The sequence below is a fragment of the Hydrogenophaga laconesensis genome, assembly GCF_031457235.1.
GTDB classification, from domain to species: Bacteria; Pseudomonadota; Gammaproteobacteria; order Burkholderiales; family Burkholderiaceae_C; genus Hydrogenophaga; species Hydrogenophaga laconesensis.
On sequence record NZ_JAVDWE010000001.1, the window covers coordinates 509,775 to 564,299 of the forward strand.

55 protein-coding genes, 1 tRNA gene, 1 pseudogene and 4 riboswitches (2 of these 61 running past the window's edge) are annotated in these 54,525 nt (G+C 65.7%); of the genes and pseudogenes, 29 read left to right on the forward strand and 28 right to left on the reverse strand.

The genetic code is table 11. The features are described 5' to 3' along the window. The 5 genes from J2X09_RS02440 to J2X09_RS02460 form a co-directional block, all read right to left on the reverse strand. On the reverse strand, positions 1-1,571 hold the 5' portion of the coding sequence (locus J2X09_RS02440) for an AMP-binding protein (protein WP_204731757.1). It extends 856 nt beyond the left edge of the window; the window shows 1,571 of its 2,427 coding nt (coding positions 1-1,571); its start codon is at positions 1,569-1,571; the stop codon falls past the left edge of the window. Positions 1,572-2,047: 476 nt separating this feature from the next. Then, positions 2,048-2,121, reverse strand: a tRNA-Gly gene (locus J2X09_RS02445). Between the two features lie 35 nt (positions 2,122-2,156). Continuing rightward, a complete protein-coding gene (locus J2X09_RS02450; RefSeq protein WP_204731758.1) occupies positions 2,157-2,735 on the reverse strand; it encodes a TMEM165/GDT1 family protein in 579 nt (192 codons plus the stop codon). A 6-nt stretch (positions 2,736-2,741) separates the two neighbouring features. Continuing rightward, a riboswitch (yybP-ykoY riboswitch) is annotated at positions 2,742-2,916 on the reverse strand. A gap of 27 nt (positions 2,917-2,943) precedes the next feature. Beyond that, positions 2,944-3,579 carry a 3-oxoacid CoA-transferase subunit B gene (locus J2X09_RS02455; RefSeq protein WP_204731759.1) on the reverse strand — a complete coding sequence of 212 codons (636 nt, stop codon included), beginning with the start codon at positions 3,577-3,579 and terminating at the stop codon, positions 2,944-2,946. Positions 3,580-3,671: 92 nt separating this feature from the next. Next, positions 3,672-4,379 (reverse strand): CoA transferase subunit A, encoded by a 708-nt coding sequence (locus tag J2X09_RS02460; RefSeq protein WP_204731760.1) that lies wholly within the window; start codon positions 4,377-4,379, stop codon positions 3,672-3,674. A 95-nt stretch (positions 4,380-4,474) separates the two neighbouring features. On the opposite strand from J2X09_RS02460, the gene J2X09_RS02465 reads away from it, so the two are divergent. Then, positions 4,475-5,053, forward strand: coding sequence for a LuxR C-terminal-related transcriptional regulator (locus J2X09_RS02465; RefSeq protein WP_204731761.1), 579 nt, complete (start codon positions 4,475-4,477; stop codon positions 5,051-5,053). Positions 5,054-5,065: 12 nt separating this feature from the next. Here J2X09_RS02465 and J2X09_RS02470 read toward each other — a convergent pair whose 3' ends face one another. Together J2X09_RS02470 and J2X09_RS02475 are read right to left on the reverse strand one after the other, a co-directional pair. Then, positions 5,066-6,037 (reverse strand): Bug family tripartite tricarboxylate transporter substrate binding protein, encoded by a 972-nt coding sequence (locus tag J2X09_RS02470; RefSeq protein WP_204731762.1) that lies wholly within the window; start codon positions 6,035-6,037, stop codon positions 5,066-5,068. Positions 6,038-6,089: 52 nt separating this feature from the next. Then, positions 6,090-6,476: a carboxymuconolactone decarboxylase family protein gene (locus J2X09_RS02475; protein WP_204731763.1), complete on the reverse strand. Its 387-nt coding sequence runs from the start codon at positions 6,474-6,476 to the stop codon at positions 6,090-6,092. A gap of 80 nt (positions 6,477-6,556) precedes the next feature. Here J2X09_RS02475 and J2X09_RS02480 point away from each other — a divergent pair, with 80 nt between their 5' ends. Together J2X09_RS02480 and J2X09_RS02485 are read left to right on the forward strand one after the other, a co-directional pair. After that, positions 6,557-7,138, forward strand: coding sequence for a peroxidase-related enzyme (locus J2X09_RS02480; RefSeq protein WP_204731764.1), 582 nt, complete (start codon positions 6,557-6,559; stop codon positions 7,136-7,138). A gap of 127 nt (positions 7,139-7,265) precedes the next feature. Then, the gene (locus J2X09_RS02485; protein ID WP_204731765.1) at positions 7,266-7,574 is read left to right on the forward strand and encodes a DUF5666 domain-containing protein; all 309 of its coding nucleotides are present in this window, start codon (positions 7,266-7,268) and stop codon (positions 7,572-7,574) included. A gap of 15 nt (positions 7,575-7,589) precedes the next feature. Here the strand turns inward: J2X09_RS02485 and J2X09_RS02490 are convergent, their stop codons facing one another. The 4 genes from J2X09_RS02490 to J2X09_RS02505 all read right to left on the reverse strand — a co-directional run bounded on the left by J2X09_RS02490 (position 7,590) and on the right by J2X09_RS02505 (position 11,060). Then, positions 7,590-8,825, reverse strand: a complete 1,236-nt coding sequence (locus J2X09_RS02490; protein WP_204731766.1) for a PQQ-dependent sugar dehydrogenase — start codon at positions 8,823-8,825, stop codon at positions 7,590-7,592. 74 nt (positions 8,826-8,899) lie between these two features. Continuing rightward, positions 8,900-9,319 (reverse strand): acyl-CoA thioesterase, encoded by a 420-nt coding sequence (locus J2X09_RS02495; protein ID WP_204731767.1) that lies wholly within the window; start codon positions 9,317-9,319, stop codon positions 8,900-8,902. A gap of 13 nt (positions 9,320-9,332) precedes the next feature. Then, positions 9,333-10,277 carry a DMT family transporter gene (locus J2X09_RS02500; protein ID WP_310307271.1) on the reverse strand — a complete coding sequence of 315 codons (945 nt, stop codon included), beginning with the start codon at positions 10,275-10,277 and terminating at the stop codon, positions 9,333-9,335. Further along, positions 10,278-11,060 carry an SDR family oxidoreductase gene (locus J2X09_RS02505; RefSeq protein ID WP_204731768.1) on the reverse strand — a complete coding sequence of 261 codons (783 nt, stop codon included), beginning with the start codon at positions 11,058-11,060 and terminating at the stop codon, positions 10,278-10,280. A 189-nt stretch (positions 11,061-11,249) separates the two neighbouring features. Between J2X09_RS02505 and J2X09_RS02510 the strand changes: the two genes are divergently transcribed. From J2X09_RS02510 to J2X09_RS02540, 7 genes are all read left to right on the forward strand, one after another. After that, on the forward strand, positions 11,250-12,935 hold the full coding sequence (locus tag J2X09_RS02510; protein ID WP_204731769.1) for an electron transfer flavoprotein-ubiquinone oxidoreductase: 1,686 nt from the start codon (positions 11,250-11,252) through the stop codon (positions 12,933-12,935). Positions 12,936-12,990: 55 nt separating this feature from the next. After that, complete coding sequence (locus tag J2X09_RS02515) at positions 12,991-13,551, forward strand: hypothetical protein (protein ID WP_310307274.1); 561 nt, start codon at positions 12,991-12,993, stop codon at positions 13,549-13,551. Between the two features lie 31 nt (positions 13,552-13,582). Next, positions 13,583-13,696, forward strand: a riboswitch (glycine riboswitch). Between the two features lie 12 nt (positions 13,697-13,708). Next, positions 13,709-13,813, forward strand: a riboswitch (glycine riboswitch). Between the two features lie 55 nt (positions 13,814-13,868). Then, positions 13,869-14,999, forward strand: a complete 1,131-nt coding sequence (gene gcvT, locus J2X09_RS02520; RefSeq protein ID WP_204731770.1) for a glycine cleavage system aminomethyltransferase GcvT — start codon at positions 13,869-13,871, stop codon at positions 14,997-14,999. Positions 15,000-15,043: 44 nt separating this feature from the next. Further along, positions 15,044-15,415 (forward strand): glycine cleavage system protein GcvH, encoded by a 372-nt coding sequence (gcvH, locus tag J2X09_RS02525; RefSeq protein WP_204731771.1) that lies wholly within the window; start codon positions 15,044-15,046, stop codon positions 15,413-15,415. 33 nt (positions 15,416-15,448) lie between these two features. Continuing rightward, complete coding sequence (gcvP, locus tag J2X09_RS02530; protein ID WP_204731772.1) at positions 15,449-18,355, forward strand: aminomethyl-transferring glycine dehydrogenase; 2,907 nt, start codon at positions 15,449-15,451, stop codon at positions 18,353-18,355. A gap of 51 nt (positions 18,356-18,406) precedes the next feature. Further along, positions 18,407-18,498: riboswitch (glycine riboswitch) on the forward strand. A gap of 168 nt (positions 18,499-18,666) precedes the next feature. Beyond that, positions 18,667-19,890 carry a D-amino acid dehydrogenase gene (locus tag J2X09_RS02535; protein WP_204731773.1) on the forward strand — a complete coding sequence of 408 codons (1,224 nt, stop codon included), beginning with the start codon at positions 18,667-18,669 and terminating at the stop codon, positions 19,888-19,890. Positions 19,891-19,912: 22 nt separating this feature from the next. Further along, on the forward strand, positions 19,913-21,301 hold the full coding sequence (locus J2X09_RS02540) for an L-serine ammonia-lyase (RefSeq protein WP_204731774.1): 1,389 nt from the start codon (positions 19,913-19,915) through the stop codon (positions 21,299-21,301). Positions 21,302-21,325: 24 nt separating this feature from the next. Here J2X09_RS02540 and J2X09_RS02545 read toward each other — a convergent pair whose 3' ends face one another. Continuing rightward, complete coding sequence (locus J2X09_RS02545; RefSeq protein WP_204731775.1) at positions 21,326-22,171, reverse strand: Ivy family c-type lysozyme inhibitor; 846 nt, start codon at positions 22,169-22,171, stop codon at positions 21,326-21,328. Between the two features lie 108 nt (positions 22,172-22,279). Here J2X09_RS02545 and J2X09_RS02550 point away from each other — a divergent pair, with 108 nt between their 5' ends. The 4 genes from J2X09_RS02550 (at position 22,280) to J2X09_RS02565 (ending at position 27,100) form a co-directional block, all read left to right on the forward strand. Continuing rightward, complete coding sequence (locus J2X09_RS02550; protein ID WP_204731776.1) at positions 22,280-24,214, forward strand: B12-binding domain-containing radical SAM protein; 1,935 nt, start codon at positions 22,280-22,282, stop codon at positions 24,212-24,214. Continuing rightward, complete coding sequence (locus J2X09_RS02555; protein WP_310307279.1) at positions 24,214-24,873, forward strand: response regulator transcription factor; 660 nt, start codon at positions 24,214-24,216, stop codon at positions 24,871-24,873. The genes J2X09_RS02550 and J2X09_RS02555 overlap by 1 nt, the downstream gene beginning before the upstream one ends. Before the next feature lie 17 nt (positions 24,874-24,890). Beyond that, the gene (locus tag J2X09_RS02560; protein ID WP_204731778.1) at positions 24,891-26,660 is read left to right on the forward strand and encodes an ATP-binding response regulator; all 1,770 of its coding nucleotides are present in this window, start codon (positions 24,891-24,893) and stop codon (positions 26,658-26,660) included. Positions 26,661-26,791: 131 nt separating this feature from the next. Further along, the gene (locus tag J2X09_RS02565; RefSeq protein ID WP_204731779.1) at positions 26,792-27,100 is read left to right on the forward strand and encodes a hypothetical protein; all 309 of its coding nucleotides are present in this window, start codon (positions 26,792-26,794) and stop codon (positions 27,098-27,100) included. Between the two features lie 24 nt (positions 27,101-27,124). Here J2X09_RS02565 and J2X09_RS02570 read toward each other — a convergent pair whose 3' ends face one another. From J2X09_RS02570 to J2X09_RS02580, 3 genes are all read right to left on the reverse strand, one after another. Beyond that, the gene (locus tag J2X09_RS02570) at positions 27,125-27,664 is read right to left on the reverse strand and encodes a hypothetical protein (protein WP_204731780.1); all 540 of its coding nucleotides are present in this window, start codon (positions 27,662-27,664) and stop codon (positions 27,125-27,127) included. An 87-nt stretch (positions 27,665-27,751) separates the two neighbouring features. Continuing rightward, positions 27,752-28,285 (reverse strand): dihydrofolate reductase family protein, encoded by a 534-nt coding sequence (locus tag J2X09_RS02575; RefSeq protein WP_204731781.1) that lies wholly within the window; start codon positions 28,283-28,285, stop codon positions 27,752-27,754. A gap of 65 nt (positions 28,286-28,350) precedes the next feature. Then, positions 28,351-29,268, reverse strand: a complete 918-nt coding sequence (locus J2X09_RS02580) for a LysR family transcriptional regulator (RefSeq protein ID WP_204731782.1) — start codon at positions 29,266-29,268, stop codon at positions 28,351-28,353. Positions 29,269-29,386: 118 nt separating this feature from the next. Here J2X09_RS02580 and J2X09_RS02585 point away from each other — a divergent pair, with 118 nt between their 5' ends. The 5 genes from J2X09_RS02585 (at position 29,387) to J2X09_RS02605 (ending at position 34,265) form a co-directional block, all read left to right on the forward strand. Beyond that, complete coding sequence (locus J2X09_RS02585; protein ID WP_204731783.1) at positions 29,387-30,685, forward strand: Rieske 2Fe-2S domain-containing protein; 1,299 nt, start codon at positions 29,387-29,389, stop codon at positions 30,683-30,685. A 10-nt stretch (positions 30,686-30,695) separates the two neighbouring features. Then, entirely contained in the window at positions 30,696-31,607 is a 912-nt protein-coding gene (locus J2X09_RS02590; RefSeq protein WP_204731784.1) for a TauD/TfdA dioxygenase family protein, read from the forward strand. A gap of 27 nt (positions 31,608-31,634) precedes the next feature. Continuing rightward, positions 31,635-32,639, forward strand: coding sequence for a Bug family tripartite tricarboxylate transporter substrate binding protein (locus tag J2X09_RS02595; RefSeq protein WP_204731785.1), 1,005 nt, complete (start codon positions 31,635-31,637; stop codon positions 32,637-32,639). Between the two features lie 81 nt (positions 32,640-32,720). After that, positions 32,721-33,296, forward strand: coding sequence for a sugar O-acetyltransferase (locus tag J2X09_RS02600; RefSeq protein WP_204731786.1), 576 nt, complete (start codon positions 32,721-32,723; stop codon positions 33,294-33,296). A gap of 57 nt (positions 33,297-33,353) precedes the next feature. Beyond that, a complete protein-coding gene (locus tag J2X09_RS02605) occupies positions 33,354-34,265 on the forward strand; it encodes a glutaminase (RefSeq protein ID WP_204731787.1) in 912 nt (303 codons plus the stop codon). Between the two features lie 46 nt (positions 34,266-34,311). Here the strand turns inward: J2X09_RS02605 and J2X09_RS02610 are convergent, their stop codons facing one another. Both J2X09_RS02610 and J2X09_RS02615 read right to left on the reverse strand, forming a co-directional pair. Beyond that, a complete protein-coding gene (locus tag J2X09_RS02610; protein ID WP_310307282.1) occupies positions 34,312-35,139 on the reverse strand; it encodes an HNH endonuclease in 828 nt (275 codons plus the stop codon). Between the two features lie 38 nt (positions 35,140-35,177). Next, a complete protein-coding gene (locus J2X09_RS02615; protein WP_204731789.1) occupies positions 35,178-36,746 on the reverse strand; it encodes an AAA family ATPase in 1,569 nt (522 codons plus the stop codon). A 210-nt stretch (positions 36,747-36,956) separates the two neighbouring features. Here J2X09_RS02615 and J2X09_RS02620 point away from each other — a divergent pair, with 210 nt between their 5' ends. Further along, entirely contained in the window at positions 36,957-38,444 is a 1,488-nt protein-coding gene (locus tag J2X09_RS02620; protein WP_204731790.1) for a two-partner secretion domain-containing protein, read from the forward strand. A gap of 51 nt (positions 38,445-38,495) precedes the next feature. Next, positions 38,496-38,783, forward strand: a pseudogene (locus J2X09_RS27035) (hemagglutinin repeat-containing protein); the annotation flags it as partial. Between the two features lie 219 nt (positions 38,784-39,002). Here J2X09_RS27035 and J2X09_RS02630 read toward each other — a convergent pair. From J2X09_RS02630 to J2X09_RS02650, 5 genes are all read right to left on the reverse strand, one after another. After that, a complete protein-coding gene (locus tag J2X09_RS02630) occupies positions 39,003-39,464 on the reverse strand; it encodes a hypothetical protein (protein ID WP_204731960.1) in 462 nt (153 codons plus the stop codon). 86 nt (positions 39,465-39,550) lie between these two features. Then, entirely contained in the window at positions 39,551-40,615 is a 1,065-nt protein-coding gene (locus J2X09_RS02635) for a serine hydrolase (protein WP_204731791.1), read from the reverse strand. Beyond that, positions 40,554-41,693: a serine hydrolase gene (locus J2X09_RS02640; protein ID WP_310307287.1), complete on the reverse strand. Its 1,140-nt coding sequence runs from the start codon at positions 41,691-41,693 to the stop codon at positions 40,554-40,556. Before J2X09_RS02640 ends, J2X09_RS02635 begins: the two co-directional genes overlap by 62 nt. A 224-nt stretch (positions 41,694-41,917) precedes the next feature. Further along, complete coding sequence (locus J2X09_RS02645) at positions 41,918-42,808, reverse strand: DUF1353 domain-containing protein (RefSeq protein ID WP_204731792.1); 891 nt, start codon at positions 42,806-42,808, stop codon at positions 41,918-41,920. A 196-nt stretch (positions 42,809-43,004) separates the two neighbouring features. Beyond that, complete coding sequence (locus J2X09_RS02650) at positions 43,005-43,352, reverse strand: hypothetical protein (RefSeq protein ID WP_204731793.1); 348 nt, start codon at positions 43,350-43,352, stop codon at positions 43,005-43,007. A gap of 40 nt (positions 43,353-43,392) precedes the next feature. Between J2X09_RS02650 and J2X09_RS02655 the strand changes: the two genes are divergently transcribed. Then, positions 43,393-43,665 (forward strand): 2Fe-2S iron-sulfur cluster-binding protein, encoded by a 273-nt coding sequence (locus J2X09_RS02655; protein ID WP_204731794.1) that lies wholly within the window; start codon positions 43,393-43,395, stop codon positions 43,663-43,665. Positions 43,666-43,894: 229 nt separating this feature from the next. Here J2X09_RS02655 and J2X09_RS02660 read toward each other — a convergent pair whose 3' ends face one another. After that, complete coding sequence (locus tag J2X09_RS02660; protein ID WP_204731795.1) at positions 43,895-44,803, reverse strand: YecA family protein; 909 nt, start codon at positions 44,801-44,803, stop codon at positions 43,895-43,897. Positions 44,804-45,152: 349 nt separating this feature from the next. Further along, a complete protein-coding gene (locus J2X09_RS02665) occupies positions 45,153-45,443 on the reverse strand; it encodes a helix-turn-helix domain-containing protein (protein WP_374726478.1) in 291 nt (96 codons plus the stop codon). Between the two features lie 66 nt (positions 45,444-45,509). Here J2X09_RS02665 and J2X09_RS02670 point away from each other — a divergent pair, with 66 nt between their 5' ends. Beyond that, positions 45,510-45,827 carry a hypothetical protein gene (locus J2X09_RS02670; protein WP_204731796.1) on the forward strand — a complete coding sequence of 106 codons (318 nt, stop codon included), beginning with the start codon at positions 45,510-45,512 and terminating at the stop codon, positions 45,825-45,827. 27 nt (positions 45,828-45,854) lie between these two features. Here J2X09_RS02670 and J2X09_RS02675 read toward each other — a convergent pair whose 3' ends face one another. Beyond that, a complete protein-coding gene (locus J2X09_RS02675) occupies positions 45,855-46,496 on the reverse strand; it encodes an NrsF family protein (RefSeq protein WP_204731797.1) in 642 nt (213 codons plus the stop codon). Then, complete coding sequence (locus J2X09_RS02680; protein WP_204731798.1) at positions 46,493-47,056, reverse strand: sigma-70 family RNA polymerase sigma factor; 564 nt, start codon at positions 47,054-47,056, stop codon at positions 46,493-46,495. The genes J2X09_RS02675 and J2X09_RS02680 overlap by 4 nt, the downstream gene beginning before the upstream one ends. Before the next feature lie 141 nt (positions 47,057-47,197). On the opposite strand from J2X09_RS02680, the gene J2X09_RS02685 reads away from it, so the two are divergent. The 6 genes from J2X09_RS02685 (at position 47,198) to J2X09_RS02710 (ending at position 51,357) form a co-directional block, all read left to right on the forward strand. Further along, positions 47,198-47,491, forward strand: coding sequence for a BufA1 family periplasmic bufferin-type metallophore (locus J2X09_RS02685; protein ID WP_204731799.1), 294 nt, complete (start codon positions 47,198-47,200; stop codon positions 47,489-47,491). Between the two features lie 7 nt (positions 47,492-47,498). Continuing rightward, on the forward strand, positions 47,499-48,332 hold the full coding sequence (gene bufB / locus J2X09_RS02690; protein ID WP_204731800.1) for an MNIO family bufferin maturase: 834 nt from the start codon (positions 47,499-47,501) through the stop codon (positions 48,330-48,332). Next, positions 48,329-49,075 carry an HvfC/BufC family peptide modification chaperone gene (locus J2X09_RS02695; protein WP_204731801.1) on the forward strand — a complete coding sequence of 249 codons (747 nt, stop codon included), beginning with the start codon at positions 48,329-48,331 and terminating at the stop codon, positions 49,073-49,075. Before bufB ends, J2X09_RS02695 begins: the two co-directional genes overlap by 4 nt. Continuing rightward, positions 49,072-49,524, forward strand: a complete 453-nt coding sequence (locus J2X09_RS02700) for a DoxX family protein (RefSeq protein WP_204731802.1) — start codon at positions 49,072-49,074, stop codon at positions 49,522-49,524. Before J2X09_RS02695 ends, J2X09_RS02700 begins: the two co-directional genes overlap by 4 nt. 125 nt (positions 49,525-49,649) lie before the next feature. After that, positions 49,650-50,624, forward strand: coding sequence for a Bug family tripartite tricarboxylate transporter substrate binding protein (locus tag J2X09_RS02705; RefSeq protein ID WP_204731803.1), 975 nt, complete (start codon positions 49,650-49,652; stop codon positions 50,622-50,624). Positions 50,625-50,628: 4 nt separating this feature from the next. Next, complete coding sequence (locus J2X09_RS02710) at positions 50,629-51,357, forward strand: arylmalonate decarboxylase (protein WP_204731804.1); 729 nt, start codon at positions 50,629-50,631, stop codon at positions 51,355-51,357. Positions 51,358-51,374: 17 nt separating this feature from the next. Here the strand turns inward: J2X09_RS02710 and J2X09_RS02715 are convergent, their stop codons facing one another. Together J2X09_RS02715 and J2X09_RS02720 are read right to left on the reverse strand one after the other, a co-directional pair. Then, on the reverse strand, positions 51,375-52,262 hold the full coding sequence (locus tag J2X09_RS02715; protein ID WP_204731805.1) for a fumarylacetoacetate hydrolase family protein: 888 nt from the start codon (positions 52,260-52,262) through the stop codon (positions 51,375-51,377). Between the two features lie 14 nt (positions 52,263-52,276). Continuing rightward, a protein-coding gene (locus J2X09_RS02720; protein ID WP_310307297.1) for an FAD-dependent monooxygenase crosses the window boundary here: on the reverse strand, positions 52,277-54,525 show its 3' portion. 349 nt of this gene lie beyond the right edge of the window; the window shows 2,249 of its 2,598 coding nt (coding positions 350-2,598); its start codon lies off the right edge, out of view — the gene reads right to left on this strand; the stop codon is at positions 52,277-52,279.

Here is a 54,525-nt window from a genome sequence, read left to right on the forward strand (position 1 = left end):
ACAAACGCGTCCGTGTGCAACGCCACGATGCAGGTCATGAAGAACGCGCGCGTCGCCGTGACGGATTCCAGACGCTGCCAGAAAGACTTGCGCGCAACCCCCACATGCCGCTGCAACTCGGACGCACTGAGCCGTTCCCAGTTGTCCGGCAGGGGCCCGAAACGCTGCTCGAAGCTCAGGGAGAACTGGATGTAATGCAACGAGTCGCCACCCAATGACTCGAAGGTGTCGTCTGGCTCGACCTTCTGTCCCGGAAATTCGAACCGGAACAGGGACAGCACATCCACGACGCTGTCTGCGGACAGGGAATTGAGGGGCGCTTCCTGAGGACGCTGGGCAACGAACTGCGCGGAGAGCACCTTGCGCTGGGTCTTGCCTGTGCCCGTGACGGGAATGGCGTCCACCGCCATGACCTGCAGCGCACTGCCGGCATCGATGCCCATGTCCTTGAGCGCGGCCAGTGCGGCGCTGCGCACGCGGGCGGTCTCCGACGCATCGGCCTTCACCGCGACGAGCACACCTTCTCCTCGCTGGGCGTCCGGAATCTTCGCCACCGCGATCTGCGTCCCGGCCTCGAGACGGGACCGGATCCTGTCCTCCAATTGATCGGGAACGATCTTCACGCCGCCGCAATTGATCAGGTCATCGGCACGGCCATCGAAGAACACGTACCCGTCGCGCGTGTGACCGAGGTCGTTCGTCTGCAGCCAGCCATCGGCGTCACGCAGGTCGTGCAGGCCCTCGGCATCGATGCGCGACTTCGCAACATGCGGTCCACGGATCATGATGCGGCCATCCGGCCTCATCCGCACCTCGGTCTTGCCGACCGGCTGACCCACAGACTCGAGCAGCTCCATCGGGGCGTCGGAAATTTTCAGGAAGGTCGTGCGCGAAGCTTCGGTCAGACCGTAGTGCTGCACGATCAGTGCATGCGGGAAAAGCTCCCGGATGCGGCGCTTTTCGTCCGCCGTCATCTGCTGCGATCCGATTTCCATCCAGCGCAGCTTCTTGCCTGCCGCGCCAATGACCTCGGGTGAGGCCAGCAGGGTGCGGAGCAGGGTCGGCACCGCCGAGAGCGCATTGACTTCGCCGGCGGCCAGCATGCGTGCCAGCTCTAGAGGGTCAAACCCCCGGGGCGGCAAGTAGGCACGCCCGCCCACCGCGGCGATGGCCCGGTACCGCGCCATGCCAAAGCTGAAAGTGGCAGGAACCCCCACGTACTCGCGGATGTCCTGCGTCATCTGCATCTGCTGGATGATCCTCTCGGCGGCATCCGCCAGGTTCGCGTAGGTGAGGACGATCCCCTTGGGCAGACCTTCGGTACCCGACGTGTAGGTGACCTGCGCGGGGCTGTCATCGTGAATCAGGGGATGCCGGCCAGAGAACCAGCCCGACCGGTCCTCTGGAACGATGCAGCGGTCGACGACGACGCCAGGCAGCTTGCCCGCCTGCGCTTCACCGGCCACGATCACGAGAGGCCGGCGCACCTCGTACAGAGCAAACATCTGCTCGACGAATGCGACGGAGTTTTTACCGACCACAGCAGTGGCTTGCAAACCGACGGTGTTCATGGTTGACCCGTTCCGCAAAAACAATTCGATGCCGCCTCGGATGCCCGATGCACAGGAATCGGGACCGAGACAGGCGCACGATAGCCGAGCTGGGCAACGCACAACAGACAGGCCACCGAACGAACGCCAAATTATTCACTACAGACCAAAAAACCTCACAGGAGAGGCCACAGGTGCAGCAAGAAGCCTTAAGAAAACGTTCAGACAACAGGCGCGCAGCCCAGGTTTGGCACGCGGGTCAGCCGGGGTAGAACAGGTCTCGTCCGTTCATTGACCCGTGCCGGGAGATCAGCCCCTGTCACGGAGAAATCGACTCAGATCGCGTCCATCGTGGTCATCCGCTGCCACGGTGCCAATGAACTCGCCGTATGGGGTGAATGGGGTGAAACGCTCGCCCATGGCCCTCTGCGGGTGGAGGGCACGGTGTGCCGGGGCAATCTGCCTCGTGCGCGAAGAGACGCGACAGGGGGAGCAATTGGAGCGGGTGAAGGGAATCGAACCCTCGTATGAAGCTTGGGAAGCTGCCGTTCTGCCATTGAACTACACCCGCGGCAGGGCGCCATTCTAGCGCCCTGTCGGGCGGCTTCAGCCAGTCAACGACGCGCCCACGCCCATCAAGGCCAGCACGCCGAGCGCGGCGAAGATGAGCGCGGCGATGATGTGAACCATCTTGATCGGCACACGCCGCGTGATGGCTTCACCGAAGAACACCACGGGCGCGTTGGCCAGCATCATGCCCAGCGTGGTGCCGATCACGACCGCGATCAGTGGCTCGTACTGTGCACCCAGTGCCACCGTGGCAATCTGCGTCTTGTCACCCATCTCGGCCAGGAAAAACGCCCACAGCGTGGCGACGAACACGCCCAGCTGGCGCTTGGGCACGGCGTCATCGTCGTCCAGCTTGTCGGGGATGAGCATCCACACGGCCATGGCGATGAACGAGACACCCAGCACCCAGCGCATCACGTTCGGGCCCACGGCAGCCATGATCCAGGCGCCGGCGGCACCGGCGAGGGCATGGTTGAGCAATGTGGCGACGAGGATGCCCCAGACGATGGGCCAGGGGCGCTTGAAACGGGCGGCAAGGACGAGCGACAGCAGCTGGGTCTTGTCGCCCATTTCAGCCAGGGCCACGATGCCAGTCGAGATCAGGAAGGCTTCCAAAATAGTGCTCCGAGGGCCGGCAGAAACCAGAAGACCACACGGCAACCCCGGCCCTGTCCGGAGGCAGTGTGGTCAAAGGTCTTGCCAGGCTGGAAGCTGTCTGCGCCATGGTCGTGGGAACCAAGTGTGTTGACGCAAACCCCTGCAAGGTGCAGGGCGGCTACTCCCCAATGACGGGTGAAGGCGGGCAGTATACCCGACAGGGGTATCAGACCAGCGTCACGCCGGTCTTCGACTGCAGAAACTCCCGGGTCACGCCGGGCGCCAGCTCCACGAGCTTGAGGCCTTCGGGCGTCACGTCCATCACGGCGAGGTCGGTGATGATGCGGTCCACCACGCCCACACCGGTCAGCGGCAGGGTGCAGGCCGGCAGGATCTTCAGATCCTCGGTGCCGTCCTTCTTCTTCGCCACATGTTCCATGAGCACGATCACGCGTTTGACGCCGGCAACCAGGTCCATCGCTCCGCCCATGCCCTTGACCATCTTGCCCGGGATCATCCAGTTGGCCAGATCACCCTTCTCGCTCACCTGCATGGCGCCGAGGATGGACAGGTTGATCTTGCCGCCGCGGATCATGGCGAAACTGTCATGGCTGCCGAAGATGCTCGAGCCTGGCAGCGTGGTGACGGTCTGCTTGCCCGCATTGATCAGATCGGCGTCCACCTGGTCTTCGGTGGGGAAGGGGCCGATGCCCAGCATGCCGTTCTCGCTCTGAAGCCACACTTCCTTGGTGCCGGTGTGGTTGGCCACCAGGGTCGGGATGCCGATGCCCAGGTTCACATAGAAACCATCTTCGAGTTCTTGCGCCGCGCGCGCGGCCATTTGATCTTGGGTCCAGGGCATGTCAATCCTCCCGCAGGGCCGCCCCAAGGGCGGATTGCGCCCCTTTGGGGGGCAGTGAATACACAAAGTGATGAGCGTGGGGGTGAATCATTTCACGCTCCAGCTTTTTCGGTGATGGTGCGCTTCTCGATGCGCTTCTCAGGGTTCGGGTTGTGCACGATGCGGTGCACGTAGATGCCCGGCAGGTGGATCTGGTCCGGATCGAGCGCGCCGGTCTCGACGATCTCCTCGACCTCGACCACGCAGATCTTGCCCGCCATGGCGGCGGCGGGGTTGAAGTTGCGCGCGGTCAGGCGGAATTGCAGGTTGCCGGACTTGTCGGCTCGGTGCGCCTTCACCAGCGAGATGTCGGGCACGAGCGCGCGCTCCATCACATAGGTCTCACCGTCGAAGTCGCGCAGCTCCTTGCCCTCGGCCACCATCGTGCCGACACCGGTCTTGGTGAAGAAGGCCGGAATGCCCGCCCCCCCGGCGCGCAGCTTCTCCGCCAGCGTGCCCTGCGGCGTGAATTCGAGCTGCAGTTCGCCGGCCAGGTACTGGCGTTCAAACTCCTTGTTCTCGCCCACATAGCTCGAGATCATCTTGGCGATCTGGCGCGTCTCCAGAAGTTTGCCGAGGCCGAAGCCGTCCACGCCCGCGTTGTTGGAGATCACGGTGAGGTTCTTCACGCCACTGTCGCGCAGGGCATCGATCAAGGCCTCGGGAATGCCGCAAAGGCCGAACCCCCCGACGGCGAGCAACTGGCCATCGGCTGCGATGCCTTTGAGCGCGGCGGCCGCGCTCGGGAAAATCTTGTTCACGTCGGAGTCTCCTGGGTTGGACCGTGGAAGCCGCTACGATACTACGTAACCTCATACGTAGTATTTCGTAAAGCCAAACCCGCACCGCCCGCCCCATGAGCGTCCTGGAGCACCCATCGCGCGACATCGACTACCGCCTCGCATTCGACCTTGCCCCGGTGGGCCTGGCGTTATCGCGGCAGCGCACCATGGTCGACTGCAACCAGGCCCTGTGCGACATGTTCGGCGCGCCCCGCGAGCAGCTGGTGGGACAGAGTTTCCAGATCCTCTACCCGAGCGCCGACGAATACGAGCGCATCGGTGAGCGCATGGCGCCCTTGCTGGGCCGCAGCGGCACCTACTCGGACAACCGCATCATGAAGCGCGTGGGCGGGCAGGCACAGGGCGAAACCTTCTGGTGCCACGTCACCGGCCGCGCCCTGCGACGCGACGCGCCTCATGCAGCAGGCATCTGGAGCTTCGAGGACCTCAGCTCCAGCCGCACGGTGAAGGCCGAGCTCACCCCACGCGAACGCGAGGTGGCCGCCTTTCTGATGGATGGCATGACAAGCAAGCAGATCGGCAAGGCGCTGGCCATCAGCCACCGCACGGTGGAGATCTACCGCGCCCGGCTGATGCGCAAATACGGTGCGCACAGCACACCGGATCTGGTGCACCGGCTGCTGGCGGGTTGAGACGCGATCAGATCACTGAGGCTGGAAGCCGCTGTCCTGGATGATCCTCGCCCAGACCTTGCCATAGGCCTGTTCGCGCGTCCCCAGTTGTTCGCCACTCATGAAACCCACGGTAAGACCCATGGCGGTCAGCTTGTCCCGCACATCGGGTTGGGCAATCGCCTTCTGCACAGCCTGGGCCAGTCGGTCCAGGGCGGCCTTGGGCGTGCCGGCGGGCGCGAACAGGCCGTAGTACGGCACGTCTTCAAAACCCTTGAGACCGAGCTCGGCGAAGGTCGGCACTTCAGGCATGGCCGCCTGGCGCTGCGACCCCATGACAGCCACCACGCGCAACTTGCCCGCCTTGTGGTTCTCGATGAAATCGGGAATGGACGCCACCCCGGCAGGGATCTGGTTGCCCAGCATGTCCGACATCATGGGCGCACTGCCACGGTAGGGGGCAGCCACCAGGTCCAGACCGTTCTGCTTGGAAATCACCTGCACCAGGAACTGCGGCACCGATGCCGGCGCGGGAATGCCGACCGTGCTCTTGCCTCCGGACGCCTTCACGCTGTCCACAAAGGCCTTGAACGACTGCGCGGGCGTGCCGTTGGACACGGCGAACGCGTTCACGAAGGTGGCAAAACCCGCCACGGGCACGAAGTCCTTCGCCGGGTCATAGCCCGGGTTCTTCGTCACCATGGGCAGGATGGTGATGCTGTGGTCGTGGCTCAGGAACAGGGTGTGGCCATCGGCTGCGGAGGCCTTGAGCGCCTGGGCCGCGAGCTGACCCCCGGCACCCGGCTTGTTGTCCACCACCACCGGGCTGCCGAGTTCCTGCTGGAGGCGCTCACCGATGATGCGGGCGATCGCGTCGGTGCCGCCACCGGGTGGGAAGCCCACGAGGATGCGCGTCGCGTTCTGCGCCTGGGCCAGGCCGAAGGTGCACACGAGGCCAGCCGCAAGCAGCGCGCGGCGAACCAGAGAGGGACGGGAAACAGTCATGACGGAACTCCGTAGGAGAAGGTGAAGAAAACTGCCATCGTAGCGTTCGGCATCAGGCGGCACTGCCTTCGACCACGCTGGCCGCCGTGCGGAATGCTTCCACCGCGGTGGGCACACCGCAGTACACGGCCGCATGCAGCAGCACTTCCTGCAGTTCGGCCGGCGTCGCGCCATTGTTCAATGCACCGCGCACGTGCCCCTTGAGCTCGTTCTGCCGGCCCAGGGCCGTGAGCATGGCCACGGTGATGAGACTGCGCGTCTTCAGGTCCAGCCCCTCGCGTTGCCACACATCGCCCCAGGCCTTGCGCGTGATGTGCTGCTGCATGGGCTCGGTGAACGGCGTCATGTTGTCAAATGCGTTGGCCACGAAGGCTTCACCCATGACCTGCTTGCGCATGGACAGGCCGCGCTCAAACTCGGGATCGTTGGTGTCTTGCATTGCATGCTCCAGAAGGCGGAAGTGAAAAACCGATGCGGACGATACCGTACGATGAAGCCATAACCCTGACAGGAGACCACATGAACCGCTACCCGGCCCCCGACATCAACGAACTGCCCGACGACATCAAGGCCAAGGTGCTCGAGGTGCAGGAGAAAGCAGGCTTCGTGCCCAACGTGTTCCTGGCCCTGGCGCGACGACCGGCCGAATGGCGCGCGTTCTTCGCATACCACGATGCGCTCATGCTCAAGGAGGAAGGTTCGCTCACCAAGGGCGAGCGAGAGATGATCGTCACCACCACCAGCGCGGCCAACCAGTGCCTGTACTGCGTGGTGGCTCATGGCGCCATCCTGCGCATCCATGAGAAGAAGCCGCTGGTGGCCGACCAGGTGGCGGTCAACTACCGCAAGGCCGACATCACGCCGCGCCAGAAGGCGATGCTCGATTTCGCGATGAAAGTCTGCCAACGCTCGCACGAGATCGGCGACGACGACTTCCCGCCCCTGCACGCGCACGGCTTCTCGGACGAGGACATCTGGGACATCGCCGCGATCACCGCCTTCTTCGGTCTGTCCAACCGGCTGGCGAGCTTCAGCAACATGCAGCCCAATCCCGAGTTCTATCTGATGGGTCGCGTGCCCAAGGCCAAGCCGGCCCGGTGAACGGCATCGTCCTGCGTGTGTAGGACAAAAGCGCGTTTACGGTGAGATACGGGGCTGCAACAAAAAAAGACAGCACTTTTCCTGGGTGGACGATTCAATCGAATCACCACAACAACGGAGGTATTGCATGTCCAGAATCAAACCGTCGACCACCCGGTCCCTCATGCTGGCCGCCGCACTCACGCTGGGCGTGGGCGCGGTGCACGCTGAAGACATCAAGGGGCGCATCCAGTCCATCGATCTGGCTGCCAGGGCCTTTACGGTGAACAGCGAGACCATCTACGTCACGGACAAGACCGACTACGAAAACGACTACAAGCGTTTCGAGGATCTGCGGCAAGGTCACTACGTGGAGGTGGACGTCGACCGCAAGGACGGCCGCCTGTACGCCGATGACATCGAGTACAAGGCCAACGCCCGCGAAAACAAGCAGTGAACGTCGGCTGCCGCCTCACCCCCCGGTGACGCGCAGCAGCTTGCCGCTGGCACCATCGGTGAGCAGGTAGAGGCGGCCGTCAGGGCCTTGCCGCACATCGCGGATGCGTTCATTGCGGTTGGCGAGCAGCCGCTCGCGCCCCACCACACGGGTGCCATCCAGTTGCAGACGCCATAGCGAGGCGCCTGCCAGTGCACCCACGAACAGACTGCGGTTCCAGTGGGACGGTTCAGACCCCGTGAAGAACGCCATGCCACTGGGTGCAATGGACGACTTCGTGCCACCGGTCCAGGCCGTCCCGTCGATCTTTTCCCAGTACGACACAGGCTGCTCCATGCCCGCCATGGCGGTGCCCGACCCGACCTGCTGCGTGGTCCCGTACTCCTGGCCGTAGCTGATGACAGGCCAGCCGTAATTGCGACCCGGCAGCGTGAGGTTGACTTCATCGCCCCCCTGCGGGCCGTGCTCGTTGGTCCACAGTTGCCCGGTGTCAGGATGCAGCGCAGCGCCCTGCGGGTTGCGATGGCCGTAGCTCCAGATGGCCGCCTGTCCGGAGAGGACCGGGTTGCCCGGAGCCGGGTTGCCGTCGGTGGTGATGCGCATCACCTTGCCATTGCCTCGCGAGAGGTCCTGGGCATAGGCCTGCTGGTCGGCGTTCTGCCGGTCCCCCAGGGTGACGAACAGATGACCGTCGCGATCGAACACCAGTCGCGAGCCGAAGTGGCCGCTGCTCGCCACCTTGGGCGTCTGGCGGTAGATGACCTGCAGGTTGAACAGTGCCATGGCCCCCGTGTCCAGTTCGGCACGGGCCACGGCTGTGCTGTTGAGATTGGCGTTGCCGCTGTCGGTCTCGGAGAAGGTGAAATAGATGCGCCGGTTGGTCGAGAAGGCGGGATCGAGCACCACATCGAGCAAGCCGCCCTGCCCGCCTGTGGTCAGACCTGTCAGCCCGGTCAGTGCGATGTTGCTGAACGACTGGCCGTTGGCCGCGTACAGGCGCAGCACGCCGTTGCGTCCTGTTACCAGCATGCGCCCATCGGGCAGGAAGGCGAGGCTCCAGGGGTTGGGGATCGATGTGGCCAGCTCGGTGACCGTCAATGGGCCGGTGGCTACGAAGCCCGCGCCCGGTGATGAGGGATCGGTGGGCGTTGTGGGTGTGCTGCCGCTGTCTGAGCCACCTCCACCACCACCGCAGGCGGCAAGCAGACCCGACAGACCGATACCCAGAAAAATGGCAGAGATGTGGCGCATGCGCGCATGCTAGGTGCGCGCACGCTCCAAGTCTGCAAGCATTTGTGTGTGTGCTGGCGCACACTCGGCACGCTTCAGCCCAGTTGCGAGCGCAACCAGTCGGGCATGGGCACGGACTTCTTCAGCGGGAAGTTGACCCACACCGTGGTCGCACCGCCCGACGCGTACACCGTGTCCGGATCGTCGCTGCGCGAGAGCGTGCACCAGCTCTCGAAACTGCTGCGCCCCACGTCGCTCACGTACATGGTGGCGATGACGTCGCCCGGGTATTCCAGCTGCTTGTAGAAGTTGCAGAAGGCATTGACGATCACGGGGCCTTCGCCTGAGGGGTCTGGCTGGCAGCCGATGGAGCGCATCCAGTCGATGCGGATGATCTCCAGGTAGCGGAAGTAGACCGTGTTGTTCACGTGGTTCATGCCATCCATGTCACCCCAGCGAATGGGGATGCTCATGCTGAACACACGCTTCTTCTGTTCCGGCAGTTCGAATTTCATGGGAGTTATAGCGTCAACGGTGGGCCTTGATGGAGGCGAGGATGCCCAGCACGAACAGCACACAGGCCGCCCACTGCAGGGCAGCGGGCCACCGGGCACTCCAGGCAAAGGTGTAGATCAGGCCGAACACGGTTTCGCTCACGATGAGCTGGCCCGCGAGGCTGGGGCTGAGCCGGCGACTGGCCATGTTCCACAGCACCGAGGCGATCCACGCCGATCCGATGCCCGTCACAGCGCAGACCACGACAAAAGCACCGAAACCTGGGCGCTGCATCAGCACATCCAGTTCGGTGCCTGCCACCGCCCAGATCACCAGCGCGCCCATGCCGGCGGCCACACCCAGCCAGTTGGCCCACACCGTGGAGTTCACCTCCGGGTGGTGGCGCAACCAGCGCGCATTGAGCAAGCCGAATGCGGTCCAGGAAGCCATGGCGAGCACTGCATACAGGATGCCGATCCAGAGGTTCGTCCCGTCGCCGGCTTCAGCGCCATGCGCGGTCTCCCGCATCATCAGCGCCAGGCCCGCGAGCGTGAGCAGCAGGCCCGGCACCAGGGCGCGCCAGTGCAGGCCTTGTGGCTTGCCCAGCAGCATGATCCACAGGGGAATGGTGCCGATGATGAGCACCGGCAGTGCCGCTCCCGCGGCCTGGATGGCGAGCACCAGCAACAGGTAATAGCCGGTGTAACCCAGCAGGCTGAGCCACAGCGCGGCACCGGTCTGGCGCAAGGTGGGCAGGTGCGCCTCTCGGCGAACACCCGCCAGGAACAGCAGCAACACCGACAGCAACCCACAGGACAGGAAGCGCCCCACCGTGAGGTCGATCGAGCTGAAGCCCGGTGTGAGCAGAGGCGCCACGAAAGCCGTGCCCCAGAACGCGCCAGCACCCAGGCCCGCGAGAATGCCGGCCACCATGCCCGGCGGCCAGCCCGAAGGCCGGCCCAGCACCGCAGTCGTCATCTAGGCTCCAAACCCGTCATCGGCCGCGATGACCGCGCCATTCACGAAATGGCTTTCGGTCGAGCAGAGCATCACCAGCACCGCGTCCAGGTCGGCGGGCGCGCCGACGCGCTTGCGCGGCAGCATGTTGATGAGCTTCTGCCCTTGCTCCGTCTGCCAGTGGTGGTGGTTGATCTCGGTGTCGATGTAGCCGGGACAGATCGCGTTGACATTGATGCCGAAGCGGCCCCACTCCACCGCCATGGCCTTGGTCATGTGCACCAACGCCGCCTTGCTCATGCAGTACACCCCGATCTGGGGAAGCACCTTGAGCCCGGCCATGGAGGCGATGTTGACGATGCGCCCGCCCACATACGTGCCCGGCGCCGCCCCCTTGGCCCGGGCCAGCATGCGCCGCCCGACTTCCTGCGCCACGAAGAACGCGCCCCGGGTGTTGGTGTTGAAGACGTAGTCGTAGTCCTCCTCCGTCACATCCTGCAGACGCTGGGTGGTGCTCACGCCCGAGTTGTTGACCAGGATGTCGATCGCACCGACCCCGGTTTCGGCATGCGCCACGGCCGCCTTGATGGACGCCGTGTCGGTGACGTCCATCGCCACCACATGGGCGTCGCCCCCAGCCGCCTCGATGTGGGCGCGCAAGGCCATGAGCCGGTCGGTCCGGCGACCGGCCAGCACGACGGCCGCGCCCGCTCGCGCCAGCGTCTTGGCGAACTGCTCGCCAAGCCCGCCCGACGCGCCGGTGATCAGGGCCACCCGGCCCGACAAATCCAGGCTGTACGCCATGAGAGAGCCTCCTCTAAAGTTGTGGGTTGCGCGTGGTATCCGCGGCCCGCAGCGACCATTCGGGCCGGTGCGACACGATTGTGCGCCATGGCCCACTAAAATCCGTCACGACCACGACACCGGCATGACTCCATGCATTGCCGTCATGAAAATCCACCAGGCCCCCGGCCGACTGAGCGAGACCAGCACATGACCCCCGAAGAAATCCTCAACACCTACGGCCCGCGCGAAGCCATGGAGTACGACGTCGTCGTGGTCGGCGGCGGCCCGGCCGGCCTCGCAACCGCGATCCGGCTCAAGCAGATCGCCGCCGAGAAAGGCACTGAAATCAACGTCTGCGTGCTGGAAAAGGGCTCCGAACCCGGCGCGCACATCCTCAGTGGGGCCGTGATGGACCCGAAGGCCATCACCGAGCTGCTGCCGAAGTGGAAGGAAGACGGTGCACCCTTGAACCAGCCTGTCACCGACGACAAGCTGCTTTGGCTGACCGAAAAGGGCGCCATCGACACGCCCAAGTTCCTGATCCCGAACAATTTCCACAACGAGGGCAACTACGTCGTGGGCCTGGGCAACGTCGTCAAATGGCTGGGCCAGCAGGCTGAAAACCTGGGCGTGGAAATCTTCCCCGGCTTCGCCGCCGCCGAAGTGCTCTTCAACGACGACGGCTCGGTCGAAGGTGTGGCCACCGGCAACCTGGGCGTGGGCAAGGACGGGGAACCCTCCGACAGCTTCCAGCTCGGCATGGAACTGCATGCCAAGTACACCGTGTTCGCCGAAGGCGCGCGGGGCCACCTGGGCAAGCGCCTGATCGCCCAATTCCATCTCGACGAGGGCAAGGACCCACAGGCCTACGCCATCGGCGTGAAGGAACTCTGGGAGATCGACCCGACGAAGCACAAGCCCGGTCTGGTGATCCACACCGCTGGCTGGCCCATGAAGGACGATACCTACGGTGGCGGCTTCATGTACCACCTGGAAGACAACAAGGTGACGCTGGGCCTGGTGACCGGCCTGAACTACAGCAACCCCTGGCTCAGCCCGTTCGAGGAAATGCAGCGCTGGAAGACGCATCCGCGCATCCGCGAATTCCTCGAAGGCGGCAAGCGCATCAGCTATGGCGCACGCGCCATCACCACCGGCGGCATCATGAGCCTGCCGCAGACCGTCTTTCCGGGCGGTGCGCTCGTGGGTTGCGACGCGGGCTACCTCAACGGCGCGCGCATCAAGGGCAGCCACGCGGCCATCAAGAGCGGCATGCTCTGCGCCGAAGCCGCGTTCGAGGCCGTGCAGGCCGGCCGCCAGCACGACGAACTCAAGGCTTACCCGGCCGCCTTCGACAAGAGCTGGCTGAAGGAAGAGCTCGAAGCCTCACGCAACTTCAAGTCCTGGTTCAAGTACGGCAACATCGTCGGTGGCCTCATGGTCGGCATTGAACACTGGCTGCTGCCACGCCTGGGTCTCAAGGCCCCGCCCTGGTCGCTGCACCGCGAGAAGGCCGACCACCTCTACCTCAAGCCTGCGGCCGAGTGCGAACAGATCGTCTACCCCAAGCCCGACGGCAAGATCACCTTCGACCGCCTGGGCAGCGTGTTCGTGAGCAACACCAACCACGAGGAACACCAGCCCTCGCACCTCACGCTGAAGGACGCCAGCGTGCCGGTGAGGATCAACCTGGCCAAGTACGCCGGCCCCGAAGCCCGCTACTGCCCGGCGGGCGTGTACGAGTTCGTGAAGAACCCGGACAACACCGACCGCCTGCAGATCAATGCGCAAAACTGCGTGCACTGCAAGACCTGCGACATCAAGGACCCGACGCAGAACATCGTCTGGGTCACGCCCGAAGGCGGTGGTGGCCCGAACTACGCGGGCATGTGAGCGAATTCACGGCCTTGCCGTCTTCGTCCAGAAAGCCGCCTTCGGGCGGCTTTTCATGTCCGCTCTTCACCGCATCGTCACATCGGCTGGCCACAGTGCAGGCTCCGTGAACGACGTCGTGGACGACATGCTGAACAAGACCGAAAAAGGCCGGGCCGAGTTGCTGCCTGGACAACGCCACCTCGCGCAGCGCGAACGCGCACTGCTGCTCATGGCCGACGGCCGCAAGCCCGATGCCGAACTGTTCGCCCTGTTCGAAGGCCAGGGCCGCGACCTGGCCGCGAGCCTGCTCTCACGCGGCTATCTGGTGGACGAAGCCTCGCTATCGCCCCCCACACCTGCTGTGTCGGCCGACGCCTTCTCCGGCCCGCGCTCCATGGCCAGCGCCCGCATGTTCCTGTTCGACCTCAGCGAGCGCATGTTCGCGCCCCGCGACAAGGCCATGGCGCAGCGCTACCGCGATGCCTTGCGCGAAGCGCGCGACCTACCGGCCATGCTGGCCGTGAGCCGCGAGATGGTCAACGATGTGGAGCGCATGGCCGGCAGCGAGCGGGCCGACGGCATCACCGAAAGGCTCGCGCGGCTGTTGCCGGAATCGGCCCTGGAAACGCCCTGAGACATCGGCCCGGTCGGCACGGTGCGCTACACTCGCCGGGTCAGGAGAGAGGCCGGTTCCGTTCCGGAATGGGCCCGCCGAAGGCGCAGGCGGCACCGCACACCGGGTGCCCTGAACGCTCAGGCAAAAGGACTGGCAAACGCCGGCCGGAAGGCAGGCGTACCCCCCTGGAGAGAGGCCGCTCCCTGAAGCGGTCCACCGAAGGAGCAAGCGCGGCATCGCCCGCGTGAATCTCTCAGGTAAAGCGGACAGTGGGGCAGCGCACGGATGAACCGTGTCCCGCCCTCACGGGCCTGCCCCTTGCCTGAAAGCCTCCTGTGTCCGACGCCGCCGTCCCACTTCTCCAGGTTCCGCTGCACGCCCTCCACGTCGAACTGGGTGCCCGCATGGTGCCTTTCGCCGGCTACGCCATGCCCGTGCAGTACCCGGCCGGCCTCATGGCCGAACACAACCACACCCGCGCGGCGGCCGGCCTGTTCGACGTGTCCCACATGGGCCAGCTCCGCCTGGTCGGGCCCGACGCCGCGGCCGCCTTCGAAACCCTCATGCCGGTGGACGTGATCGATCTCGGTGTGGGCAAGCAGCGCTACGGCCTGCTGCTCAACGATGAGGGCGGCATCATCGACGACCTGATGTTCGTCAACCGCGGGCACGACATCTTCGTCATCGTCAACGGCGCCTGCAAGGCCGGTGACATGGCGCACATCCAGGCGCTCATCGGCTCACGCTGTGAAGTCATTCCCATGCCCGACCAGGCGCTGTTCGCTTTGCAGGGCCCGCAGGCCGCCGCCGCGCTGCAGCGCCTCGTGCCCGGCGTCGAAAAGCTTGTCTTCATGACGGGCGGAGCGTTCAACTGGCAGGGCACCGACCTCTACATCACCCGCAGCGGCTACACCGGGGAAGACGGCTTCGAGATCTCGGTGCCCGGCGACCGCGCCGAGCCACTCGCTCGCGCGCTGCTGGCGCAACCCGAAGTCAGACCCATCGGCCTGGGCGCACGCAACTCACTGCGCCTGGAAGCCGGCATGTGCCTCTACGGCAACGACATCGACACCACCACCACCCCGGTGGAGGCCTCGCTCAACTGGGCGATCCAGAAGGTGCGCCGCACGGGCGGCGCGCGCGCCGGTGGCTTTCCGGGCGCAGAGCGTGTGCTCGGCCAGCTGGACGGCACCGTGCCACTGACCCGCAAGCGCGTGGGCCTGATCGCGCAGGAGCGCGTGCCGGTGCGCGAGCATGTCGAACTGCAGAACACCAGCGGCCGCGCCATCGGCCAGACCACCAGCGGCCTGCTCGGCCCCAGCGCCAACCAGCCCATCGCCATCGGCTATGTCGAACCCGAATACGCGGCGGTCGGCACCCCGGTGGTGGCCATGGTGCGCGGCAAGCCCGTGCCCATGACGGTCAGCGCCATGCCTTTCGTGCCCAACCGCTACTTCCGCGGCTGAGCCCTCATTTCCTTCCGTTTCACCCAACCTTCAGGAGCCCACGCATGTCCATCACCAAATACACCGAAGACCACGAATGGCTCACCGTCGATGGCGACATCGCCACCGTCGGCATCACCGTGCACGCGCAGGACGCGCTGGGCGACGTGGTGTTCGTCGACCTGCCCGAAGTCGGCAAGACCTTCGCGCAGAAAGACGTGGCCGGTGTGGTTGAGTCCGTGAAGGCCGCCGCCGATGTGTACATGCCCGTGAGCGGTGAAATCGTCGAGGTCAACGAAAACCTGCGCGCCGATCCCTCGCTGGCCAACAGCGACCCGCTGGGCTCTGGCTGGTTCTTCAAGGTCAAGTTGACCGACGCGTCGCAGATCGATGCCTTGCTGGACGAAACCGCCTACAACGCCTTCGCCGGGCAGTAAACGAAACACCCCCGCATTCCTTTGAGGCCCGCCATGCTGATGCCCTCCGTCAAACCCCTCGGTGAACTTGAGAACCCGTCCGAATTCGTGGCGCGCCACATCGGCATCGGGGAAGCCGACGAAACCCACATGCTCTCGGTCATCGGCGAAGCCTCGCGCCGTGCGCTGATCGATGGCATCGTGCCGCGCAGCATCGCGCGCAGCCAGGGCATGCAGTTGCCGCCCGCGGTCACCGAAGCGGCTGCGCTGGCCGAACTCAAGGCACTGGCACAGCAGAACCAGGTGCTCAAGAGTTTCATCGGCCAGGGCTACCACGGCACGCTCACGCCGGGCGTCATCCTGCGCAACATCCTCGAGAACCCCGCCTGGTACACCGCCTACACGCCGTACCAGGCCGAGATCTCGCAGGGCCGCATGGAAGCGCTGGTCAACTTCCAGACCATGGTGACCGACCTCACCGGCATGGCCATTGCCAATGCCTCCATGCTCGACGAGGCCACCGCCGCTGCCGAGGCCATGACCCTGGCCAGGCGCTCCGTCAAGAGCAAGGGCAACGCCATCGTGGTGGGCGGCGACTGCCACCCGCAGACCATCGAAGTCGTGCAGACGCGCGCGAAGCCGCTGGGCATCCTGGTGAAGGTGGCGAACTCCGCCCCCGAATGGGACGCCGCGCTCGCCCAGGACGACTACTTCGCCGTGCTCGCACAGTACCCCAGCACCAGCGGCCGCATCGAGGAACTGGGCACCGACGTGCAGAAGGTGCACGCCAAGGGGGCGGCCTTCATCGCCGCGGCCGACCTGCTGGCGCTCACGCTCATCACCCCGCCCGGAGAATGGGGTGCCGACATCGTCGTCGGCAGCACGCAGCGCTTTGGCATGCCCATGGGCGCCGGTGGTCCGCACGCCGCCTTCATGGCCTGCCGCGACGAATTCAAGCGCTCGCTGCCCGGCCGTCTGGTGGGTGTGAGCGTGGACGCGCATGGCAAACCCGCCTACCGTCTCGCGCTGCAGACGCGCGAGCAGCACATCCGCCGAGAGAAAGCCACCAGCAACATCTGCACGGCCCAGGTACTGCCTGCCGTGGTGGCGAGCATGTACGCCGTGTACCATGGCCCGCAGGGCCTCAAGCGCATCGCGCAGCGCGTCGCGGCCTACACCGCCATCCTGGCGCAGGGTCTGGAGCAGCTCGGCTGCCAGCTCACCGCCGAGGCGAACTTCGACACCGTGACGATCAAGGCGCCGGACGCGGCACAGGCGCAGGCCTGGGTTCAGCGCGCGCGCGACGCCGGCATGAACCTGCGCCTCTCCTGGGGCCAGTACGTCGGCATCGCGCTGGACGAAACCACCACACGCGACGACATCGCGCGGCTCTGGAAGGTGTTCGCGAAAGACGGCACCGCCCTGCCCGGCTTCGAGGCGTTCGAGAAGGGTGTGGAGCCGCGCATCCCCACCGAACTGCGCCGCACCAGCGAGTTCCTCACGCACCCGGTGTTCAACAGCCACCACAGCGAGACCGGCATGCTGCGCTACATCCGCGCGCTCTCCGACAAGGATCTCGCCCTGGACCGCAGCATGATCCCGCTGGGCTCGTGCACCATGAAGCTCAATGCCACGAGCGAGATGATCCCCATCACCTGGCCCGAGTTCGCGAACGTGCACCCCTTCGCACCGGCCGACCAGCTCAAGGGCTACCAGCAACTGGACGAACAACTGCGTGCCTGGCTCTGCCAGGCCACGGGCTATGCGGGCATCAGCCTGCAGCCCAACGCCGGCTCGCAGGGTGAATACGCCGGCCTGCTCGTCATCCAGGCCTACCACGCCTCGCGTGGCGAGAGCCACCGCAACATCTGCCTGATTCCCAGCAGCGCGCACGGCACCAACCCCGCCAGCGCACAGATGGTGGGCATGCAGGTCGTGGTCACCAAGTGCGACGAGAACGGCAACGTCGACCTGGCCGACCTCAAAGCGAAATGCGAACAGCACAGCGCCAACCTCGCCGCCGTGATGATCACCTACCCCAGCACGCACGGTGTGTTTGAAACGCACGTGAAAGACCTCTGCGCGCTGGTGCACCAGCACGGCGGGCGCGTGTACGTGGACGGCGCCAACATGAACGCGCTGGTGGGCGTGGCCGCCCCGGGCGAGTTCGGTGGCGATGTGAGCCACCTCAACCTGCACAAGACCTTCTGCATCCCCCACGGTGGCGGCGGCCCCGGCGTGGGCCCGGTGTGCGTGGTGCAGGACCTCGTGCCCTTCCTGCCGGGCCATGCGGCGGGTGGTCTGCCGGTGAACGGCGTGGGTGCCATCAGCGCCGCGCCACTGGGCAATGCCGCCGTGCTGCCCATCAGCTGGATGTACATCCGCATGATGGGTGCCGACGGCCTGCAACACGCCACCGAGGCCGCCATCCTCGCGGCGAACTACATCAGCAAGCGCCTGGCGCCGCACTACCCCACGCTGTACGCCAGCGCCAACGGACATGTGGCGCACGAGTGCATCCTGGACCTGCGCCACTTCAAGGAAACCAGCGGCGTCATGGCCGAAGACGTGGCCAAGCGCCTGATGGACTATGGCTTCCACGCGCCCACGCTGTCCTTCCCGGTGGCCAACACACTCATGGTGGAGCCGACCGAGAGTGAAACCCTGGAAGAGCTAGACCGCTTCATCGACGCGATGATCGCCATCCGCGAAGAGATCCGGCAGGTGGAAAACGGCCAATGGCCACAGGACGACAACCCGCTGAAGAACGCACCGCACACTGCCGACAGCCTGATCAAGGCCGACTGGCCGCACCCCTACGCGCGCGACGTGGGCGCGGCCAGCGCCTCCACCCGGGCCCACGCCAAGTACTGGCCGCCCGTGGGCCGCGTGGACAACGTCTACGGCGACCGCAACCTGTTCTGCAGCTGCGTGCCGCTGAGCGAGTTCGACGATCACTGAAGCACCGGGCGGTGGGCATTGCGCGCCACCGCCTTGCCGGCCACGCGCCGGCTGTCCGCAGCGGGAGAGACCGAAGCCATGACTTCGGCGCCGAAGGAGCAACCACCCCGGAAACTCTCAGGCACCAGGACCGCTGCAGACCCACGCACTCTGGAGAGCGGCCGGGATTGGTCTCCCGGCCCACCGCAGGAGCAAGTGCCGGCCCGAACCGGCATGAATCTCTCAGGTCGCCGCACAGAGGGGGTCGCCGGGCACACACGGTGTGTGCCCGATGTCCTTCCTTTGTGACCGCTCCTCCAGGAGTCCTCTCCATGCACCACATCGCCATCATCGGCGGCGGCATCACCGGCGTCACCAGCGCCTACGCACTGGCCCGTGAGGGTTACCGCGTCACCCTCATCGAAAAGCACCGATACCCGGCCATGGAAACGTCCCATGCCAACGGCGGGCAGCTCTCGGCCTCGAACGCCGAGGTGTGGACGCACCCGAGCACCTTGGTCAAAGGTCTGAAATGGATGCTGCGCAACGACGCCCCCCTGCTGATGAATCCGCGACCCAGCTGGCACAAGCTGAGCTGGCTTGCCGGTTTCATGCGGGCCATTCCGCACTACGAGCACAACACCATCGCCACCACCCGCCTGGCTATCGAGGCCCGCCAGCATCTCTTCGCCTGGGCGGAAAAAGAAAACATACCCTTCGACCTCAAGCGCAAGGGCATCCTGCACATCTACCGCGACCAGGCAGGGTTTGAGCGCGCGGGGCGTGTGTCCCGGCTGCTGGCGGCGGGTGGCCTGGAACAACAGGCCGTCACCCCGACGGACATGCTCGCCATCGAACCCACCCTGCGCGGCAACTTCTACGGTGGCTTCTTCACCGAGAGCGATGCCACCGGCGACATCCACAAGTTCACCGTGGGCCTGTCGCAGGCCTGTGCCCGGCTGGGCGTCGAGCAGTGTTTCGAGCACGAGGTGCTCGCCGTGCGCACCGACGACAAGGCTGCCACCCTTGACCTGCGGCACCCGGAGGGCACGGAAACACGGACCTTCGACGGCGTGGTGATCTGCGCGGGCGTGCACGGCCGGGGCCTGGCCGCGCAACTGGGCGACAAACTCAACATCTACCTGGTCAAGGGCTACTCGATCACCGTGCACCTCAACGACCCGGAGAGCCAGCAGAACGCCCCGCAGGTGAGCCTGCTCGATGAAGCCACCAAGCTGGTGACCAGCCGCCTGGGACCGGACCGTTTTCGCGTGGCCGGCACCGCAGAGTTCAATGGCATCAACCACGACATCCGCGCCGACCGCATCAAGCCCCTCATCCAGTGGGTGAACCAGTGCTTCCCCGGCGTCAGCACGCGCCGCGTGGAACCCTGGGCAGGCCTTCGCCCGATGATGCCGGACATGATGCCGCGTGTGGGTCGCGGACGGCGGCCCAGGGTGTTCTACAACACCGGGCATGGGCATCTTGGGTGGACACTCTCGGCCATGACCGCGCACCAGTTGCTCGGCCACGTCCAGCTGGCACTGCCGCACTAAGGTCCATCACAGGAGCACGACCATGGCCATTTCCACGTTCGACCTCTTCAAGATCGGCATCGGACCCAGCAGCTCCCACACCGTGGGGCCCATGCGCGCCGCGCGCATGTTCGCCGCCGGCCTGCAAGCCACCGGCATGCTCCCCTCGGTCACGCGGGTGCAGTGCGCGCTGCACGGTTCGCTGGGCGCCACCGGCAAAGGCCATGGCAGCGACAAGGCGGTCATCCTCGGGCTGTGCGGGCACGATCCCGAAACGGTCGACATCGACCTGATCGCCCCGACCATCCAACGCGTGCGTGGCACGAAGCAGCTGAGCCTGATGGGCCGGCACACCGTGGCGTGGAACGAGGCCGACGACCTGCTCTTCTACCGCCGGCCGCTGCCCTTCCACGCCAACGGCATGCGCCTGTCGGCCTGGGATGGTGGAGGCACACTGCTGGCGGAGCGCACCTTCTATTCGGTGGGCGGCGGGTTCGTGGTGAGCGAGGAAGTCGCCGCCGACGGTGAGCGCATCAAGGCCATCGCGCCCGATGCGACCGTGCTCCCCATTCCATTTCGCAGTGGCGATGAGCTGCTCGCGCAGTGCGCCGCGCACGGGCTTTCCGTGGCCGAGGTGATGCGCGCGAACGAAAGGCACTGGCGCACCGATGCGGAAGTGGACGCCGGTCTGCTGCGCATCTGGGACGTCATGCAGGCCTGCGTCCGGCGCGGCTGCGAGGCCGAAGGCGTGTTGCCCGGTGGCTTCAAGGTGCGGCGGCGCGCCCGCCAGCTCTGGCACGACCTCACCGCACACCCGGAAGCCGCCCTCAGGGACCCACTGCAGGTGCTCGACTGGGTCAACCTCTACGCCCTCGCGGTGAACGAGGAGAACGCCGCCGGTGGCCGCGTGGTCACCGCGCCCACCAACGGTGCGGCCGGCATCGTGCCGGCCGTGCTGCACTACTACCGGCGCTTCGTGCCCGGCGCCACCGACCGGGGCGTTGTGGATTTCCTCCTCACCGCGGCCGCCATCGGCATCCTCTACAAGGAGAACGCCAGCATCAGCGGCGCCGAGGTCGGCTGCCAGGGTGAGGTGGGCGTGGCCTGCTCCATGGCCGCCGGTGCCCTCTGCGCTGTGCTCGGAGGCACGCCCGAGCAGGTGGAAAACGCCGCTGAGATCGGCATGGAACACCACCTGGGCCTCACCTGCGACCCCGTCGGCGGCCTGGTGCAGATTCCCTGCATCGAGCGCAATGCCATCGCGTCGGTCAAGGCCATCAACGCCGCGCGCATGGCCTTGCGCGGCGACGGCGTGCACCACGTCAGTCTGGACAAGGTCATCAAGACCATGCGCGAGACCGGCGCGGACATGAAGACCCGCTACAAGGAAACCTCGCGCGGCGGCCTCGCCGTGAACATCGTCGAGTGCTGACGCCCCTGCCAGCGCCACGCCCCTTCACTTGCCGCTGCTGCGCCACTGGCTGCGCCAGATCAGAAGCAGCTGGCTCATCACCGGGGCGGGTGGCGAGCCGAACGCGATCATCTTGTCGCGCTGGTTCATCAGGCCGTACACGCGGCCTTGCCGCGGGTCGTACAGCACCACCGCGCTGTTGTCCCGGCAGTCGTGCGGCATGCAGTGGGCGGCCACCGTGTAGTCCACCCCGTCGATGCGCTGTTGCGTGAGGTCCGTGGCCGGGCCGTGCATCTCGGCCAGCCAGGGTGCACGGGCGGCCAGCGGCCCCAGTGCCTTCAGGTAGAGCGGCTTGAACGCCGGGTCGCGAATGAGCTCGGAGGGGTGCCTGGCGGTGCCCGGCTTCACCGGGGCCCTGGCAGCGGCCTCGGCCGCCTTTGCCGCGTTCAGCTCCGCCACCGCCTGCTGGTTCGCGGCCTCGTTGCAATGGCGGAACTGTGCCCGGCCCAGCGCACCCAGGTTGGCCACCACCGTGGGGTCGCCATCCAGCTGGATGTACTGCCCCTTGCCATCGGCGTTCACCAGCGCCGTCAGCTCGTGCCGGCCCTGCACCTGGCCGAGCAAGGCCACGCGGAACTCCGGCGGCGGGCTGTTGCCGAAATAGCTGAACGCCGCGTCCAGGTTGCCCACCGTCAGGCGCTGGTTGCCCTGCTCGATCCGCATCTGCCGCGCTTCGACCACCATGCGCGGCGAATCGGCCCGGGCGCAATCCACCGCGTAGCGGCCGCCCACGCTCGCCATCACGTCGGGCCGCAACCCCTGTGCACCCGCCGTGCCCGCCAGCGCGGCCCACATCCCAATCCCCGCCCACCGTTTCCATCCTGTCGCCATGCCCATCTCCTGCCCGATCGTCCGCGCATGCTAGGACGGTCCCCCCGCGACGTCCACCCTCAAATGGGAGGCTGCCCGTAAGATCACGCCTGCACAACCCCAAGCCCCATGACCTCCCACGCCCTGCGCGTGCTGAGCCTCATCCCGCCGATGACGCAGCTCAACACGCCTTACCCCTCCACCGCCTACATCACGGGCTTCCTGCGTTCGCGCGGGTTCGACGCCGTGCAGGCCGATCTGGCGCTGGCGCTGGTGCTCAAGCTGTTCACGCCAGCCGGCCTCGAGGGCATTCGCGGCTGTGCCCTGGCCCGGCCCGAAGCCGAACGCAGCGCCAGCGTGCACGCCTTTCTGGACCAGTTCGCGCGCTACCGCGTCACCATCGGCCCCGTCATCGCCTACCTGCAGGGGCGCGACGCCACCCTCGCCCACCGCATCGCCGCCCGCGAACTGCTGCCCGAAGGCCCGCGCTTCCAGGCGCTCGAGGCCTACGTGGACCCCGCCTTCGGCGATGAGGGCGGCGACCCGCTGGCCTGGGCCTTCGGCGCGCTCGGCGTGCAGGACAAGGCCCGCCACCTCGCCACCCTCTACCTGAACGACCTGGCGGACGTGTTGCGCGACGCGGTGGACGAGCGCTTTGCCTTCGTGCGCTACGCCGAATCCCTCGCCAGCAGCCAGCCCAGCTTCGACCCCATGGCCGCCGCGCTCGCCGCGCCGCCCACGCTCGTGGACGAGGTGCTGCAAACCCTCACCCTGGCCACGCTGGCCCAGCACAAGCCCGACGTGGTGCTGCTCTCCGTGCCCTTTCCCGGCGCGCTCTACGCCGCCCTGCGCATCGCACAGACCATCAAGGCCCAGAACCCCCACATCACCATTGCCCTGGGGGGCGGCTTCGTCAACACCGAACTGCGCGAGCTGGCCGAGCCCCGCCTGTTCGACTTCGTCGACTACGTGACGCTCGACGCCGGCGAACGCCCGCTGCTCTCGCTGCTCGAATTCCTGCAGCGCAAACGCTCCCGGCAGCGGCTGGTGCGCACCTTCGTGCGCGAAGGCGGCGAAGACAGCCCCGCCACGGTGAAGTACATCAACTTCGTCGAACCCGACGTGCCCTTCGACGACATTGGCACACCCACCTGGGACGGCCTGCCACTCGACCGTTACCTGAGCCTGCTCGACATGCTCAACCCCATGCACCGCCTCTGGAGCGACGGGCGCTGGAACAAGCTCACCGTGGCCCATGGCTGCTACTGGAAGAAGTGCAGCTTCTGCGACGTGAGCCTGGACTACATCAGCCGCTACGAGACCGCGTCCGCCGCCACGCTGGCCGACCGCATGGAAGCCATCGTCGCCGAGACCGGGCAGACCGGCTTCCACTTCGTGGACGAGGCCGCGCCGCCCAAGGCCCTCAAGGCCCTGGCGGAGGAACTGCTGCGCCGCCAGTTGCCCGTGTCGTGGTGGGGCAACATCCGCTTCGAGAAAACCTTCAGCCCCGAGCTGTGCCAGCTGCTCGCCGACAGCGGCTGCATCGCGATCAGCGGCGGCCTCGAAGTGGCGAGCGACCGCCTGTTGACCCTCATGAAGAAGGGCGTGTCCGTCGAGCAGGTGGCGCGCGTCACCAAGGGTTTTTCAGACGCCGGCATCCTCGTGCACGCGTACCTCATGTACGGCTTTCCCACCCAGACCGTGCAGGACACCGTGGACTCGCTCGAGTACGTGCGCCAGCTGTTCGAGAACGGCTGCATCCAGAGCGGCTTCTTCCACCGCTTCTCGTGCACCGTGCATTCGCCCGTGGGGCTGGACCCGGCCGCCTACGGCATCGAGCTCGTGCCACTGCCCGAGGTCACCTTTGCCAAGAACGACATCGGCTTCATCGACCCCACCGGCGTGGACCACGACGCCCTGGGCATTGGCCTGCGCAAGGCCATCTACAACTACATGCACGGCATCGGGCTGGACGAGGACGTGCGCGCCTGGTTCAGCCACCTCGACGAGCCGGTGCCCAGAACGCGGGTGAAGAAGCACTTCATCGAGCGGGCGCTGGCGTGATGCCTGAGCAGCAGCCACCGCGAACGATCCTCGCCGTGGACGACCACGAACTGGTGCGCATGGGCTTGCGCCAGGTGATCGTCCAGCGCTTTGCCGACCGTTTCGAAGTGGCAGAAGCGGCCGGCCTGGAACAGGCCCTGCAGTTCCTCCAGCAGCGCGCGGCGGACGTCCTTCTGCTGTTGCTCGACCTGAACCTGGGCGACACCCGCGGCCTGACCGGCCTCCAGCTGCTGAGGCAGCTCTACCCCCGGCTGCCGGTCGTCGTCGTGTCCGGAACAAACGACCCGCGTGTTCGAGAGGAAGCCCTGGCGCAAGGCGCCATGGGCTACTTCTGCAAGACGGGCGACACCGCTGACCTGAGCGGCTTGCTCGACACGGTTGAAAAAGCCGCCACGCCAACGCCGGCCCGGGCACCCGGCGCAGCGCCGCCGCCCGCGAGCCCGCACGACACCCTGGCGCGCAGCACCCGCCTCAGGCCCGGCATCCGCTTGACCAGCCGCCAGATCCAGGTTCTGGAGCTGATCCTCGGCGGCCTGGACAACCAGTCGATCGCGCGCGAAACCGGCCTGGCCCTGGGTTCGGTGAAGAACTGCGTGTCGACCATCTTTCTCGACTTCAACGTCCGCTCGCGCGCCGAGCTGATCCGGCTGTTCTCCTGAATCGGGCGCCGACCAGGATGCAGCTGAAAGACATCCGTGCGGCCCTGTGGGCCAACACCCAGGCGCCGCTGGCGGTGCAACGCGTCCAGCTCGAACTCCTGCTGCAGAAGACGGGGCCGGTCCGCATCCTGTCGCCCATTCCCTTCGCCACCCCATTGGCGGTCCTGTTCCACCTGAATGGCACTGCCGGTTTCCCGCTGGTCTGGCTGGCGCTGTTCTACGTCGTCATTGCCAGCAGCTACGTGCAGCGCAGAAAACTCGAAGCCCACGGGCCGATGCGCGACGACGAGCTGCCCGGCATCCTGCGCGGACGTGTGCGGGACATTCTGCTGCTCGGCACCCTGTGGGGCGCCGCGCCCTGGATGCTGAGCGCGCACCAGAGCGTCGAGCTCCTGATCCTGATGGCCGTGTTCATCATGGGCGCGATATCGCTGGGGTCCGCCATCGTGTCGACCCACCGGCCGACCATCGCCGCCTTCAGCATTCCCGCAGCGGCCGGGCTCATTTCCAATGCGCTCTGGCATGGCGGGCTCGTCGGGTGGGTGCTGGCCGTCTGCCTGACGCTGTTTCTGGCCATGACGCTCAAGTGGACGTTCCAGCAGGCCGACCTGCTGGAGGAGTCGCTCACGGTCCGCTTCGAAAAGGAAGACCTCGCACGCCGGCTGGCCCGGCAGGTCGAACTCGTTGAAAACGCCAATCGGGAAAAGAGCCGCTTCCTCGCCTCCGCCAGCCACGACCTGCGCCAGCCCCTGCACGCCATCTCGCTGTTCACCTCGGTGCTCGAACGCTCGCGGTTCGATCGCGAGAGCACCCAGACCATCCACCGCCTGAGCCACTCGGTGCGCATGCTGAGCCAGTCGCTCGACACCATGCTCGACATCTCCCGGCTCGACGCCGGCGCCGTGCAACCCCGGCTGGAACCCCTGCGCGTGCACGACCTGTTCGTCGCCCTGAACCACACCTTCTCCGGCAGCGCACAGGCGAAGGACCTGCAACTCCGCTTCCGCGCCCCCGGCGAACTGACCGTGATGAGCGACACCCTGCTGCTCACGCGCCTGCTCGGCAACCTGATCGACAACGCCATCAAGTACACCCGCGCGGGTGGCGTGCTCGTGGCGGCCAGGCCAGACGCGGGACGGGTGCGTTTCGAGGTGATCGACACCGGCATCGGCATCGCGGCCGAACACCAGGAGAAGGTGTTCGACGAGTTCTACCAGCTGGCCAACCCCCAGCGGGATCGCGCGGCAGGGCTGGGCATCGGGCTGTCCATCGTCCAGCGCTTGTCGACCCTGCTGGAACACCCCATCGCGCTGTCGTCATGGCCGATGCGGGGCACGCGATTTCGCGTGTGGGTGCCACAGGCCGGCGCGCACGGGACAACACTTGCGCAGCCGGCGGAAGCAGGCGCCACCGTGGCCGCGCAGGCGGACAGGCACCTGCCACGCCATGTGCTCGTCATCGACGACGAAGCGGTGAGCTTGGAAGCCATGGCCCTGCTGCTCAGCGCGTGCGGCTGCACGGTGCATGCCGCCAGCAGCCTGGAACAGGCCGCGCAGCTGCTGGCGCAGCACTCGATCGACGCCGTGGTCTCCGACTTCCGGTTGCCCGGCGAGCGCAACGGTCTGGAGTACCTCGTCGAACTGCGCCGCAACGCGCCACACCTGCGCACCCTGCTCGTCACCGGCGAAACGGCACCGCAGCGCATCGCCGACATCAAGGCCAGCGGCATCGCCTTCCTGCACAAGCCCGTGCGCGCCGAGCAACTGCTGGACGCCCTCGCCCGCTGAGCCATCACCACCGTACCGCGCGATGTGACTCCGGTCACTTACGCCAGCGGGTGCGGCCTTCGATACTGCCGATCGCCCGCCGATGCGCGGGCATCCCCTGTCCAACAACGCCCCACGCGGCCCACCCTCCCATGTCCAGAATCCTTCTCGGCCTGATCCTGTGTTTTCTCGCCAGCACCTCCATGGCGGCACCCGACCCGCAGTGCGCCGAGCACGACCGGCTGCGCACCCAGCGCGACAAGGCGCTTGCCATGAAAAACCTCAAGCTGTATTGCGACGCCCTGGCCGGCCTGGTCAGGCTGATGCCGGCCACCCCACCGCCGCATCCGCGGCTTCAGTGCGAGTACAACGCCGCCACCATGAACAGCCAGACCTGGCTCGGCGTCCGGCCATCGGTCATCTCCACGATGCGGGACACCTTCGACCAGCAATGCAAATGACGCGGGCCGCAGCGGCCCTGCGCATCAGGGAGCCGCGCCTGCAGCGGCCTTCACCTCGGAGAGTCTGCAACCCTTCCTGAGGAACAGATCGGTCAGGTGCTCGCCGCGCGCCTGCGCGTGCTCCAGCGCCTGCTCGGCGTTCATCAACCGCGTCTGGGCCTGCATCATCTTCTGCATGCCTTCCTGCATGCCCGCCCGGCGAGCTTCCGCCGCCGCCTTCATCGCATGGCCCTGGATCTGGGCGCCACCGGGCACCATGCCCAGCAATCCGCTGCCGATGGCCAAGCCCACACCCCCCCGCGCGCCACCGGCCTGCTCCATCAACGCTTCCTGCACTTTCGCCATGGCTTCCTGCGCCTGCAGGACCTCCGCCTGCTGTGCCAGGCCCGTCTTTTCCAGCGCCGAGGTTTCCGCGTGAATCTCCGCGCAACCGAGATCGCTGTCGCTCAGCCGCTTCACCATGCGCTCGGCCACCCACTGTGGCGGCATCTGCGCGTCCACCACCGAAGGCGCCACGGCCAGCAGCCCATACAGGGAAAGTCTTGTGAACGCAGCGGTGAACATGGTGGCCTCTTCTCGGTGTCGGCGGTGCAACGGCAGGGTGTGCCGCGCAGTGTCGAACAGGGGCAGCGCCCCGAGAAGTGACCCCGGTCACATGGCCGGTACGTAGCTCAGCCGCACCACGTCATCGCCAATGCGGTCGTGCGACACCAGGCGCAGCCGGGGCCTGGGTCCGGCGAAATACGGCTTGCCCTGTCCCAGCACCACCGGGTGCAGGTAGATGCGGTACTCGTCGATCAGGCCCAGCTCGGACAGGCTGTGCGCGAGCTCCGTGCCTGCCACTTCGATCTCGCCGTCATGCGCCGCCTTCAAGGCGCGGACCGCGTCGCCCAGATCGCCCTTCATCAACGTGGCATTCGGCCCGACCGCCTTCAGCGTGCGCGACACCACCCACTTCGGCTGCCGGCGCCAGGCCGCCGCGAAAGCCTGCTCCGCCGTATCCCACTCCGCGTGCTCCTCGTCCCAGTACCCCATGATCTCGTAGATGCGGCGGCCATAGAGGCTGGCCGTCTGCGCCCGGGCTTCCTCGATGAAGCGGCGGAACAGCACGGCGTCGGGTGCGAACGCCATGTGGTCCACGAAACCGTCCAGCGACACGTTCATGCCGAACACCAGCCTGGCCATGTGAATTCCCTTTCCTGAGCGCCGCCCACGCTGCCCGGGCGTGGGCAGACCTCCCAGGCCGCTTTCTACCCCTGCGCCGCCCGATTGACAAACGCATCGAACATCGTGGCGCGCAACCAGCGGTGCGCGGGATCGTTGTTCACGCTCTTGCTCCAGTGCAGGTGCGCGTCGAAGACGGGCGACCGGAACGGCAGCGGCAGGCTGACCAGGCGGCTGTTCTCGGCGAAGGCATGGGCGATCGCATCGGGCACCGTCGCGATCAGATCCGTGTTGGAGATGATCTCCGGCAGGCTCATGAAGTGGGGTGTGATGAGCGTTGCGTTGCGGCGGATGCCGCGCTTCTGCACATAGGTCTCCAGCAGGCCATGCGTGCGGGTGGGCGCCTCCACCACCACATGGCGCGCCTCCGTGTACCGCTTGAGGCTGAAGTCGCGGATGAGCTCGCGGTTGTCGATGCTGCAGATGCACACAAAGCCATGCTGGGCGATGCGCCGCCGCACGAACTCGGCGGACATGAGGTCGGGGAAATAACCCAGGGCCAGGTCCACCTGCCCTTCGGAAAGCGCCCGCTGCAACTGGGGTTGCGCCATGGACACCACGCGCATGCGCACGCGCGGCGCCACCCGGGTGAGCACGTTGAGCGCCCTGGGCATGTACATCGCCTCCGCCGTGTCCGACGCCGCCACACGGAACTCGCGCTCATCCACGGCGGGGTCGAAAGACGCCTTGTTGAGGATGCGTTGTTCGATGCACTGCACCGCTTCCCGCATGGGCACCGCCAGCTTCTTGGCGTGCGTGGTGGGCTGCATGCCAGCGGCAGTGCCGATGAACAGCGCGTCCCCCAGGGCCTCGCGCAGGCGCGCCAGCGCGGTGCTCAGGCCCGACTGGCTCATGCCCAGCGCCACCGCCGCCGCGCTCACGCTGCGGTGGTCCAGCACGGCCAGAAAAATCTTCATGGACTGCAGGTTCAGGTTGCTCGTCATGGGGTCTCCGCTCTCCGAATGCTGCCCTGCAGCATCTCGAATCGAGATTCTATTGATCTGAATCAACGATGGCTTACCGCTCTAGACTTTCTGCAACGACAACGAGACAAGCCACAGCATGCTCACCCACGAAAAAAACGCCCTCCTCACGCAATGCGGTCCTGGCACGCCCATGGGCCAGCTCATGCGCTCGTTCTGGATTCCCGCCATGACGGCGGCTGAGGTGCCCCCCGCCGACGAGCCCCCCGTGCGCCTGACCTTGCTGGGCGAACGCCTGGTCGTGTTCCGAGACTCGGAGGGTCGCGTGGGCGTGCTGGAAGAGAACTGCCCTCACCGGGGGGCCAGCCTGTTCTTCGGGCGCAACGAAGAGGGCGGCATTCGCTGCGTGTACCACGGCTGGAAGTTCGACGTGGACGGCCATTGCCTGCACATGCCCACCGAACCCGCCACCAGCCGCATGTGCCAGAACGTGAAGGCGCGCGCCTACCCGGCGCGCCTGGCCGGCGCCGTGCTGTGGGTCTACATGGGCGACGCGAAGCCGGTGCCCGAGCTGCCCGCCTTTGGCTTCATGGACCAGCCCGACGCCCACCTCTACGCCTCGCGCTGGCACCAGGAATGCAACTACGCGCAGGCCATGGAGGGGGAACTGGACAGCGCGCACGTGGGCTTCCTGCACCAGATGGTGAACCAGACCGACCCGGACCACCAGGCGCTGACCGGCAAGTACTTTCAGGAAGACACCGCACCCGAGTGGAAGATCCTGCCCGGCATGGCCGGTTTCATGGCCTGCAACGGCCGCCGCGTGGACGGGGACAAACGCTACTGGCGCCTCAACCAGTTCCTGCTGCCCTTCTTCACGATGATCCCGCCGCGACCCGGCGACGCACAACTGGTGCGCATGTGGGTGCCCATGACCGACGAGCGCTGCTGGGTGATCTGCGTCAGCTGGCGCCCCGATGCGCCGTTGAACGAGGCGGAACTCGCCGCGTGGCGCAATGGCGAGAACTCGCACCGCAAGGTCATCCCCGGTACCACCACGCCTGTGGAGCGGCTGGACAACGACTACCTGATCGACCGCCAGGAACAGAAGACCATCTCCTTCACCGGCATCAAGGGCATCCGCGCGCAGGACGCCATGGTGACCGAAACCGCCGGCCCCATCGCGGACCGCACCCGCGAACACCTGGGCACCAGCGACATGGCCGTGGTCGCCATGCGCCGCACCCTCATGGAAGGCGCCAGCCAGTGCGCCGCCACCGGCCAGCCACACCCCGCAGCCGCCAACCCCTGGCTCTACGCGGTGCGCGCCGTGCAGACCGTGCTGCCGCAGGAGCAGGACGTTGCCACGGCGGACGACTTCCTGGCGCCCGCCCGGGGCACGCCACCTGCAGCGCCTCGCGCCACCGAAACGGCCTGAAGGCAGCTCCATGCAGGCAACGTCTTCCCTGGATGCGCACCCGACGCTGGTGACGCCACGGTCTTACCGCCACATCGATGTGCGGCCCCTCACCGGCGTGCTGGGTGCCCACATCCTGGGGGTCGACCTGCGCGAGCCGCTGGGCGATGAAGTGTGGACGGAGATCCGCCAAGCCTTCGCCGACCACCAGGTGATCATGTTCCCCGAACAGAGGCTCTCGCACGAACAGCACCTCAGCTTCGCGCGCGGGTTCGGCCGGGTGATCCGCCTGCCCCAACTGCACAGCGTGGAAGACCACCCCGACGTCCAGATCATCCGCCGGCTGGCCAGCGACACGGGCCGCGTGATCGGCGAGAACTGGCACGCGGACAGCAGCTACCAGGACGAACCGCCCCTGGCCGTGGTCATGCGCGCGGTCGACGTTCCACCCTATGGGGGCGACACCGGCTTCCTGAGCATGTACGCCGCCTACGAAGCGCTGTCGCCCGCGTTCAAGGCACTCATCGCGCCGCTGAATGTGGTGCACAGCGCCACGCGCATCTTCGGCTCGGCCTACCTCGCCCAGGCGCGCCGCTACAACGCCTCCGGCGCCCGGACCGATCTGGACGTGGAGATGGGCGACCGCGAAGTGGTGCACCCGCTGGTCTGCACCCATGAGGTGAGCGGCCGCCCGTTCCTGTACCTGAACAAAACCTACTCGCAGCGCATCGAGGGCCTGACCAACGAAGAAAGCAACCCCATCCTCCACTTTCTGCACGAGCACTGCGCACGGTTCGACTTCACCTGCCGCGCAAGGTGGCACAACGACCAGATCCTGGTGTGGGACAACCGCTGCACCATGCACCGCGCCATACCCGACTACACAGGGCAGGACCGATACATGACCCGCGTGACGATAGCGGGCGGACGGCCGGCGCGCTGACATTCCACAACGACCGGAGACAACGACATGACAACCCCACGAATCACCCGCCGACGCCTCACCCAAAGCCTTGTGGCGGGGCTCTTCACCGCATTCGCCGGCCTGCAGGCCTTTGCCGCCGACTTCCCCACCAAGCCAGTGACCCTGGTGGTGCCCTTCGCCGCCGGAGGCGGGCTCGACGTGACCGCGCGCATCATCGCCGAACGGCTCAAGGACGAACTCGGCCAGCCCGTCGTCATCCTCAACCGGCCCGGCGCCGGCAGCTCGGTGGGCGCCCGCGTGGTGGCCTCTTCACCGGCCGACGGCCACACGCTCTTCTTCACTTCGGGCTCCGCCTTCGCCTTTGCCAACCTGCTCATCCCCAACCTGGAACTGAAACTGCAGGACTTCGCGCCTGTGGCGGCCGTAGCGTCCAACCCGGCGGTGATCGTGACGGCGGGCAACTTCCCTGCGAAAACGCTGGCCGAACTCGCCACGTACAGCAACCCCGCCGCCATCAACTTCTGCAGCACCGGTGCGGGTGGCCTGAACCACCTGCAGCTGGAGATGTTCCGCAGCGTCGTCAAAGGCAAGACCGGCAAGGCCTATGACGCCACCCACGTGCCCTACAACGGCCTCGCGCCCGCGCTCACCGGCATTCGCGACGGCAGCGTGAACGCCTGCATGCTGCCCTACACCGCGCTGGTGAAAAACCTCAACGGCAAAGACCTGCGCGTGCTCGCCGTGCAAAGCAAGGCCCGCCTGCCCTGGCTGCCCGACGTGCCCACCACCGGCCAGCAAGGCTACCCCGAGATGGACGGCAACGACTCCTTCGTCAACATCGCCGCCCCCAAAGGCACTCCCGACGCCGTGATCGCCAGGCTGGAAAGCGCCCTGCAGACCACCATGCAGGACGCCACCGTGCGCAAGAAACTGGAAGACCTGGAAGTGCAGTGGCTCTTCATGAACAGCCGCGACACGCAGAAGTGGCTGGAAGACGAAGTGCGCAAGTTCAGCACCATCATTCGCGAGGCAGGCCTGTCGACGAAGTGATGCGCAGGGCCCGGGCAGGCGCAGCGCCTGCCCGCGGCAAGCCCATGAGGTGGCGACAGGGCACAGAGGTATGCTGCCCCGATGCGCACCGAAGCCGAAAAAGCCCTGGCCGGCGAAATCTACGACGCCAACTTCGACCCCGCCCTCATCGTCGCGCGCCTGCGCACCAAGCAGGCCCTGAAAGCCTACAACGACACCGACCCCACCGACCTCGACAGCCGGGACCGGCAACTGCGCGCCCTGCTAGGCCGCGCCGGCCGGAACCTGCTCATCGAACAGCCCTTCCGCTGCGACTACGGCACGAACATACAGGTGGGCGACAACTTCTACGCCAACTTCAACCTCACCATCCTCGACGCCAACCGGGTCGTCATCGGAAACAACGTGTTCATTGCCCCCAATGTGGGCCTGCACACCGCCGGCCACCCGCTGGACGTCAAGCGCCGCAACGCCGGCCTGGAATACGCAAAACCCATCACCATCGGCCACAACGTGTGGATCGGCGCGGGCGTGAACGTGATGCCCGGTGTGAGCATTGGCGACAACAGCGTGATCGGCGCAGGCAGCGTGGTGACGCGGGATGTGCCGGCGAACGTGGTCGCGGCCGGGGTGCCGTGCCGGGTGATCAAGTCGATCGCGGCGTTGAACGATGAGTAGGCAGCCTGCGGCGGCCACGCTGGATCGGTACCGCGCACGCTGACGGACAATCGCGCCATGCAGTTCCAGCCCATCCTCGAAGACATCGTCGCCACCCTGCGCCCCGAGCTGGGCGCGCAAGGCCAGGTGGCCGACTACATTCCCGCGCTGGCGCGTGTGCCGGCGGCGCAGTTCGGCATTGCATTGCGCACGTGCGGCGGCGAGGAAGCGCAGGCCGGCGACAGCGCAACGCCCTTCTCGATCCAGAGCATCTCCAAGCTCTTCGCCCTCACCCTGGGCATGCGCGCCATGGGCGAGCGCCTATGGGAACGCATCGGGCGAGAGCCCTCCGGCAACCCCTTCAACTCGCTGGTGCAGCTGGAGGCCGAACAAGGCACCCCGCGCAACCCGTTCATCAACGCCGGCGCGATCGCCGTCACCGACCGCCTGGTCAGCCACGGCGACCCCAAGGCCGCCATGCTGGAGCTGGTGTCCAGCCTGTGCAACGAGCCCGTGCACTTCGACGAAGAAGTGGCAGCGTCAGAGGCCGAAACGGGCTTCCGGAACATCGCGCTGGGCAACTTCATGAAGAGCTTCGGCAAGATCGACAACAGCGTGTCGACCGTGCTGGATGCCTACTTCCACCACTGCGCGGTACGCATGACGTGCCAGCAACTGGCCCGCGCCACCGGCTTCCTGTGCCGCGACGGCCGGCACCCCTTCAGCGGCGAACCGCTGCTCACCGAGCGCCAGACGCGCCGGATCAACGCGCTGATGCTGACCTGCGGCACCTACGATGCAGCCGGTGAATTCGCCTTTCGCATCGGCCTGCCCTGCAAGAGCGGCGTGGGCGGGGGCATTGTGGCGGTGGTGCCCGACCGCCTGAGCCTGTGCGTGTGGTCACCCGCGCTGGATGCCACGGGCAACTCGCTGCTGGGCATGCACGCGCTGGAACTCTTCACCGCGCGCACCGGGCTGTCGATTTTCTGAGGGCGCTCACGAAGGCCCACGAGCTTGCGGGTGGCTTCAACCGCACTCAACAATGCCCAGCATGTGCGCCGTAGCCACCTTCCGCATACCAATCGCTCGCGGCAAGCGCTCGATACAGCGCAGCCCTCCATGAGTTGGGCGAGTGCTGTGTCAGACCTTGAGCCCACTTCGCGAGATGTGATTGGATATCCACCGACGAACCGATCAGGCAAAGGACGTCCACATTGCTGGCCAATTCGTTGGCCGCCGCCACAGCGTATCGAGCGGCGAGCTTTAGTTGCCCAAAGTGATTCCGTACGCGCTGGGTCAGCTCTGGCGCCCACGTGGCACCCGGGGCGACGCTATAGGTTACCGATGCTGGCGCCGTCTCGTTCAACGTGGCGGTTAGCCACGTTGTGTTTTCAACAGCCACGTCCTCAAAGTACGGATGCAACGCAACGTTGTCGGCGGTAGCAACCCCTCCGCTCATGATCTTGTTGCAGGTCTCGCAACACGCAACCAGGTTCTCGCACAGAACCGAAAACTGCGGATAACGGGACTTCGCCAGAAAGTGATCCAACGTAAAAACCTGACCAAGCCCGCAGTAGGGACAGTTGGAATGCGCAGGCAGTGCCATCAATTGGTCGTAGACCTTGCGCGCCGTCCCCTTCTTTCCCACCATGATGTCACTGTAGAGGGCAGTCAGGTCCTCTTTGCTGATCGCTCCGCGCACAATCTGGTCGGCGTTCCCGTGAAGAAAGGACTGCGCGGAGAAAAGTTCGCGCCGCTTGGCCAGCGTCGCATATTCCTCATAGTCTTGAACGAGGTCGGCTCGGGCGGCAACGAATCGATCTACGTCAGCCTGCGCATCGAGCTCACCGACGCAGGCATCCAAGAGCGCAGTGGAATCGAAAGCTGAGCAATCCAATCGCCTCATGGCTCACCGCCGCGACTGTCTCGCTCCCGAATCATTGCGCGCAGCTGTGCCTGCGCCTCGAAGCCCAGATGATCCAGGAATTCCAGACAAATGCTTTCGAACGAACCGCCTTTGTCGACAGCGCGTTGCAGCACATCGTGAAAACCTGACTTCGCAACCTCCAGACCAAAAACGGCGCGTGTGAGCACGCCCACGTTTTCTCCAAACGTCTCACAGGGGGGACGTTCATAGGTTCCCGCACTTCGAACACGCGAAACCACCCAGACACAGCGTCTCGGCACCTCCTGAAGCACCACAGGTGAATGCGTGGCAATGACAGCGACGGCATTGCGATGATTGAGAAGATCAGAAAGCGCGCGGATGAACGAAGACAGCAGCGGCGGATGCAGGTGGCTCTCGGGCTCATCCAGCAAGACCAGTGTTTTTTCCTCAACGCAGTCGACCAGCTTCGTCATGGTCAGCAAAACAACCGCGTGACCCGAACTGAGTTCATCGAACAAGGTTGCCGCCGCAGCCTTCAGCGCCTCGTCCTTCAGCGGCAATAGGTCTCCTAGCGCAATGTCCTGGAAATTGCGATCGGATTCAAGGCACTTGATGGCATCAGACCAGCGTTCCCGCTTGCTTTCCAAGCTAATGCAGGAATGCACCGCCTCAACGAACTCACTCCGAAGCTGCAAGCGTGTCTTCATCACCCTCAGTTCGCTCGGGCTTTTCTCCCCGGTCGGATCCATCGTGACATCCTGCATGCCGATGTAGAAGTAGGCCACGCCAGCCGACCTATCTTGAACAGGGGACGGTGGAGGATCAAAGGGATCAAACGCGCTGAACGACACGGAAACGACGCTGCTGAACTCCGAGGGATTGGATGGCGCTTCCATGGAGTACTCGTTGACCGTCACGACCCGAGGCCGATTCTCCTGATGGGTCTGAGGCGCAACGATCGACCGCACCATGTTGTTGAGAATCGTCGTTTTGCCCACCCCATTTCGGCCGATCAAGACATGAAGGTTGGTCGATGGCGTGGTGACGGGTTCGACCTTGAAGTCGAGATTGAAGGCCGAACGCTCTTCTCCTCCGGGGTCCTTGTAGCGAAACCGGAAGGGCGTCAGCACGGGTTTTCCAGCGATGACGCGTCGGTACTGTCCCACAATGGCTGAGATGCTCACGTCGCGCATCAAAGACTTCTGAAGCACAGTTTCGCCTTTAACGGCCTGGAATATCTCGTCGTGCGCCGCTACATCGCCGACCAGTTTCAGATACTGCTTGACCACTGAGGCTTCGAGCTGATCACGCAGCATCTGGTAGTACGAGACGTCCTGCCCCAGCGAGAAAACATTGGGTTCGCTCTGACCCTTTACGTGGTGCAGGGTCCAGCCATCAACCTGGCCGCAGTATCCGATTCGCGTAGACCCAATCTTGAACTCGGCGCCCAACTTGTCCAGGTAGGTGACATAGAACGTCGTCTTGAAGCCGAAGTCGTCCCAGTTGCTGGCGTAAAAGTAAAAGGTATCGGGCTGCTTTGGTGGATCGGATATTTCCCGTCCCTCGAAGACAAGACCGGTCATTGATGGCTCTCCTGATGAAAACGGGCCCCATTCTCGCAACTATTCCTGGCCGCGGCGAAGCCACATCTCAATCCCCGACTCATACCGCATTTCTAGTTTTTCATACCCCCAGACACTCCATTCGTTCGCAAGCAGCCCAACTCAAAACCTGCTTCCTAGACTCCCCCGCTTCCGCCCTCAGAGGGAGGGGCGGAGCAATAGGGAGCACGCATGAACCGCAACCGCCACAGAGTGGTTTTCAACGCCGCGCGCGGCCAGCGCATGGTTGTTGCCGAGAGTGCCCGCAGCGAGAGCGGCGGTGCCAGCGGTGACACCGCCGCACCGGACAGTGCGCGGGCCCTTTTGGCGCCCTTGGGTGATCTGGACATCTGCAAACCCAGCCGGCTGCGCAACGTGGCGCTGCACCCGCTCACCTTGAGCATCGCCCTGGCGTTCACGCTGGGCCTGGTGTTCTACACCACGGCCCACGCGCAGATCGTGGCCGACCCGAGCGCGCCGGGCAACCAACGCCCGACCATCCTGCAAGCGGGCAACGGCGCAACGGTCGTGAACATCCAAACGCCAAGCGCGGCAGGCGTTTCCCGCAATGTCTATGGCCGGTTCGATGTGGACGCCAGCGGGGCGATCCTCAACAACAGCCGCACCAACGTGCAAACGCAGATCGGTGGCTGGATTTCCGGGAATCCCTGGGTAGGAGCGCCGGCCCGCGTCATCCTCAACGAAGTCAACTCGTCCAACCCGTCGTACCTCAACGGGCCGCTCGAAGTGGCCGGCCAGCGCGCCGAGGTGATCGTTGCCAACCCCTCGGGCATCCGCGTGGGCGGGGGTACTTTCCTCAATGCCTCGGGCGTCACGCTCACCACCGGCACCCCGGTGATGAACAGCGGCCACCTCGATGCGTTTCTGGTGCGCGGCGGCACGGTGCACATCGAAGGCCTGGGGCTGGACACGCGCACGGCCGACACCACCACCATCCTGGCGCGGGCGGTGGAGGTCAACGCCGGTCTGTGGGCCGGGCATCTCAAGGTGGTCAGCGGCGCCAACGAGGTCAGCGCCGACGCCAGCACGGTTACCGCAACGCCCGGCAGCGCACAAGGCCCCGCACCGCAGTTCGCGCTGGACGTGGCGGCCATCGGCGGCATGTACGCCGGCAAGATCCACCTCATCGGCACCGAAGCGGGGTTGGGCATCAACAACGCGGGCCGTATGAGCGCGAGCAGTGGCGACTTTGTGCTGCAGGCCGATGGCTGGCTGCGCAACACAGGCAGCGTGCAGGCCCAGGGTCAGCTCACGCTGCAAGCCACCGATGTGGACAACCGTGCCGGCGGCCAGATCAGCGCCACCACCACGGTCATCCAGGCCGACAACGCCCTGAGTAACCGAGGACTCATCGATGGCCAGGTGACACGCATTGAAGCGGTGGCGGTCAACAACCTCGGCACAGGGCGCGTGTATGGCGACACACTCGCCATCCAGGCCGATACCCTGCGCAACGACACCGAGACCGTGAACGGCGTGCGCACCGACGCCGTCACTCACACCACGCTACCTGTCGGCCGACGAGGTGAACCGCTGAAGCCGCCTTTGGTGCAATTCGGTGTACTGGTCGGCACAAAGGAACAACCGCCTGAGAGCTTTTTCGTCTTGAATACAGAAACGGGTGAGTTGACAGACGGGTTGTTCACTGTGCCGTATTGATGCATTCCGCCTCAGCATCGACTAGCGACATCAGCGCGGGCAAGAGCCAACTTGAGTGCCCAGGGCGACATCGAACTGCAAGCCGCCCAGAACACCGCCAGCCTCACCGGCAGCAACCAATCCAGCTCGGGCAGCGTGGGCATCAGCTATGGCATCGGGGGTTTCAGCGTCAGCGTCAGCGCCAGTGCCAGTTCTGCACGCGGCAACGAAGCCGGCGACGACCTCGTGCACACCCACACGCACATCACGGCCGGCAACAGGGTCGGCATCAGCAGCGGCGGTGACACCACCCTGCAAGGCGCCCTGGTGAAGGCCGACACCATCCAGGCCGATGTGGGCGGCCACCTCAAGATCGAGAGCCTGCAGGACACCAGCACCTACACCAGCCAGCAGAGCAGCGTGGGCGCCAGCGGCTTCTTCGGTGCCAGTACGGGCGGCTCGTTCCACGCGAGCAAGAGCAACGCCAAGAGCGAGTACGCCAGCGTGGCCAAGCAATCGGGCTCAATGGCGCCACAAGCCATCTATCTTCTAGGCGGCGCTGCCCAGCGCGCCACCCGCTCACTTTCTACTGGGCTTGGCCGAAGGCGACGAGGGTGGCGCCGTGCCATCCCCCTCCTCGTCCACCTCGTCCTCCATCGGGTCACCGGCTTCGGCCTCGTCAATGAAGGCCAGGTCGGGGTCTTCGTCGGTGGCGGCGTCTGCGCCACCGGGTGTGAACACGCGGTCCACGCCAATGTCCCAGCCGTCCTGCCTGCCGCTGTCTGCGCCCGCGCTGCGGCTTTCGCCGGTGCCGGTGGCGTCGCTCGGGGAAGCCAGTGCGTCGGGCGAGAGCAGCGCGGGGCGCTCTTCGTCGCGGGAGGCCACGTCGGTGGGCACACCCGGGTCACCGCCTTCGTCGTCGGTGATGCCCATCATGTCGCTGCCACTGTCGGAACTGTCCCTGGGGCCGAGGGACGCGGTGTCGCGGCCGGCGGGTTCGGGGGATGCGGGGCTGACGCCCTGGATGCTGCTGCGTGCCATGGTGTTTCCTTTCCAGTCGTTGGGTGCGGTGTCAGGGGCATCTGGCGTGCCCGCCTGGCCTGCAGACGATCAGAAAGAAAACCGTGTCACTTGCCGCCGGCGTTGCCCAGCAGCGTCTGCGTGATCGCACGCCCGATCTGCTCAAAAGCGCGGCCGGCTTCGCGTTGCTCGTCCAGTTCTTCAGCGCAGGTGGCCACGATGACGGCCGCACGCCCGCCGTCCTGCGGGTTGATCACGCCCATGTGGCAGGCGCGGTGCAGCTGGGTGCCGGTCTTGTGGATGAAGCGCACCGAGCGCGGCAGGCCGGCTTCGAGCCGGTAGGCGTCGTAGGTTTCGTACTTGAGGTCCACGAACAGGCGTTGCAGGTGCTGCGGTGTCACCAGCTTGCCGGTGACCAGCTGTTCCAGCATGCCGCCGTAGGCCACCAGCGGCGCGGTGTTGAACTGCCGGGCGTAGTAGCGCTTGTAGGCTTCGTCCATGGTTTTGGCGCGCAGTTCGGCCTTGGGTATGCCCATCGTGCGCGCCAGCGCATCCACGCGCTGCGGGCCCTTGGGCTGGGCGGCCACCTGCACCAGCTGCGTGTTGGTGAGTTCGCGGGCCTTGGGGTGCAGTTCGCCATACACCTCGCGCCGCACCGCGGTGAAGGTGGTAATGCGGTTGACGCCATTCGTGCCCAGGTACTGGCGGGCGCGCTGGTTGAGCGTGTCTTCGCCCACGGTGCGGATCAGCATGTTGGCCGCGGTGTTGTCGCTCTCCATCAGCATGCGCTTGATCAACGCGTCCACGGTGTACGTGGTGCCGTTCTTCTGCCACACCACGTTGCCCGATCCGTCCACCTTGTCGGCCTCTTGCAGGGTGACCTTCTGCGCCAGGTTGAGCTTGCCGGCCTCGGCCTCTTGCAGCACGGCCAGGGCGATGGGCAGTTTGGTGGTGGAGCCCAGGTACCAGGGCCGGTCGGCCTGGTAGGCGAAGGTTTCGCCGTTGTCCAGCCGCTTGATGTAGACACCCAGCTGGCCGGGTGTGGCCTTGTCGATGCGTTCAATGTGCTGTTGCAGCGCGTCGCTCCAGGCGGCGCTCTGCGCCGCGAGGCTAGCGGTCGTCAGGCTCAGCGCGATACACAGCGTGCGCAGCCGCAAGGCACATGGGGCCATCGGGTTTTCCGTCGGTCAGCAGGCCAGACTTGCAGATGGCCGTGCCCACGTCCCTGAGGGCACGGTCTGAACGCGCCACGAGCAGTTCACCGCGCGTGCAGGCCACGACGATAACCCGTTTGTCGCGACCGAGCCGGGGCACGGTGATCAAACCCGAGTCGCAGGTGCGCGCGCGCTGGGTGCCGGTTTTGTGCGCGAAGCGCGCGCCCGCCGGCAGGCCGGCCCGAATGCGCTGCGTGCCGGTCTGCACGCGCTCCATCACGCGAAGCAGGTAGCTGGTGTGCGTGGCATTGAGCACCTTGCCGTCCACGAGTTGCTGCAAAAGATGCGCATAGGCATCGAGCCGACCCGAGTTGAGGCCGCTGGCGTAGTAGGCCTCGAACGCATCGCCCACGCTGGCCACCTGGAACGACGCGGCCGGCACCCGCAGCAAGCGGGCCAGCGCCTGCAGCCGTTCGGCGTCGTTGCGCTGCTGCTTGAGCACCAGAAAGTCATGCCCGGTGAGGTGCGCCGCCTCTGACGTGAGGTAGCCATAGGCGTGCCGCCGCACGTCCGCCAGCGTGGTGATGCGCTCAATGCCCAGCGGCACCACCTGCGCCACCAGCGCATTCACCGCGTGCAGGCCAACCAGGTCGATGAGCATGTCGCTCGCCGTGTTGTCGCTGTAGATGATCATCTGCTCCAGCAGGAACCGCACGCTCACCGGCGCACCCACCGGGCGAGCGTTCGTCGCCCCCGCGCCATCCACGTAGTCGGAGGCGCGCACCCGCAAGGGCGTGTCCAGCGTGAAATCGCCCCGCTCCACCGCGCGCAGCACCGCCAGCGCCACCGGCACCTTCACGCTGGAAGCCAGGTACCAGAACTCGTCCCCCCGGTGCGACACCGACACCCCGCTCTCCAGATCGCGCACATACACGCCCACGCCCGCCGTGTGCCGCGTGGCAACCGCAGCCAGCTCGGCCTGCAGCCGCTCGGCCCAGGCGGGCTGCGGCGTCAGGGGTGGGTAGGTGGTGTTCTGCGCCCACCCGGGCCCGGTGGCCAGGGCAGCGGCTGCCAGCCAAGGCGCGGCCAGAGGCACCCGGCCACCGCAGCGCCCCAGAGTGCCCGCAAAAAATGCGGCAAAGAAAGAACGGAGGCCCGGGAAACGCGGGCCTTGCAGATGAGCGATTGCAAACCTCCTGAACACGCCACCGTACTACGCACAGCGCGGGAAGGCCGTAACACTGTGTGAGAACAAAGATCGCGGCATCTGCGGAAGCAACTCGCGTGGTTGCGGGCGAGCTCTAGCTCGATATCAAGGCGTCACTCTTTGGGTCGAAACCTCCGTATTTCTTCCAAGTTGAGATTCAACGCCTTAATCTCTCCAACCAATTGCTCCAACTGACTCTCGGTGGTGAGTGTTCTTGGCGTTGCAACTCGAATAAAGACCTTCAGGTCGCCGGGAGGTTTTGGATACATCGACGGGCGTTGGCTGGGAGGCTTGACAAGCTCCTGTATCGCACTCTCGTACTCGCGTTGAGCCGGATCATCTTCTACGTTTTGGCGCCACCTTGGCCGTTCAAAAGAGCGCGTTGATTCGATGGTCGTCCGATCAACCGATGCAAGCAGCTGTTCGCTTCCTGAAATGACGCGACCATCAGGATTCGCCGACTTGGCCAGATCAACAAGCTGGTCAACTTGAAAGTCATACAGTCCCTTGATCTGAGTCACCTCTTCCCACCGGGGGCCGAAGTGATAGACGGCGGCATAAAACGATTTTGCCGTTTCGATGTCCACTCCTCTTGCTCGCATTGCGCGATAAAACATCAGGTGGGCTTGTTGCCACGTGGCCCCCAGGTACTGATGTTCAGGATCACATGCCACGTCATGAACTACTGAAGCCTCTCGATACAAACCGTCAAAAGGGCTACCCACCAAAGACCAAGCTATCCTGGGAATCGACGCACCATTTACGCGAGCTCCTTTCGGGGCCGTCCATCGACGACCATCCACCTCAACAAAAGTAAAGGGCTCCTCCAATTTCATGAAGCGACCATCCCTCAACCACTCAGTGACAACGCGGCCCTCGAATCGTCCCCAACGCGCTTCACGAGAGTTTGCTGCAAGCGCCGTGTGATGCTCGGCGAAGCCCTCTTCGTCCGCATCGAGCGCCCCATGATCAAAGTGTGTGCAACCCGCCAGTGCAATCAGCATGCATATCAGAAACAACGACTTCATCGCACTCAGGACAGACTTACAGCTTGGTTGGATCATCGTCGACATCGCCTCAGAGTTGAACCGCATTGCACAAGCGTGCATTGTGTCAATCCTCATTGATTGCAAAACGCGGAGCTCCATGATGGTCTGTGAATTTTCGGCCCCTCACCGGAGTCGAAATCAGGTGGCATAACTAATAAGCCGTCTCCCGAGCCTCCACCACCAGCGAACGCACCCGCGCCCCCTTGCAGTTCGCCTTGGCGCGCACGCGGCAATCTTCATCGGCCTCCACCGTCAGGCGGCAGTGGTATTCCAGGCCATCCGTCTCGCCCGGGTTGTGGCTCGGTATGCGGCGCGCCCACAAGCGCTTGCCGTCCACCTCCACCGTCAGCTCAAGGAAGCCCCCAACGGCTTCCGGCAGCACATGCACCAGCAGGGTGGCATCCAGGTCAAAGGTGCGCGCGCGGCCCAGCGCCCCGGGGATCACCAGGGAGGCGACGGAATCGGTGCCCGCGTCATACTTCCAATATTCGAGAGTCATGCGAAAAGTCTAAGCCGACTCCATCCCATCTCCAACGCGAATGAAGACCTTCCGTATCCGGGTTGACGGGCAAGCGGCTGAAGCCGAGGCCGACAGCGAAACGAGTTTGTTTGCGGCGATGACGCGCGTGGGAATTGCGTGGCCGGTGTCTTGTCGCAATGGGACTTGTCGTACGTGCTTGGGTCGGTTGCTGGAGGGGCGGGTGCGGTACGACATTCCTTGGCCTGGGTTGAGTGCGGATGAGAAGGATGAGGGGTATTGCCTGCCTTGTATTGCTCGGCCTGTGGCGGATGTTGTGATCGTGAAGGCTTGAGATCGATCAACCCGGTATGTGCTGGTCGCCGCTCCTAACTTGATGGCTATTAGAGGCTGCGGGGTGGGCGGCGATGGCCGCCGGCACCGGCCCCGCGGCTATCGGTTAAGGCATGTTATTCAGCGGTGTATGGTCCGAACGCGATCGTCTCCGGAAGAACGATCAAATACCTATTGTTGTCATGCGGCTTCTACCAGCCGCATGTAGTGGCAGACAGCTCATTTGCAAGTTACTGCCTATAAGCCCGGTGGCAGAACCTGTATTTCTCACCGCTCCCGCATGGACACGGTGCGTTACGATGCACCACTGGGTACACCACGGGCACGTCCGTAGATAGTTGGATTTGGCCAATCAGCAGGCCAGTGCCTCCCGTCCGTGCGTCAACCATGTCTAGCATTGGCATTTCCTGTTCAACGATATCGCTCTCGTAGCCTGCGTGTGCAGAGAATGGCGAAAGGTAGTCGATCCTGCCCGTGTTGAGTCGCTTTCCTACAGTCCCGCCAGAGCGATGCCGGTCCGAAATATCACCCACAATAGCAGCGGCTTTTGCCCGGATCGCAGAATGGGAAACCCGTCTCTCAAGCAGCACGCGCAATTCCCTCTCGTCCAAGTCAGTCATAGCATTGAACGCACCTACCGCCTGGATCATTGTTGGGTTGTCAGAAGCCGGAGTTCTGCTCTGCTCACAGTAAACAGTGAACTTCGGCTGTGCAAAAGGATGGTCAATGAAATTGACGAAATCCTGAAAGTTTGAGATCAACGCGCTAACGATGTGCGCGTTTGCGGTGTACCCGCACAGCATCACGGTTAGTCTCCGATGCTTGACGTGCGCAGAAAGTACATCTGGATTCGAATTGAAATCCTCCGTCGCTAGCTCAGCGAAGTGTTCGATAAGCTCACGGAATCGCGCATTCTTCTTAGAAGCTGCCTGCAACGCTTCCATCAACCAGGTGGAAGTATTGAATCCGCGAATTGTGGCGAGGCCGGTGAAGCAGTACAGAACTGACGCGTCGTCGCACAGCAGGTGCCCGGCCTTGCCTGATGCCTCCGTCAACACAGAGCCGTCCCACCCTGTGAGGCGCCGGTCACTGACTTGGATGATTTGATCAGCGTTGGCCACTACTAAAGCGAAAGTCATGGCCAACATTTTCGCGCAGCACAGCTCCATCTTCTGAACGACTAGCGAGCGCGACTCCTTCGATAGCTCGCTAAGCGCTTCTCCGTTTCCCGCTTCTAAACCTATTCACGCCGCGAGACTGCCGCTCAGCTGGAAACCTCCAACGACGGCTATGAGTCGAGAGTATCGGTTCGTGATGGAGGAAGCGGTCGTTCGAACTTCCCAAATAGGCCTAGACGCTCGCGAGGTTAGCTGCACATCCATGAACGGTCCTTAAGCAGGCGAGACGGCGCTAGGTCAACGACCGCAACTTGGCAGACACCGAGCAGTAAGGCTGCCGCGACGGCCGTCGGCAGCCGCTCCATAGTAGTCACGTCACCGGCTTGATCAGCTCCCAAGGCTCCACATCAAGCGCCTTCGCCAAGCGCTCGATGTTTGAAAGCGCCACATTCCAGAGGCTTCGCTCGATGGCAGACACATAAGTTCTGTCCAGACCGCATTCATGCGCGAGCGCTTCCTGGGACCAGCCTTTGGCAACGCGAAGCGTGCGGACATGCCACGCAAGGGTTCCTCGCAGGTCACCTTTGGCGGGCTTCTTTTTGGGTGGAGTAGGTTTTGCAGACACCTTGCGAGAGTCCCAAAGTGCTACATTTGCATCCACGGAATTTGCTACTCATTTAAGGTTCTTTTCCGCGTATTGCTTTCCACCCATCCGGAGCATTTGCAGATGGCCAAATCGAAGACCGGCAACACCTCCACCCCCTCCTCCACCTCACTCTCTCCACACATCCTCACCCTCGCCTGCCAGGCCACAGACGAGGTACGCCAGCTGTTCAACGCGCTGGACGCGCACTTGGCGCTGGACAACTTCCTCGTGCCCGAGGACGAGGCGGATCGGCTCGAATTCGTGACACGGCTGGCGGGGTTCGCCACGCTGAAGCGGGCGCTCAACACGGAGTTGTGGCGTTTGATGGAGGCGCTTTCGCAGACGACGACGCGCCTGTACACCTGCGCGGCGCAAGAGGCGAGCGAGCGGCAGGCTTGAAGTTGAAGCGCTTGGCGCTGGCCGCGCTCACCAGCGCAACCAGTGCCGCCCCGCGAGCGCCCCGATGGCCGCGCAGGCCGCCATGCCGAGCACGTACCACACGGCCAGAAATGGTGCCTGCATCTCGGGGCAATGCAGGGCGTACACGGTGGCGCCCAAGGCACCGGCGAGCCAGCCCGCCACGGCGCCGGTGAGCGCGGGCCGCGTGGGTGCCAGGCCGCGCAGCGCCCAGAACAGGGCCACGCCCACGGGCAACGAGGTGGCGATGACGTTGAACACGCAGGTGCGCCAGGTGCTGCCCAGCACCAGCGCGGCGCGCGTGCCGGGTTCGGCCTGCGCCAGCACGAGTGCGGCCCAGGCCCACAGCAGGGCCACGGGCAGCCACAGGCCCCACACCCAGCCGCGCATGCGCCCGCCGGGGTGGGCGAGCTGGAACACGGCGGCCAGCCCGCTGGCGGCCACGGCCAGGGGCATGGCGAGCTTGAGGGCGAAGGCGGGCGTGGCCCACACGCTGCCCAGGTCTTTGCGCAGGCCGTATTCCAGGCTCACCCACGCGAAGGCGAGCACCAGCCCCGCCAACAGAGCGATGGCGAAGCGGCGTTCGCCGGCGTGGCGGGGCACCGGTGCGGCGTCGGTGGCCAGCAGTTGCATCAGTTCGTCGGTTTTCATGCCAGTCCTTTCCATTGGCGCGCCAGGGCTTTCAGGCCCCGGTGCACGCCCACCTTGATGGCGGATTCGCTCATGCCCGTGAGTTGCGCCGCCTCCGCCACCGAGAGGCCTTCCAGCTTGGTGTGCTGGATGGGCAGGCGCTGGTGGTCGGGCAGCTGGGCGAGCATGTGGCCGAGGTCTCGCCGGGCTTCACCGGTTTCGCTGTCGGGCTGGGCGAAGAGTTCGAGCTCGTCGTCCAGCGGGTCGTTCAGGGCTTCGTGGCGGGCGCGGCGGCGCCACAGGTCCACCAGCTTGTAGCGCGCCAGCGCGTGCACCCAGGCGGTGAGGGGTTCGCCCCGGCGGTAGGTTTGCCGTTGCGTGTGCACGGCCATGAGGGTTTCTTGCACGAGGTCTTCCACTTCGTCGGGCAGCTGTTGCAGGCGGCGGCGGAAATAGCCGCGCAGCAACGCCGCCAGGCGCTGCAGAAAGCGGTGGTAGGCGGCGCCATCGCCGTCCAGCCCCGCCACGAAAAGGCCATGCAGTTCGTTTTCTGTCGCGGTCACGGGGTCTATTCGTGTCATGGCGCCAAAAGGTTACAGCGGGGCGAAAAAAGAAATTCGATGAATTGTGCGGCGGCGCTGTAACCGTTGAAAGTTTTTCGGCGAACTAGCCATCGGACCTCATCGATCGGTCGGTGCGGCCAAACCATCAAGGAGCCTTTCATGAAGACCTCGCAACTCACCCTGACCCTGGCCGCACTGGCCGCCCTCACCACCGGTGCCGCGCTGGCCCAGTCCAACATGCCGGACACGAAAGCCGCCGCTGGCGCGAAAGAGCGCTGCTATGGCGTGTCCATGGCGGGCAAGAACGATTGCGCCGCCGGCCCCGGTACCACGTGCGCGGGCACCTCGAAGATGGACTACCAGGGCAACGCCTGGAAGTACGTGCCGGCCGGCACCTGCGTGAGCATCAAGACGCCGACGGGCATGGGCTCGCTGCAACCGGTCAAGGGCTGAACGCGGCATGGACGTGAGCGCGGGCCTCGGTCTCAAACCCGAACACGCGGAAGCGGCCTGCCGTGCACGCGCGGCGGGGCTGTGGTTCGAGGTGCATGCCGAAAACCACCTGGTGGACGGCGGCCCCCGCCTGGCGTGGCTGGAAGCGGTGCGCGCCCACCACCCGGTGGCGCTGCACGGGGTGTCGCTCTCGCTGGTGGGCCATGAGCCGCCCGATGGCGCGCACCTGGCGCGGCTGGCGGCGCTGGTGCGGCGGCTGCAGCCGGTGATCGTGTCGGAGCACCTGGCGTGGAGCCGGCTGGGCGCGCACTACGCACCCGACCTGCTCCCGTTCCTGCGCACGCACGAAGCCTTGCGGCACACCGCCGCGAACATCGACCGGGTGCAGAACGCGCTGGGCCGTCGCATCGCGATCGAAAACCCGTCGCACTACCTGCACCTGCAGGGTCACGACTGGGACGAGCCGGACTTTCTGCAGGAGCTGGTGCGGCGCACCGGCTGCGGCCTGCTGGTGGACGTGAACAACGTGTTCGTGTCGGCGCACAACGTCGGCACAGACGCGCTGGACATGCTGGACCGCATGCCCGCCGATGCGGTGATGGAGATTCACCTGGCCGGCCACCACGAAGACCCGGCGCTGGGCGACGGCCTGTTGATCGACGGGCACGACGCGCCGGTGGCGGAAGCGGTGTGGCGTTTGTACGAGCGGCTGATCGAGCGCATTGGCCCACGCCCGACGCTCATCGAACGCGACAGCAACGTGCCCGCGTTCGATGTGCTGATGGCCGAGCGCAACCGCGCGCATGCGCTGCTGGCCCGCTGCGCGGAGGTGCCGGCATGAACCACGCCGAATTCCAGCACGCGTTCTGGCGCGATCTGTGGGCCGGGGATGCAGCGCCCGCGTCCACCTGGGCCAGGCAACCGGGGTTCGCGGTCTACCGCAACACCGTGCTCAAGGGCTGTTTGGACAGCCTGCTGGCGCTGTACCCCGCCGTGCACCGGCTCACCGGTGACGAGTGGCTGGCCGCGGTGGCCTTGGCCTATGCGCGCGAGCACCCGCCGCAGAGCGGCTGCATGGCCGCTTACGGCGCGGGTTTTGCTGAACATCTGGCGGGCACCCTGCCCACTGGCGAGTTGCCGTGGCTGCCCGAGGTGGCGCGGCTGGACGCGCTGTGGAACCAGTGCCACACCGCCGCCGATGCCCCCGCGCTGGAACCCGCCGCACTCGCCACGCTGGACGCCACCGCCCTGCCCCACACCAGGCTGGTGCCGCACCCCGCCGCGCGGTGGCACGCCTGCGTGGACTGGCCGGTGTTCAGCCTCTGGCGCGCCGCGCGCGAGGCATGGCCCGACCCCAACCCGCCGCACTGGCGCGGGCAGCACACGCTGCTCACGCGGCCTGGTGATGCGGTGCAGTTTCAGGAGATCGGCCTGGGTGCCTGCGCGCTGCTGGATGCCTGCGCACGCGGCCTGCCGATCACCGACGCCACGGCCTGCGCAATGGCCGCCGAACCCGGTGTGGACCTCGCGGCCACGCTGGGCATCTTGATGTCACAGGGCGCCTTCACGGCGATCGCACCATGAACACGATGGCAGAAGCACCACACGCAACCCACCCGCTCAGCAACAAGCTGGAGCGATGGATTTCGCACGACCTCATTGCGCTGGCGAGCCGCATCGGCATCGGCGCGATCTTCTGGATCTCGGGCCGCACCAAGGTGGAAGGCTGGCTCACGCTGACGGACACCACCTTCCTGCTGTTCCGGGAAGACTATGCGCTGCCGCTGATTCCCCCCGAATGGGCGGCCTACGCCGCGACCTTCGCCGAACACCTGTTCCCCATGCTGCTGGTGCTGGGGCTGGCCACGCGCCTGTCGGCCGCCGCGCTGCTGGGCATGACGGCGGTGATCCAGTTCCTGGTGTACCCGTCGGCCTGGCCCACGCACCTCACGTGGGCGGTGCCGCTGCTGTACCTGCTGGGTCGCGGCGCGGGGCGGTGGTCGGTGGACCGGTTGCTCACGGCGGTGCGCTGAGGCGCACGCAGGCGCACGCATCGAAGCACCGCGTTCACGCCCTATCGCATTTCGCTTGGTCGGACTATGATATTCGCTTAGAAGAATATTAATTCGCTATGCGAATTTACATAGGAGACCGTGCAATGAGACGTTTTCTGGCCCTGGCCATCGGCCTGGCTTCGCTCTCGGCCCATGCCAATGACACGCCAGCCGAGCCCAATTTTCCGAACCGTCCGATCCGCATGATCGTGGGCATCGCACCTGGCGGCGGGCTGGACACGGGGGCGCGGCTGGTGGCAGCGCGCATGTCCACGCTGCTGGGGCAATCCGTGGTGGTCGAGAACAAGCCGGGCGCGGGCACCACGATGGGCGCTGCCCTGGCGGCGCAGGCGAAGCCGGACGGCTACACGCTGTTCTTCAGCGGCACCTCGATGCTGATCGCCCCTGCGGTCTACAAGAAACTGCCGTACGACACGCTGAGCGCGTTCGTGCCGATCGGGGGCGTTTCGTGGTCGCAGCTGGTGCTGGTGGCCCACCCATCGGTGCCGGCGAGCAACCTGAAGGAGTTGGTGGCGGCCATCAAACAGAAGCCGGGGGAGTACAGCTACGGTTCGCCCGGGGTGGGCACGCCGCAGCACCTGGTGATGGAGCAGCTGGGCAAGCACACCGGGGCGCGTGCCACGCATGTGCCCTACCGGGGTGCAGGGCCGCTCATGCAAGACCTGGTCACGGGCCGGGTGCAGATCGCGATGATCAGTTCGACGGCGGCGGAGCCTCAGGTGAAGGCGGGTGCACTCAAGGCCATTGCGGTCACACGGCCGATGCAGGCTGCGGGCACGCCCAGCTGGCCGCCGATCGCGAACGACTTCCCCGGCTTCGACGCGTATTCCAGCAGCTTCATCGTGGCACCGGCCGGCATCGCGCCGGCGGTGGCGCAACGGCTGAGCGATGCGTTGAAGGCGGCGCTGGCGTCCAGCGAGTTGCGCAAGGAGATGCTGGACACCGGCGCTGTCGTGGAATATGTGCCACCCGATACGGTGGCGCGCCAGATCAGGGCGGAGCTTCCACGGTGGGAAGCCATCGCCAAGGAATCGGGCGCCTCGCTGGATGAGAAGTGACGCCATGCCCCGGCCGCGCATCGGTCTGGTGGTGCCGCGCGCGGGCTCACAGGTGCCCGCCGAAGTGTCGGCCATGTACCCGGAGATCGCGTTCGTGGCCGAAGGCGTGGGGGTGACCGCGCTCACGCCAGAAGGCTATGAGGCAGCGTGGCAGAACATCGTGCCGACCGCGGCACGCCTGGCGGCGCAGGGCGTCGGCGCCGTGATGGTGATGGGCGCTTCGCTCACCTTCCACCGCGGTCTCGCCGCGCATGACGCCTTGCTGGACGCGGTGCGGCAAGCCACCGGCCTGCCCGTGGGTTCGATGAATTCGGCCAGCATGGCGGGTTTGCGCGAACTGGGCATCGAGCGGGTGGCGGTGTGCACCGCGTATTCGGACGAGGTGAACCAGTGCCTGAGCCGGTTTCTGGGTGATGCGGGGTTCACCGTGAGCGCCCTGCAGGGGCTGGGCCTGGAGCGGTTCGACGCGCCGCGCGAGACCGGCGCGGAAGACTTGGTGGCGTTGGCGCGGCGTGTGGTGGAGGCAGCGCCCGCGGACGTGCAGGGCCTGCTGCTGTCTTGCGGCGGGTTGAAGACGCTGGAGCTGACGCCACGGCTGGAGGACCTGCTGGGCCTGCCCGTGGTTTCCAGCACACCCGCCGCCGCGCGGGGCGCCGCCCACCTGCTGGGCATTGGCCATGCACTGACCGGCCGTGGCCGGTTGCTGGGGCGGGCGCTGATCGACAGCGCCTGATTGACAGCGCCTGATTTTCAGTACGGCCTGGGCGAGCGATGGCTGTGCTCGCGCACGGGCAGCTCCATGCCGCCCACGGACTCGATCTCGATCTTCACCCGGTCGCCGGCCTGGAATGGACCCACGCCTTCTGGCGTGCCGGTGGCAATGACGTCGCCTGGCGCGATGGGCAGCACGGAGGAAATGAGTTCGATCAGTTCCGGGATGTCCACGATCATGTCGGCGGTGTTGGCCTGCTGCCGCACATCGCCATTGACCCACAGCCGGTTCTGCAGCGCGCCGGGGTTGGGCACTTCGTCTGCCGTCACGAGGTAGGGGCCGAGCGGTGTGAACGATTCAAAGGACTTCCTCATGGAGCGCTCTTCCTCGGCCACGCCGGGTTCGATGCGCATGGTGGCGTCGATGAGGCAGGCGTAGCCGAACACGTGCTCCATGGCTTTTTCGCGGGGGATGTTGCGCCCTGCCTTGCCGACGATGACCGCGAGCTCGCTCTCGTGGTCGAAGCGGCGGGTGGAGCCGCGCGGCAGCAGCATGGCGTCGCCCGCGCCCACGAGCGAGCCCGGCGCCTTGAGGAAGAAGCCCTGCTCGCGCGCGCTGCGGCCGGCCTTGGCCACGGCGCGGTCACCGAGCTCGCCAATGTGCTTTCGGTAGTTGGCAGGCGCGGCGAACACGTGCGCGGGCGCGGGGCTGGGCGGCAGCAGCCTGACACTGGCCAACGCCAGGGGCGTCGCGAGGTGGCGGGCCTTCTGCACGGGCACGCGCACGGCGTCCCAATGGGCGATGAGCCAGTTGATGCGCTGGCTGGGCAGGGCCTGCAGCCATTCAGGGAGCGCGGCGGTCACGTCGAACACCTGGGTGTCTTCCACCACGCCGACACGGTGGTCATCAAAAACGGCAATCTTCATGGTTGGTTTCCTTGTCAGGCGGCACCGGTGCGGTGCCAGTTCAGCATGTGCAGCAGTGGCGCGTCGGACACCTGCAACAGCACCGTGTCGTGCGTGGCGTGGTGTTCATGCACGTACCAGCTGGGCGCGGCGAGCATGTCGCCGCGCTTCCATTCGAAGCGCTCACCGTTTACCACCGAATGGCCCTGCCCTTCGATGACGGTGAAGATGCGATTGACGGTGTCGCGCGGGCAATGCCAGTGGGCATCGGCATCGATCCGGATGACGGTGCGGTCGAAGGTGTCGAGGCGGGGCGGCCCGAGTTCGAGCGTGCGCACGCCCGGTGCCACCGGCGCCGCGGCGAGCAGCCGGGGCAGGTAGTCGGCGTAGGCGAAGCGCATGGGCGAGGCAGGGTCCACCGTGTCGGCGCGCTCCAGGGTGTCGGGGTGCAGCTCGAAGAACATGGGGCCGAGGTGCTGCACCAGCGGCGCATCGAGAAAGTCCACCCAGTAGGCTTCGGCATCGCTCTCGTTCGAATGGCCGTGGTAGCACATGTTCGGCGTGAGCAGCACATCGCCCGGCAGCATGGGCACCTTCACGCCGTCGACGATGGTGTAAGTGCCTTGCCCGGCTTCCAGCACCACCCGCATCGCGTTGGGCGAATGCCGGTGGCTGCGCGCCGTCTCGCCCGCCTTGACCATCTGGTACGCACCGACCAGCGTGCGCACCGTGGCGTAGTCGTTGCCGGGAATGGGGTTGGCCATGATGAGGTTGCGCCGCTCGGCCCACTCGGTGCCCACGAGGCGACCCGCAGCGTGCAAGGCCGCGCGGGCATCCGCGTAGCGCCAATGGGCGGGCACGAAGTTCTGCCTGGGTTCCGGGTAGAGGGACGGCGTGGGCTTGGCCCAGCCGTTCTTCATGCGCACGCGGTCGAGCCGGGCGTAGAGCGCGGGCAGGTCGTCGGCAACGTCAAAGTTCACCAGGCTGCCGGTGACGGTGTCGAGCAGGTTGCCCATGTCGTCGGGCAGGTGGTCGGCGCGCCACGCCACGTGGCCATCGGGCCGCACGAGCACGAATTTTTTTGCATAGAGCGCGCGGATGGCGGGGTCGGTGAGTTCGACCACGTCCATGGGCAGGCCACGGTCTTGGGCGGCCTCGCTCAGGGCGCGGGCTTCCTGTGCGGTGCCGCTGACGAGGAGCACGAACGACTTGCCGAACAGATCGAGGGTGGATCGGCCATCGGCCAGCCAGGCATGCGGCGCGCGGCAGCCTGGCCGCGTGGTGGGCAGGTAGTTCACCGCGTCCTCGTTCTCGGCGGCCACGAGGGCGAGGTCTTCTTTCTCGTTGAACACGCACACGGGTGAGCCGTGGTACCGGTTGCCCAGGTGCATGTTCTGAGAGAACCACTCGCGCTTGAGGCCTTCGCCGAGGGCATGGCCCACGGCGGCGCGAGCGGCGTCGCCCTCAGGCCCGGGTTCGTTCACCTTCTCCGCGCTGGGCACCTTCTTCATGGTCTGCAGGTTGCCGGTGGAGAAGCGGGTGATGCGCTCGGCCACAGGCTTGCGTTCGATGCCGTACGAATCGAGCAAGGCCTGGCCGCCCCACCCTTGCAGGCAGGCGGCGAGCTTCCAGGACAGGTCGACCGCGTCACCGATGCCGGTGTTCATGCCGAGGCCACCGGTGGGTGATGTGAGGTGGGCAGCGTCGCCGGCGATGAACACGCGACCCTGGTGGTAGCGGTCGGCCACGAGTTCGGCGCGCGTCCAGCGCAGCACGCTCAGGATCTCGGGATCGAATTCGCGGCCCAGCGCCTTGCAGGCGAAGGCCTTGAGTTCGTCTTCGGTGTAACGGGGGCGCTCCTGCGCGCTGCCGATGATGGACATGCGCCACTGGTCGCGCCCATTGATGGCCACGATGGTGGCCCAGGTGCCCGCCGGCCCGACGAACATGTAGCGGTAACCGGGCTGCTTGTCGTGCAAGGCGTTGAAGGTCGCGCAGCGGAAGATGACGTTGGTGGTGTGCGTGAGCAAGCCCTTGCCATGCATGGGAATGCCCAGTTGCTCGCGCACCGTGCTCTTGCCTCCGTCGCAGCCCACCAGGAAATGCGAGCGCACGGTGAGTTCTTCGCCGCTGGCCAGGTTGAGCAGACGGGAGGTCACGCCCTCGTCGTCCTGCTCGAAGGACAGGAAGCGGTGCTGGTAGCGCAGGTCGACGCCGGCCTGCGCCTTGGCGAACTTCTGCAGCACGGGGTCGAACATGTTCTGCGGGCAACGCTCCCGCCGCT

Excerpts from the sequence above, each read along its gene's own strand:
- J2X09_RS02590 (WP_204731784.1), top strand. The coding sequence starts at position 30,696 with ATGCAGGCAACGTCTTCCCTGGATGCGCACCCGACGCTGGTGACGCCA.
- J2X09_RS02620 (WP_204731790.1), top strand. The coding sequence starts at position 36,957 with ATGAACCGCAACCGCCACAGAGTGGTTTTCAACGCCGCGCGCGGCCAG.
- J2X09_RS02700 (WP_204731802.1), top strand. The coding sequence starts at position 49,072 with ATGAACACGATGGCAGAAGCACCACACGCAACCCACCCGCTCAGCAAC.
- J2X09_RS02555 (WP_310307279.1), top strand. The coding sequence starts at position 24,214 with ATGCCTGAGCAGCAGCCACCGCGAACGATCCTCGCCGTGGACGACCAC.
- bufB (WP_204731800.1), top strand. The coding sequence starts at position 47,499 with ATGGACGTGAGCGCGGGCCTCGGTCTCAAACCCGAACACGCGGAAGCG.
- J2X09_RS02715 (WP_204731805.1), bottom strand. The coding sequence starts at position 52,262 with ATGAAGATTGCCGTTTTTGATGACCACCGTGTCGGCGTGGTGGAAGAC.
- J2X09_RS02695 (WP_204731801.1), top strand. The coding sequence starts at position 48,329 with ATGAACCACGCCGAATTCCAGCACGCGTTCTGGCGCGATCTGTGGGCC.
- J2X09_RS02705 (WP_204731803.1), top strand. The coding sequence starts at position 49,650 with ATGAGACGTTTTCTGGCCCTGGCCATCGGCCTGGCTTCGCTCTCGGCC.
- J2X09_RS02455 (WP_204731759.1), bottom strand. The coding sequence starts at position 3,579 with ATGCCCTGGACCCAAGATCAAATGGCCGCGCGCGCGGCGCAAGAACTC.
- J2X09_RS02495 (WP_204731767.1), bottom strand. The coding sequence starts at position 9,319 with ATGAAATTCGAACTGCCGGAACAGAAGAAGCGTGTGTTCAGCATGAGC.
- J2X09_RS02570 (WP_204731780.1), bottom strand. The coding sequence starts at position 27,664 with ATGTTCACCGCTGCGTTCACAAGACTTTCCCTGTATGGGCTGCTGGCC.
- gcvH (WP_204731771.1), top strand. The coding sequence starts at position 15,044 with ATGTCCATCACCAAATACACCGAAGACCACGAATGGCTCACCGTCGAT.
- J2X09_RS02600 (WP_204731786.1), top strand. The coding sequence starts at position 32,721 with ATGCGCACCGAAGCCGAAAAAGCCCTGGCCGGCGAAATCTACGACGCC.
- J2X09_RS02465 (WP_204731761.1), top strand. The coding sequence starts at position 4,475 with ATGAGCGTCCTGGAGCACCCATCGCGCGACATCGACTACCGCCTCGCA.
- J2X09_RS02565 (WP_204731779.1), top strand. The coding sequence starts at position 26,792 with ATGTCCAGAATCCTTCTCGGCCTGATCCTGTGTTTTCTCGCCAGCACC.
- J2X09_RS02615 (WP_204731789.1), bottom strand. The coding sequence starts at position 36,746 with ATGACCGGTCTTGTCTTCGAGGGACGGGAAATATCCGATCCACCAAAG.
- J2X09_RS02480 (WP_204731764.1), top strand. The coding sequence starts at position 6,557 with ATGAACCGCTACCCGGCCCCCGACATCAACGAACTGCCCGACGACATC.
- gcvP (WP_204731772.1), top strand. The coding sequence starts at position 15,449 with ATGCTGATGCCCTCCGTCAAACCCCTCGGTGAACTTGAGAACCCGTCC.
- J2X09_RS02500 (WP_310307271.1), bottom strand. The coding sequence starts at position 10,277 with ATGACGACTGCGGTGCTGGGCCGGCCTTCGGGCTGGCCGCCGGGCATG.
- J2X09_RS02585 (WP_204731783.1), top strand. The coding sequence starts at position 29,387 with ATGCTCACCCACGAAAAAAACGCCCTCCTCACGCAATGCGGTCCTGGC.
- J2X09_RS02660 (WP_204731795.1), bottom strand. The coding sequence starts at position 44,803 with ATGACTTTCGCTTTAGTAGTGGCCAACGCTGATCAAATCATCCAAGTC.
- J2X09_RS02655 (WP_204731794.1), top strand. The coding sequence starts at position 43,393 with ATGAAGACCTTCCGTATCCGGGTTGACGGGCAAGCGGCTGAAGCCGAG.
- J2X09_RS02645 (WP_204731792.1), bottom strand. The coding sequence starts at position 42,808 with ATGCTGATTGCACTGGCGGGTTGCACACACTTTGATCATGGGGCGCTC.
- J2X09_RS02485 (WP_204731765.1), top strand. The coding sequence starts at position 7,266 with ATGTCCAGAATCAAACCGTCGACCACCCGGTCCCTCATGCTGGCCGCC.
- J2X09_RS02575 (WP_204731781.1), bottom strand. The coding sequence starts at position 28,285 with ATGGCCAGGCTGGTGTTCGGCATGAACGTGTCGCTGGACGGTTTCGTG.
- J2X09_RS02710 (WP_204731804.1), top strand. The coding sequence starts at position 50,629 with ATGCCCCGGCCGCGCATCGGTCTGGTGGTGCCGCGCGCGGGCTCACAG.
- J2X09_RS02635 (WP_204731791.1), bottom strand. The coding sequence starts at position 40,615 with ATGGCCCCATGTGCCTTGCGGCTGCGCACGCTGTGTATCGCGCTGAGC.
- J2X09_RS02545 (WP_204731775.1), bottom strand. The coding sequence starts at position 22,171 with ATGGCGACAGGATGGAAACGGTGGGCGGGGATTGGGATGTGGGCCGCG.
- J2X09_RS02475 (WP_204731763.1), bottom strand. The coding sequence starts at position 6,476 with ATGCAAGACACCAACGATCCCGAGTTTGAGCGCGGCCTGTCCATGCGC.
- J2X09_RS02685 (WP_204731799.1), top strand. The coding sequence starts at position 47,198 with ATGAAGACCTCGCAACTCACCCTGACCCTGGCCGCACTGGCCGCCCTC.
- J2X09_RS02515 (WP_310307274.1), top strand. The coding sequence starts at position 12,991 with ATGTCCGCTCTTCACCGCATCGTCACATCGGCTGGCCACAGTGCAGGC.
- J2X09_RS02550 (WP_204731776.1), top strand. The coding sequence starts at position 22,280 with ATGACCTCCCACGCCCTGCGCGTGCTGAGCCTCATCCCGCCGATGACG.
- J2X09_RS02505 (WP_204731768.1), bottom strand. The coding sequence starts at position 11,060 with ATGGCGTACAGCCTGGATTTGTCGGGCCGGGTGGCCCTGATCACCGGC.
- J2X09_RS02580 (WP_204731782.1), bottom strand. The coding sequence starts at position 29,268 with ATGACGAGCAACCTGAACCTGCAGTCCATGAAGATTTTTCTGGCCGTG.
- J2X09_RS02490 (WP_204731766.1), bottom strand. The coding sequence starts at position 8,825 with ATGCGCCACATCTCTGCCATTTTTCTGGGTATCGGTCTGTCGGGTCTG.
- J2X09_RS02560 (WP_204731778.1), top strand. The coding sequence starts at position 24,891 with ATGCAGCTGAAAGACATCCGTGCGGCCCTGTGGGCCAACACCCAGGCG.
- J2X09_RS02630 (WP_204731960.1), bottom strand. The coding sequence starts at position 39,464 with ATGGCACGCAGCAGCATCCAGGGCGTCAGCCCCGCATCCCCCGAACCC.
- J2X09_RS02680 (WP_204731798.1), bottom strand. The coding sequence starts at position 47,056 with ATGACACGAATAGACCCCGTGACCGCGACAGAAAACGAACTGCATGGC.
- J2X09_RS02675 (WP_204731797.1), bottom strand. The coding sequence starts at position 46,496 with ATGAAAACCGACGAACTGATGCAACTGCTGGCCACCGACGCCGCACCG.
- J2X09_RS02605 (WP_204731787.1), top strand. The coding sequence starts at position 33,354 with ATGCAGTTCCAGCCCATCCTCGAAGACATCGTCGCCACCCTGCGCCCC.
- J2X09_RS02535 (WP_204731773.1), top strand. The coding sequence starts at position 18,667 with ATGCACCACATCGCCATCATCGGCGGCGGCATCACCGGCGTCACCAGC.
- J2X09_RS02670 (WP_204731796.1), top strand. The coding sequence starts at position 45,510 with ATGGCCAAATCGAAGACCGGCAACACCTCCACCCCCTCCTCCACCTCA.
- J2X09_RS02470 (WP_204731762.1), bottom strand. The coding sequence starts at position 6,037 with ATGACTGTTTCCCGTCCCTCTCTGGTTCGCCGCGCGCTGCTTGCGGCT.
- J2X09_RS02510 (WP_204731769.1), top strand. The coding sequence starts at position 11,250 with ATGACCCCCGAAGAAATCCTCAACACCTACGGCCCGCGCGAAGCCATG.
- J2X09_RS02650 (WP_204731793.1), bottom strand. The coding sequence starts at position 43,352 with ATGACTCTCGAATATTGGAAGTATGACGCGGGCACCGATTCCGTCGCC.
- J2X09_RS02540 (WP_204731774.1), top strand. The coding sequence starts at position 19,913 with ATGGCCATTTCCACGTTCGACCTCTTCAAGATCGGCATCGGACCCAGC.
- J2X09_RS02595 (WP_204731785.1), top strand. The coding sequence starts at position 31,635 with ATGACAACCCCACGAATCACCCGCCGACGCCTCACCCAAAGCCTTGTG.